This window comes from Lichenibacterium ramalinae (assembly GCF_004137085.1).
Taxonomy (GTDB): domain Bacteria; phylum Pseudomonadota; class Alphaproteobacteria; order Rhizobiales; family Beijerinckiaceae; genus Lichenihabitans; species Lichenihabitans ramalinae.
Window position 1 is genome coordinate 173,015 of record NZ_QYBC01000010.1, and the last position, 43,233, is coordinate 216,247.

The following is a 43,233-nucleotide window of genomic DNA, read 5'->3' on the forward strand; positions in this document are numbered from 1 at the left end:
ACGGGTCGATCACCTTCCTTACAGGAGGGATCGCGGCGCGTCCGAAGGTCGGCATGACATCCGTGACGTCGGCCTTCGCCGCCGTGGAGGCGTTGGGACGCTCGCTCGCGCTGGAACTCGGCCCGATCCGGGTGAACACCATCCGGCCCGGCTTCATCGATACTGATTTCTGGACCTTCCTCTCCGAGGCGGACGCCGCCGCCGTCCGCGAGAAGGTGCGGGCGGGGTTCCCGGCGCGCCGCCTCGGCCAGCCTGGCGACGTCGGACACGCCGCGGTGTTCCTGATGACCAATCCATACGTCACCGGCACCGTGCTCGACGTCACCGGCGGCGAGCACCTCGTGGACTGGGTGTTCTGACCGGCCGCCACCGCCTTGCGTCTTCGCTTCCTGCAACAATCCGGATCGGCATCATGGCGCATCGTATCCGCATCCATCTCACCGGCGGCCCCGAGGTCCTGCGTTACGAGGACTACGACGTCGGCGAGCCGGGCCCCGGTCAGGTCCGGCTCGCCCAGGAAGCCGCCGGCGTCAACTTCGTCGACACCCAGTTCCGCGACGGCATCTATGACGCCAAGCTGCCACTGACACTGGGGGTCGAGGGCGCCGGGATCGTCGACGCCATCGGGCCGGGCGTCACTGAGTTCGCGGTCGGCGACCGCGTCGGCTACTGGCTGGCGTTCGGCAGTTATGCCGACATGCGCCTCGTCGAGGCCGACAAACTGGTGAGACTGCCGATCGGCCTATCGAGCGAGCAGGCCGCCGCGAGCTTGACCAAGGGCCTCTCGGCCTGGGCCATGGTCAAGCGCGCCCATGTGGTCCAGCCCGGCGAGACGGTGCTCGTCCAGGCCGCCGCCGGCGGGGTCGGCTCGTTCGCCGCGTCATGGGCGCAGGCTCTGGGCGCCAAGGTGATCGCCACTGTCGGCACCCCGGAGAAGGCGGCATGGCTGCGCGAGCGCGGCATCGAGACGGTGCTGGACGCGGGAGACCCCGATCTGGCCGCCAGGATCTTCGGCATGACCGATGGCAGGGGCGCCGATGTCGTTTACGAGTTGATCGGCGCCGCGACCTTCGACAGATCGATCGCCGCGCTGCGGCCCGGCGGGGATCTCGTGCACTTCGGCAACGCCTCCGGGGCGCCGGGCGTCGACCTTGCGGCCCTCGCCGATCGTTCGATCGTCTACACCAGACCGAACACCGCCGATTTCGTGAACAGCCGCGTCGTCCTGAAGCAGGCGAGCGACGACCTCTGGTCTGCCTTCGAGACCCGCGTCCTCGCGCCTCACCCCGTGACCCGCTATCCGTTGCGCGAGGCCCGGCGTGCGCATGAAGACATCGGGGCGCGTCGCGTCGTCGGGTCCATAATCCTGACGATGTGATAAGCTCCAGGCTCGCCGCCCGCGAGGCGGCGTGATCTCAGGCGCCTCGCCCCAGGGCACGGTCCCGACACCACCAACCCGCGAAAGCTCGCTCCCGAGCCGCTCGGCGGCGAAGGCCGACGACCTTCGGAGATGGGTCAGCGAGGAAAGCCCGAGCGCAGTTCGCGATCGAGGAAGGCCAGCATTGCCCGCCATCCCCGCTCGGCGGCGACCGCGTCGAAGACGGGGAAGTCCGGCTTCATCCAGCCGTGGGCGGCGGGATAGGTCTCGGCCTCGAAGGAGACGCCCTCCTCCCGCAGCGCCGCCTCCAGGCGCCGGGCCATCTCGGGCGGGTAGCTGTGGTCGTCGGTCGCGGCGGCGATGTAGAGCCGCGCCTCGATCGTCGGTGCGAAGCGATGCGGGCTGTCTGGTGCGTCGGTGGCGAGGTTGCCGCCGTGAAAACTCGCCACGGCCGCGAACCGCTCCGGGTGGGTCCCGGCCGCGACGATGGCCATGCCGCCTCCCATGCAGAAGCCGACGGCGCCGACCTTCCGCCCCTCGACGTCAGCGCGCGTGTCGAGGAAGGCGAGGAGTGCCGCCGTGTCCTGCGCCGCCTTCGCGTTGCTGGTCGTCGCCATGAGGGGACCGAGCACCGCGCGGAAGTCGCCCTTCAGGACCTCCACGGGATCGAACGGGCCATAGGAGCCGAAGCGGTAGAAAAGGTCCGGCACCAGCACGAGGTAGCCCGCATCGGCCAGCCGCTGCGCCATGTCGAACACGATCGGCCGGATGCCGCCGGCATCCATGAAGAAGATGACGGCGGGCCCGCCCGTCCATCCCTCGGGTGTGACGACGGTCGTCGGGCAGCGGCCATCCGAATTGCTGATTGTGATCGTCTCGCGGGGCATGAAGTTACACCTATTGACGGTGGAGGTCTCGGCGCTCCGGCGGCGGTTGCGCACGTGCTCGCGACGCTTTATATACGCACATATATAGCTTGGTGCCAACCGGTTCGATGAAGGCAGGAGCGCATGAGCCGACACGGGAACGTGCTGTCGACACCGGGCCACCTCGTCAGCCTCGCGGCCCGAGGTTTCGCTCGCCTCAGCGAGGCTCGGCTGAAGCCTCTCGGCTTCGGCATCGGTCACCTGCCGGTTCTGGTCGCGTTGCGGGACGGGGAGGCCAGCACGCAACGTGATCTCGCGCGCTTCGCGCGGATCGAGCAGCCGCCCATGGCACAGATGCTGGCGCGTATGGAACGAGACGGGCTCGTCTGCCGAACGCCGGACCCGGCCGACGGCCGCAGTCAGCGCGTCATCCTGACGGACACGGCTCTTTCGCGCCTGCCGGAGGCGATCTCCGCCCTGTTCCAGGGCAACCGGGACGCCCTGGACGGGTTCACTGAGGCGGAAGCCGAGCAGTTCGTCGCTCTCCTGGCTCGGCTTCTCGACAACCTCGACCGGCTCGCCGTCGATGGTCCCGGGCAACGACGGTTCTCGGTCGTACCCTGAGGCCGCGTCCGACGTCCGCTTCACAACAGAGATGCGTAGCTCTGACGAGCAAGCCGGGCCAGATCCGGCCGATCCTGGCGCTTTTGGGCTATCCGCTCACCTTTTGCGAAAGTCGCATCACCTGATCGCCTTCAAGGGCGTCGTCATGCGCCGGCGGTGGTCCTTCGCGGCCGAGGCTGAAAGCGAGAGTGTCTGCCTCGCGGTCGAGCTCATGAAATCCAGCGACGACGCGAACTCGTCGAGGCCCGAGGCCTCCGGTCCGACTGCGGCGGCGACCTCGAAGTGGCCATCCGACGCGCCCAAGCCGCGGTCGAGCGGGATCCGGCCTCGAGAGACCTCATCGCAGGCCTTTGTTCCGGAGCCAGTCGCGGACGGCGCCGATGTGCTCCGCCTTGCGCTCCAGCGGCAGCCAGTGTCCAGCGAGCATGCGCGTCACCGTGAGATCCGGGCAGGCAGCGCGCATCGGGTCGCCCTGGCGGTTTCCCGCGATGGTGCAGACCTGATCGAAGTCGCCATCGATGAAGAGAACCGGCGACGACAGGCGTCCGGCATGGGGCGCCGTGCGCGCATAGGCGAGGGCGGCGTCATCGTTCAGGTACCACGCGCAGGGAGGACGGAAGCCATGGCTCTCGAACGCCCGGACCAGCATTCCGAAATCCGTCGGCGGCCAGAGCGCCGGGTCGGGGCGGGTCGGCGGGGCGCGATGCGCGGCGCCGAAGCGCCCTCCGTTGCGCGTGACCAGCGCCAAAGGGGAGACCGTCCCGACGGCGGCGGGATCACCCCGCCGGAAGATCGATTTCAGCGACGCGGCCCTGTCGGCATCGAGGTCGGCGACCGCCGTCTCGAAATGTGTCGTGTAGTGCCGGTAGTAATCCCACTGGCCGTCGGGATAGTCGTCAGCGCCGTACAGGCGTCGATCGATCAGCGGAACGAGCGTGCGAAGCGCGTGCCCTTCCGGCTGATAGGCCAATGACGTGAGGACGACGCCGCGGCTGCGCCCGGAGTGGTGCGCCGCGAGCGCGCCGACGACGCAGCAGCCCCAGTCGTGACCGACCCAGACAGCGGGTTCACCGCCGAGGTGATCGTGGAGCTCCGCCATGTCGGCCACGGCCTCCTCTACCGTATAGGCGTCGACGGCGGCCGGTGCGGACGAGCCACCGAAGCCGCGGAGGTCTGGGGCGATGCAGCGCCAGCCGTCGGCCGCGAAGGCGTCCATCTGGGCCCGCCACATCAGGCCGATGCTCGGCCAGCCGTGGACGAAGATCATAAGCGGGCCGTCGACCGGCCCACTCGCGAGAAAATGCGTCGTGTGGCGCGGCGTACCGAACCTGTGCGAGGTCAGCATGGGTGGCGCAGGATCTGTCATGCGAGTTCCAGGTCATGAGAAGGAGACATTCGATTCCGGGCTGTCGGGTCCGTCCCCGATGCCTCAGCCGTCGGGGTGGCCGACCGCGGTGCGTCTCGCGTCCTGCGATGGATGGGGAACGTGAGCTGACCTGACACCTCGGGCCGCGGCGATCGCCGCCGCGGCCGCGGTGGCGCCGCCGAACCAGCAGATCCCGGTCCAGCCCCCGATGGTCCAGCAGGCGCCCACCGCCGCGGAGGAGAGACCGCCGCCGGCGAACATGGAGACCGTGTAGACGGCGTTCAGGCGCGTCCTCACTTGCGGTGCCCGCGCGTAGAGGATCGTGCGGCTGGACACATCCTGGACGACGGCGCCCAGGTCGAGCACCACCAGGGCCAGGGCCAGGCCGATGAGGCTCTCGCGCAGCACGGCGAACAGGAGCCAAGCGACGAGCATCGCGGCGATGGCGACCTGACGGGCGCGCCGCGGCCCGAACCGTTGAGCCGACCGCCCGAGCACCGGCGCGCCGAAGGCCGAGGCGGCACCGATCAGGCCGACCGCGCCGATCGCACCCGGGCCCCAGCCGAAGCGCGCGTGCAGGTATAGGGTCGAGCCAAGCCAGAACGCGTTGAAGGACGCGAAGGTGAGGGCCTGGCAGAGCGCCGCGACGCGCAACTCCGGCTCGGTTCTGAGCAGACTGAACAGCGAGGCGATCAGGTGGCGGTAGCGCAGGGTGGGCGCGATCGACCCCTGCGGCCTGACCACCACCGCGACGACGCCGAGCGCCCCCGCGGTCGCCGCAGCGGCCAGGGCGTAGACGGCACGCCATCCGAACCAATCGGCGACGAGGCCGGCGACCACGCGGGCGAGCAGGATCCCGCAGATGACGCCTCGCGTCAGCAGGCCGGTGACGGCCCCGAGCCGGGCCCCACCGACCCTGAGCGACGCGTACGGCGGGAGGACGTAGGGTGTGACGCCGAACAAGCCGATGGCGAGGCACCCCGCCATGAGCGGTACCGCGCTGCCGCTCATGGCGACGGCGAGAAGCGCCGTGACCTGGAGCGGCAGGGTCGCGATCAAGAGCCTGCGGGCCGTCAGGCTGTCGGCCAGGGGCAGAAGCGTGATGAGGCCGATCCCCAGCCCCACCTGCGTCAGCGCCGGCAGGAGGCTGACCAAGCCGGCCGAAAGGTCCGCCGCCGCGCCGATCTGCAGGAGGAGCGGCTGCACGTAGTAGCCGTTCGCGACCGTGACGGCGACGACCGCCGCCAGCACGCCCACACCCCCGTCTGAGAGTTCGTCGGAAGAGCCGGTTTCGCTCGTCACCTTCGATGACCACGGGCAGCGGGACGAGACGCCGTGGGTGCTTCGGGCATGTCCGATCCTCCGCGCCCGGCGCGCGCCGCCGTGCCGGGTGACCGGAACCTAACGGGGGATGTCCCGACTTGATAAGCGGCAATAATGAAGATGCCGTTTGAAGCTGGACTTCACGATGGGCCTGCGCGCGAAGGAACTGCTCGATGGACTGCCGGTCTTCATCGCCGTGGCCGAGGCGAGGAGCTTCACCCGCGCGGCCCGCCGCCTGGGCATGTCCCCGTCAGCGGCCAGCCAGGCCGTGCGGGCGCTGGAGGACAGGGTCGGGACGCAACTCCTCATGCGTTCGACGCGCAGCATCAGCCTAACCCAGGCCGGTGCCGCCTACCTCGACCGGGTGGCGCCGGCGTTCGACACCATCGAGGATGCCACCCGCGAGGTCATGGGACGAGCGTCGCGGCCGTCAGGCCCCCTGAGGATCACGATGCCGAGGGCAGCCTTCGACGGCGTCGTGACACCGGTTCTGGCGAGCTTCAGGGCCGCGTTCCCAGAAGTCGAACTCGAGATTGAGGTCGAAAGCCGGCTCGTGGACATCGTCGAGCAGGGCTTCGACGCCGGGCTGCGCTACGGGACGCTGCTCGCCAAGGACGTGACGGCCTTCGAGGTCTTTTCGGCTTCGGAGAGCGTGCTGGTCGCGTCGCCATCCTACCTGTCGGGCCGGGATCCCGTCGCACAGCCCATGGACCTGCTGAATCATGCCGCGATCGTCTGTCGGAATCGCACCACGGGGCTGGTCTCGCCCTGGATACTGTCCTGTGGCTCCGAGACCTGCAGGATCGATCCCGGCGCCCCGACCGTCGTCGGCGACCTCGTGACGTTGGTCGACCTCGCGCGGGACGGCCATGGGCTGGCCTTGGCCCCGATCCAGTGCGTCGCGCGCGACCTGTCGCAGGGTCGCCTCGCGCGTGTTCTGAGCCGCTGGTCGAGCCCGCTCGAGCCGCTTTTCGTGTACTATCCAACACCGCGGGGGCAAACGTCGGCACTGCGAGCCTTCGTGGACCATCTGCGTGCCCGATAGTTTGGATCGGGTCCGGATCTGTCGTTCAGATTAGTGTCTTAGCTGCCGCAACGTACCCTTGGGTGCCGATGGATGCCGAGCGACCAGCGATCTCAGCCTGACGGTCCACTGTCGGCACCGGAACGGCCGCTTTGAAGCTTCTCGCGATCGGCAACAAAGGTCCTGGTTGGGTCGACTCCGGCCAGGCGCCGAAGCTCGGATTGGTCCTGACGGCGGAACGGCCGCTCTCAGACGAGAGATGGGAAGAGACGGACAGACAAGGTGACGTCGGTTCGGCAGAGTTAGCGGACTCCTGTCAGTTCCGGAGGACGATGGCCGTGGATGAAAGTGTCGTCGAGCCGTTCGGAGACGCGCGTCTTAAGCCGCGACCAGGCCATCAGTCGCCTGCCATCCAAAGCCGATCTCGTCACTTGGCGCATTTCGCCCCTAAGACATTTCGGTCAGGGCTCGATGGATGTCAGCGATGAGGTCCGCTGGCTCCTCGAGGCCAACATTAAGCCGCACTAACCGACCCTCGTACCCTCTCTGAGCCCGCGGCAGCGGCGGATAGGCCATGACGAGGCTATGCGTGCCGCCCCAACTGAACCCTAGTCGGAACAGCCGCAGCGCCTCTACGAAGCGAGTCACCCGCGCCGCGCTCCAGTCTGACCGGAAAACGATCGAGAACACGCTCGCCGAGCCGGTGAAGTCGCGCCGCCAGACCTCGTGCCCAGGGCAGTCGGGCAACGCCGGGTGCAGCACGAGCTCCACCTCAGGTTGGGCTTTCAGCCAGCGCGCCACTTCCAGCGCGGTCGCCTCCAGACGGTCCAAGCGCACCGCCAGCGTCTCCAGCCCGCGCAGGGCCAGTGCGCAGTCGTCCGGCGACACCGACAATCCTAGTAGTCTATGCGTCGCCCCCACGCGGTCGTACGCCTCTGCCGTGCCGACCGACACGGTGCCGAGCAGTAGATCAGAGTGGCCGCCGACATACTTCGTCAGTGCCTGCATGCTGATGTCCACCCCGTGCGCGAAGCCGTCGAAGAGCACGCCGGCCGCGTAGGTGTTGTCGAGTGCCACCGGAACGCCGGCGGCATGAGCGGCTTCGACGATGGCGGGCACATCCTGCACCTCCATCGTGATCGAGCCAGGGCTCTCGCACCATACCAGACGCGTGTTCGGCTGGATCAAGGCAGCGACGCCGGAGCCGACGAGGGGATCGTAGGCGTCCACGGTGATGCCGAGTCCGGCGAGCAGCTTCTCGGACAGTTCGCGGTTGGGCCGGTAGGCGCTCTCGGGCACCAGGGCGTGGTCGCCCGCGCGGCAGTGAGCAAGGTAGACGAGGGCGATGGCGGCCTGCCCGCCTGGAACGACGAAGCTGGCGAGCGCGCCTTCCAGGTCAGCGATGCGCAGGGCGAGTTCGCGAGTGGTTGGCGTGCCATAGAGGCCGTAGCTGTAGGCGTCACCGCGCCAGTCATCACGGGCGTCGGCCAACCGGTCGAACACCACGGTCGAACCGCGATGGACCGCCGGGGCGAGGGCATGGAAGTCCTTTGACGCGGTCGCGGCTGGGTGGAGGAGCCTCGTGCGCCAGTGCTGGGTCGTTGCATCGTCGGTCATGATCCTCACCGAGGCTGGCGTGGAGGCGGACAGCCTCGGCACATCGAGGACGATAGCAGGCCTTCGTTCCATCTCATGCAGCTGGAGCTCCACCCAGCTGACGTCAGGGGTTTCCACAACGGTCGGTGCAAACGCGACCCTATGGACAAATCACAAGGGGATGAGCGAGCCGGCTGTTCTGGGTGGACAGTGGTCCGGCCATCCCCGGGCGGCAGGAACGCGACAGTTCCCGTCAGCCGGCTCCCACGCCTTCCCGCCAGGGACGGTATCTCAGGAGATCGTACCTGCTACGCCACGAATCGCACCACGCCTCCTTCGACGCGCAGCGCCGCGCCGGAGGTGGCCAAGGCCCGCTCGGAGCAGGCGTAGACGACCATGTTGGCGACCTCCGCGGTGGTCGCGAACCGGCCCAGGAGGCTGGTCGGCCGCGCTGCGTGGAGAAAGCGCTGCTCGGCCTCGTCCTGCGAGATGCTGCTCGCCTCTGCTTGGGCGGACATGAGGTTGCCGAGGATCTCGGAGCGGGTAGGTTTCGGCAGCACGGCGTTGACGGTGACGCCCGTGCCCGCGACCGCTTCGGCCAGCCCTCGCGATACGGCGAGTTGCGCGGTCTTGCTGGTGCCGTAGTCGAGCATCTCCTTCGGGATGTTGACGCCGGACTCGCTGCTGACGAACGCGACCCGGCCCCACTCCTTCGTGACCATGCGCGGAAGGTAGCGGCGGCTCGCACGCACGCCGCTCATCACGTTGAGGGTGAACAGGCCGAGCCAGTCCTCGTCCGGGATGGCGGCGACGTCGTTCACGTCGCGGTAGTCGCGGATGTGCGCTGTCCCGACGTTGTTGACGAGGATGTCGGCATCCGGCACTGCTGCGGTCAGTGCCGCCACGCCTTCGGTCGTCGCCATGTCGGCCGCGACGCCGGACAGGTCGGCGGGCGGCAGGGCTTGCCGGATCCGGCGCAGCGCCTCGTCCGAAGGCCTGGGTGCGGCCGTTGACGATGACGGTCGCACCCGCTCTCGCGAGTCCTTCCGCCGTTGCCAGTCCGATGCCGGCGGTGGAACCGGTGACGATCGCCGTCCGACCCGTGAGGTCGACCTTCATCTCAGCATCCTCCGTGTAGCGCTGTCGAGGGCTCAGCCGAACCTGACGAGGTCCTGGAAGGCGAGCGGTGCCCAGCCATTGCCCTGCGCCTGCGCGAGCACGGCTCCCTGCGCGAGCGGGCCGAGCACGACCGGCGCGTAGCCGAGCCGCTCCATCAGAGAACTGGCCTGCGCCTGCGCATCGGGGTCGTCCGACGACGTGAAGATGACGCGCCGACCGCCTTTCACGTCCGGGTCGGCCGCCAGCTTGGCTGCAGGCAAGTGGTTGAAGCCTTTGACGACGCGCGCTCCGAGAAAGGCCCGCGCCACCACCGCGGACGATGTGAGGCCGCCGAACTCGGCCAACGGCGTTCCGTACGCGTTGGTGGCGTCGATCACCAGCCGGCCCTCCCAGGTCGCGGCCGCGTGAGCGACCTCAGCCACCTGCGAGAAGGGCACGGCGAGGATCACGACGTCGGATCCGACCGCCTCGTCCAGCGCCACGGGCCTTACGGTCGGCCCGATCGCCTGCGCCTGGGGCGCCAAAGCCTCCGGCGGGCGCCGGCTCGCCACTCTGACGTCCACCCCCTTACGGGCGAAGGCCTTGGCCAGCGCCTGGCCGACGGCGCCGAAGCCGATGATCGCATAGGTCATGTGTCTTCTCCGATGATCGCAGGACGTCAGGCGCGCTCGCGCTCGACGGCGACACGAGCGAGGTCGGCCAACAGCTTCTCGTGCGTGCGCCAGAACGCCGCCGGGTCCTGCTTCGCGAGTTCGATCCAGAGCGGACCCTGCATCGTCTCCTCCGTCCAGAGATGGACGCCGCCCGACGTGGGCGTGATGATCCAGGCATGGTAGGCGACCGACTGAGGTGACGCCTTCGGGCCGCCGTACCAAGCGATGCGCGTCAGAGGCTCGAACTCGGTCACCACGGCGGCGACGTCCTGGCCGGCGAGGTTCGTCTCGAAGCGCGTGCCCGCGCTGAAGCGGTCGTGCCCGTCGAACAACTCCACGTGCCGAGCGCCGGGATAGAAGCTCGGCCATGCCGTCGGGTCGGTCAGCAGCGACCAGATCGTCTCGGGCGAGACGGCGACCTCCAGTTCGTTGGTGAAGGGGATCGGGGAGCGGCTCGGCCTCATGGCATCCGGCCAACGGATCGCTTCGAACATGTTTGGGCTCCGACGTCGGTGTCTCGTCGAACCCAGAGATGGCATAGGACTCACGACGGCGGGATTCGCGACCTCCTCACAACGGTTGTGCATCTTCGCACCGCCGACCGCCGATCAGTCTGACGGTGTGGTCTGTCCTGCGAGCAATGGCGTGAAGCTGGTGAGCCGCTCCGCGATGAACTCGGTGAGCAGTCGCACCCGCTTGGTCCTGCGCGTCTCGCCCTGCGTGAGTAGCCACAACGTCCCGTGGTGGCGCAGTTCGGTCCCCGGCACGCGCGCCAGAAGCGGGTCGACGTCGCCGACGAAACACGGCAGCGTCGTCATCCCCACGCCTGCGTGCAGCGCGACCATCTGTGCGTCGGCGCTCGTCACCCGGAACGACACGTCAGCGGCAGGTACCTCGCCCGTGTGGGCCCAGTCGCCGATCCCGACGTTGTCCTTCACGACTCACCGGAGCCGTTCACGTCTACCCTCCCGCCATGCTGCAACAAGATCGCGCGACGCATACACGCCGCTCAACAGTTCCGGCCCCTTCAGCCCGTGCAGGTTGGGCGGCAGCTTGTCGCGGTCGTACACGACCCGCAACGCGATGTCCGCTTCCCGATTCGTCAGGTTCATCACCTCGTCCGACGTCAGCAGGGCAAGCTCGACCGCCGGGTGCGTCTGCGCGAACTCCGCGAAGGTCGGCATCAGCAGGTGTGTCGCGATCGTCGGGGGCATGGTCACTCGGAGCAGCCCGGATATGCCTTGATCGCGGCCGAGGATGCGGGCCTGGAGCAGGTTGGACGACGCCTCCATCTGTTCGGCGAGCCCGAGCACCTCCTCGCCAGCGGCGGTCATGCGATATCCCGACGGCAGCTTCTCGAACATCCGGACGCCGAGCCGGTGCTCGAGCTGTCCGACACGCCGCAGCACAGTCGCGTGGTTCACGTCTAACCGCTCGGCGGCTGCGCGCACCGAGCCGCATCGCGCGACGGCGAGGAAATATCGGACGTCGTCCCAGTCGATCATACCTTGACCCATCGCTCGGCCTCTACGCTGCGGCAAGCAGGCGACGCTGGTTCGATCGCGCACCACCCTTGTGCGTCAAAAGCCACTGAAGGCCTCACATGGGCCGGCCTACCTCATGTCCCGTATCGCAGCCAGAAGGCAGGGAATCGCCATGCTTGACCACGTCACCTACCCCTCGCAGTACGACCCGCGCATCTCGCCGATCTATGCCTTGAACGAGGTGGACGTGAAGGCGCCCGCGGAGGTCGTGTGGCGGCTGCTTGTCGATGCGGGCAACTGGTCACGCTGGTTCCCACCCGAGGACGGGGTGGCTTTCCTCGGCGACGAACACGAACTGGCGCTCGGCACGCGGTACACCCGCGTGACGATCGGGTTCCCGATGCATCTGGTCGTGACGGAGTGCGAGCCTGGGAGGCGCCTATCCTGGGCAACCACGGTCGATGGTGACGACACCGGCTCCACCGCCTTCCACGGCTGGGTCATCACCCCCACGAAGGACGGCTGCCACGTGCTGACCGAGGAGACGCAGCAAGGGCCGTGGTTCCTCGACCAGCTCGGGCACAAGCATCCGGGTGGCCTCTACGCCTATCACCAGGACTGGGTGGAAGCGCTAGCGCGCGTTGCCGAGGCAGACGTCGCGCGGGCGACCTGACGGCCAGGGGCGATACCATGAGCTACCGTTCGCGCGGAGGGCGCGGCGGCGGTGACGGGCAGCAGGCTCTTGCCGCCGCCCGGCGTGACGGCCGCGAGCACGTCGCGCACGTCGGCGAGCTCCCCTCGCGCGATGGCCGGGACGTGCCCCGCCGTCTGAGCCTGGTGGGATCTGAGTGGATGGTGCTGCGACAAGCTCGGCTGCTGCGTTGGGTACGTCCAACTTTATGTCGCGACGCGAATCCCATGTGGAACCATCGCGGACCAGATCGCCGCGATCGCCCCTGAGGGTCCCGGACATCGTCGCCCGACCGCCGGCTGCGCCCGACGACCGGGGGCGGGCCGGCGGCATCTCGCCCGAGGTCGCCCACGGCCAGGATCCTCTTTTCGCCGAGCTCGAAGCCTGGGGAGTGCTGGGTGGCTCCGGACGGGCTGGCCCGGTTCGGCCGGGTCCGGGACGCGACGAGCGGGTCGCCATGACGGCCATAGGAGACTCAGGGGGGCGCGGGCAGGCGGAGGACCCGCTCGTCCGGCACGGAATACGGCGGCTTGAGACCCTGCAGTCCCGCTATGTGGAGCAGGGGTCCCATCGCGCCCCCGGACGCCGCGTGGAGGCGCCGGACATCCTCGGGGTCGCGCTCGCCGAAGACGAGCCGAACGACCTGCTCGAACTCCCCGCCCTCCAGCGGTGGGATGCTGATCGTCTGGGTCTTGCCCTCGGCCCGAACCGCTTCGACCAGCGCCTCCGACCCGATGAGCACGACCGTCAGCGGCCTGGGAAAGTCCTTGATGTCTTGCAGTACGGAACCCCTCTCGCGAGGACTGAGCTCGAGCAGGCGGTCTGCCCGGTCGACGAACACCATCGAGGTGCGCCTCATCGCGTCGTCGCTCCGATTGCCGGGGCTGTCCGGCAGCGCCGCCAGGACATGGCGTGAGATCCAGGTCCTGGATCCCACCCTTTGATCGTTGGCGGACATGACGGCCGGCTCCACCTCGGACGCCCACTCCATGTCGTAGCGGAACTGCCGGTCCCGGAGATCCTCGCGCCTCCCGTCGCCATGCATCGAGGCGTGGATGGTGGCGGTGAGGTCCTCAACGGGGGGAGCGAAGACGGCGGGCGCGCAGACGCGCGGACAGTGCCCGAAGTCTTGGACCTGTCTCCGATAGTCCTCCGAGCGCGCCCGTGCGTCGGCGCGCTCCCTCTCCCGCAACTGCCGGGCCTCCGACGAGAGGAGCTGCAGTGGTGCGTCGCGAGCCTCCCTGGCCCTGTCGAAGAGCGCGCAGGTCGCCGCCCGCTGCGCCTGCAGCATGAACCGTCGCGCCAGGGCGGTCTTCCCGCTCCCCTCCGACCCGGTCAGCACCACGAACGGCATCCACGGCCTCGGGGTCATCCTGCTCCTGTCCAGCAAGGCGTGGAGGCTCACCAAAGCCTGCTCCGTCCCGGAGGTCTCGAACCAGACGTGCCCGTCCACGGTGTCGACCCTGACTTCCGAACCACTGCACGGCATCTCGCAACTCATTTTTGATGATACTCTCATCACATAGGGTCGATCCGATCCTTGGTCAAGCGGACGCTCCGTCGGGGGAAGGTATGAGGGCTGCGGTCGACCGCATGGCCGCTCGGTGCTGCACCTCAGGGACGGACGATGGTGGGACGAGGACGCCGAGCGCTGGCGTGACGGGGTGGGCAAGTGGTTGCGCCCCATGAGGCCACCCCACAGCGTCATCGAGCCCACTCGCACGACTCAGGTCGTCCTGGCCACGGCCCATCGCGACCACGATGCAACGAACATCGTGGCCGGGAACCTGGTTGCATTCTGCCAGCGATATCACAGCATGCACGACAAGGCCGAGCATCTGCGCCGCCGTCGCGTCACCTACCTCGCCAGGCGGGCCCTCGGGGACCTGTTCACCGGACCGCACCGACCCTGAGCGTGACGTGGGCCATATACGCCGCATCGCCCGAGGCGCCCCGCCGGGTCGGTCGCGCGCACCATGGGCTGACGCCGAGGCTGGCTACGCCGTCACCGTCGCGGATGGAAGGCTAACCTCGGCGCTCCCTTGGGCCACTACGTCGGCGTGCCCTGCCCGTCTCCACGTGATGCCTGACGGCGGCGAACCGCGTGCGTCGCGCATCCACCGTAGTCGCTCGGGCGACGGTCGCAGGAGCAGGTCGGTGTCAGGGGTGTCCCTCGCCGACGGGCTCAGGCTTGTGAGGCAGGGGCATGGGTGGGACCGTCGGTCCGACCCGAGGCGCGGGCCGCGCTCCAAGGCTGGTCAGTTCCTCGGCCTGAAGCCTGACCTGCTCCCGGAGCGCTGCGAGCTGGTCTGCTACGCCCCGTCCCTTTTCCTCCTCCGCCTTCTGCATTGCGATCCATTTCTGACGCAGACCGCCGATCCCGTCGTCGAGGTCGCGGCGAAGGCTCGCGATCTCACCCCCGTCAGCGTCAGGATCGACGGTCGAGGAGTCGGCGACGGGCGGGAGGGCGAAGAGACAGGACAGCGCCAGCGCCGCACCGACGAACCGATAGGATCCCCTCTCGGCTCTATCGGCTAGCCGTTTGAACACTGCGTCGCCAGCGTCGGCGACGCGGGTGGCGATCCTGCCGCCGCCCGCATCGCCGGGCTCGTCTCGATCCTGCTCGTTGAGGATCAGACGCCAGCGCGCTCCCTCCATGTCCGAGCGCATCCATGGCCAGACCAACCACAAGAGGGACCCGCAGAGCGCGGTCAGCGGCGAGGCTACCTGGAAGAAAGATCATTCTACTGGGATGCGGCAACAGAGCCATACTCGCGGCAGCGATGAGCGGACCTGCGACCAGGAACAGCCAGCACAGGATGAGCCTCACCCGGCGGTTCGCCGTATCGGTTCCGAGGAACTCGATGGCGAAGGTGATGTTCGACGTCTTGGGCATCGTGTTGCCTTGGGTTGGTGACTGTCGCCACGTGTGGGCCATAGTCCAGCAAGGGACGATCGAGGCGTAGCCGCGGTCGTGAGGGGACATGGACGAGGCCCCCTCGATCGGAGCGGCGCGGCCCGGCGTTGGGGGGCGACCATGCCTTCCGCGACGTCGCGTCGAGGCCGACTGACGCCGGAAGGCGGCCGCCGCGAAGAAACGGGGCCGCGTCGACGTCGTGCCGGCCTCGTTGCCCGGCCCGCGAGCCTGCCCGCGGTCTGGGGCGGACCCGGCGAGCCCGCGAGCGTGGCGCGCCCGCCGGCCAGGCCCGGTCGCCCGACGTCACGGCGGACCGGCTCCGAATTGCGAAGTTGGCCGCGTCGCCGAACCGGGTTGCATCTGGACCGCGCCGACGGCCAGACCTGCCCCGGAGTGGGCCCGTCGTCGTCGGCGTGGTATCCTGTCCGCAGGAGCATGGACGACGGCGAGCAGAGGTCTGACCATGCCGTTCACGAGCAGGCAGCGTTACGCGATCTATAATGTGCACCTCGAGCGGTGCTGGATCTGCAGGAAGCCCCTGGCCCTGAGCGAGATGGAGGTGGACCACATCATTCCCGCCTCGCTCGTGGGGACGGCTTGCCTGCCCGGGGTCCTGGCGGCCTTCGGGCTTCCGGCCGACTTCGACCTGGAGTCCTACGAGAACTGGTCGCCGTCCTGCCGCGGATGCAACGGGACCAAGGGCGACGCCGTGTTCGAGCCGACCCCGCTGATCCAGGTACACCTCCATAGAGCGGCGGAGAAGGCGCCGGCTGCCCGCGCGCTCGAGGCGAAGCTGATCCGCAAACGCGAGATCGACCTCGCGCTGAACCTGCTCCTCTCGGCGAGGGAGACGAGCGTTCTGGACATAGGTGAGGATGCCGCGGCGCGGGCGGTCGCCGGCTTCCATAGCTCCAACAGGCAGCCGGAGCTGGCGCCGGCCGAGCCGTTCCGCCTTGCGCCGTGGCTCACGATCATCGGGGGCGGTGGCGGGACGCTGCTGCTCCGGAATGCCAACGGCGTCGTCGGCGCTCGGCCCGCCGGGGAGCGCTTGCATCACAGCTTTGACTGTCCCAACTGCGGGCCGACGGGATGGAACGGCGCCCGCTGTATCTCCTGCATGATGCTCATAGACCTGGACTGACCGGTTCCCGAGATATGCGGGACGTGCTTCGTCGTCGTCCGACGCCCACCGGCGGGCGCCTGACGCGAACGAGAAGTCGTCACATCGCCCCGTCCTGACCGGCCCGTCCCGCTTCGCCGGGCGTCCGCTGTCGCCATAGATTGCAGCAAGGGAGGCGATATCAGACGCCGATAGTGGTTAATTCTCAACACCGATCGACACCGCAGCATCCCGTTCAGGGATCCTGACCTAACCGTCCAACGGTTCCGCGAGGCCCGATCCCGGCCACCGCCCGCGGTCGAGCGACAGCTTCCGCCGCAGCAGGGCCGCGATCAGTGGTCGTCGCCTACGGACCGTCTTCCAGACGATCAGCAGCACCCTGCGTGAGTGCAGGCGATCGGCGAGGGAGGCGGCCGGTTCGAGGCACAGCTCGATGGTCGCCGCCTCGAAGGCGGCCCAAGCGTCCTCGGTCGCCAATCCCAGCTCGCCCAAGGCGAGCACGTTGCCTAGTGCGTCGATCGCGGCCGAGAGGGACGAGGACACGTCGGCCAGGGCCGCCGCCCAGTACCGCTCGAGGTCGTCCGGCGGGACGTCCTCCGACCTCGCGACGGGCACTCCGCTCGTGGGGCGGATCCGACCTCCGTCGCCGCGTCGATCCGAGGGTAGGGTTCGGTACGGGCGCAATCCCGTCCGGACGCGTCGCTCCGCCTGGGCCCAGGAGGCGGCCTCGAGAAGCGCCCCGACGTGGGCGCGATGCCACGCGTCGAGGTGGTGGAGGAGCGCGTCCGATCCTGACGACGCGGCGTCGTGCTCCTGCTCCGTACGGGACGGCCTTGTGATCGCGCGGAGGGCGATCCAGACCGCGACGCGCCTGGCGCCCCGGGCGAGTACGAATTGATCTCGAGCGGCCAGCGCACTGGAAGCCTCGGCGTGTCTGATCGCCTCGTCCGCGCCGCCGTGGCCGGCCCAGCGCCCCGCATGGACGGTCCGCCCTGTCGTTTCGTCGAACATGACCCTCGCTCCCTACAAACGGGGATCAGGAACGCCCCCACGTCCGGACCGCCGTCGACATCAGACCTCTACGGGGACGCGACGAGGGAGCGCCGGCACCTCCCGCTTGCTCGCGCCCGACGCGTCTCTCGGCCTTCGAAGGCTCATGCTCGTCTCGAGTCCCTCGAGGCAGACCGCGACCGCGGCATCGATCGATCATCCGGCGCCGGCGCGCCGGCGCCTCGAGCTACCCTTCGCGATGCTGGGGACGTTCGCCAGGAGGCGCATTACCTCGAGCCAGTGCTGAGCGAAGAGCTGCTCGTACACCTGGATCTGCTTGTCCGTGAGGGGACGCTCACCCTCGTCGGGGTCGGCGAACACCCTTGGGAGCCGGTCCAGGAACATATCCGTCGCGTGCATTATCGCACGTTCGGTTCGATTGACGTCCGGGATCGAGAACTCGCCTCGGGCGCAGCCTTCCCTGAGCAGGGAGCGGAACATCCGTCCGACCTCGATCTGCAGGCTCGTCTCCATGCTCCTCGGTCGCTCGAACATCACGTGTCCGAGCCGGATGTTCATCATCCGGTGCAGGAAGGCTACGATGCGATCGAGAGCCGGTCCGCCCGCGTCCAAAACTTGGCTCAGGTGCTCGCGCACTTGGGCGTCATGTGCCCGGACCATCACCGCATGCAGTTCCGATTTGTCGTGGAAGTGCTTGTAGAACTCGCGACGGTCGATCTGGAGCATCTCGGCTAGTAGGCTGATCTCCGGCACGGTCCCCATCCTGCACATATACAGGGTTCCTGCTTGGACGATGTCCACGAACGTCGGGCTTGCCGAAGTCATGTTTACTCTCCCTCGAGCGTCACGGTCTCAGGCGCCTTCAGCCGGACCGTTCGTCCGTGACTCCCGCCACACCTGCGAAGGTCACCAGCCACCAATTTGATGGTAGTATCATCAATATGATCGAGGATTGCCTTCGTCAACGTCGAGCCCTATCGCGAGCCACGTGACGTTTGAGGTTGGTAAACCGTGGGCAGGCGTGGGAACGGGGCTTGGGTCGAACGCGCTGCGAACCTCGCCGCGCGTCTGGAGAAACTGAGCGGCACGCAAGGGGATGGCGGGGCCCTCAAGCAAGTCGCCGAGGAGGCGGGATTGTCCGTTGCCATGGCCCGGAGGTACGTCGACGCGTACGAGTATGTTAAATCGGCTCCGGTGGTCGCGATCTCCGTGAACGCGCTCGAGACGTACTGGACCTGGGCGAGGATCGACCCCTTCGGCGCGGCGGCTGAGCGAGACGCTGTCCTGGCGGGCGAGGTCCCCCTGTCCAAGATTCAGAGTGCGATCCGGAACGCGCGCGCGCGGGCCTCGGTGCCCGTGGCCCCGGAGCCGCTGTCCGTGGACCAGATCATCCAGAGGTTCGAGGCTGCCGGGATCGAGGCCGTGCCCCACCCCGACGGCATCAGCGTGCACTCGGCCGGTGAGAGTTGGATCGGCCTCTCAGCCGAGGCGACCTTCATGCTCGTGAACGACGAAGGGGTCCACTACCGGTCACACCAGTGGGCGCTGCTGGTCTCGCCGGCCTTACCGGGGTCGCCGCTCGCGGGCCTGCCCTTCGAGGCCCTCCTGCTCCGCGTCGCCGCCGCGGCTGCGATCTACGACCACGTCAGCCTGTTCTGCCTCTCTGCGTTCGAGCGCGAGGAGGTGTCGAAGGCCGCGGCGGGTTGGTGGCCTTTCGAACCAGGTCGGATCTCGATCCTGTAGCGTACTCGCTCGCGCCAGGGCTGCCGACCTGCTGCACGCTTCGGTCGAGGCTCGCGAGGGGAATGCCAGGCCTCGGCTTCGCGACCGCACCAGTCACCTCTGCGCCTCCCTTCCACTGGGGGCACCGATGTCCCCCCGTCCCCCCAACGTACGGGACCCGGCCCTACTCACGGTCGGTCGTGCGTGGTCGCAAGCCCCCTCGAGTGCGACTCCCCCTTTGAAGTGGTCCACCCTGGCGTATGGCTTTTAAGACTGGAGGACGGGATAGATGGGACGACGACCAGGCCACGAGCTGCAGTTCCGGGCAGCCTTTCCCTGAGCGCCCGGCGGGCGACGATCGTGGTCTGCGAGCGCCGCCTCGGCTCCGGCATGATCCGTAGATCGGTCCTGCCTACCTCGGCCGAGCGCTCGCGAGAGGCTGCGATCGGCATGGACGCCATGGTGCAGGTCCAAGCGCTGGCCATCTACCTGCTGGCCGGGTTCTACAGGAAGGTCGCACTGCAGGTGTCGGGTGAGGACGTCCTTGTCGCGTGCATGTCGGCTCCTCTATAACGAAGCGACCCGCCGCGCTCTGACCCACCCTGCTGGTGGCTCGAGGTCCCATGCCGATCCGCCGGCACCACCGCTGGCTCTACCCGATCGACTGGCGCGAGCTGTCGGTCTCCATCCGCTTCCGGCGTGCCAAAGGGCGCTGCGAAGGGTGTGGCCGACCGCACGGGCGCCTCGTACTGCACTTGGGCGACGGGCGGTGGTGGGACGAGGACTCGGAGCGCTGGCGGGACGGGGCCGGCAAGTCGGTTCGCCGCTTGAGACCACCCCACAGCTTGCTGGAGCGCATGCGTACGACTCGGGTCGTGCTCGCCACGTGTCACCGGGACCACGACCCGACCAACAACAACGCCTCGAACCTCGTGGCGCTGTGCCAGCGGTGCCACATGCTGCACGACAGGCCCGAGCACTTAAGGCGTCGCAGGTTGACCTACTTGGCCCGACGGGCATTGGGGGACCTCTTCACAGGGCCATACCGCCTTTGAGCATCCCGACGGTGTGGGCCGTACCGCCCCGTCCGCACGGTTCGCCACAGGATCGGCATCGACCTACGCAGGTCGAGGCGAACCTTGCGCGACGCGGTCGCTAAGTTGCAGAGTCCGAGCTCGATCCTTCCGAGGACTGGGCCGAAAAATCGCGTTTTCGAGTGTCACGGGCATAGCTGAGATGGGAAGGTGCTGTATGTCCAGAGTGGCAAGAGCATTTCGACGTTCTTAGTTATGTAGACATATAGTAGGTTGCCTTGGGTCTGCAGCGATGCAGATGGTCTTTAGACGAAAGTCAAGAGGGTATTTATGCCTCTCCTCCGCTCGGGACATCATAAAATGAAACGGAACTAGATAGCGACACAGGGATCACGTCCGCATCTGCCGCATAACGTGCAACATTTTGCGCTCTCCAACTCTCGCTGCACCCTCCAAGCGCTCGCGAGGAGACGATCCGGCTCTGATGCAGTAGGTTGCCTTCCGATGCCGCGGGTCGGGCCCTGCGCCTTTTGGTACGGCTGGGCCGTCCGGTAGGCGGCATGGTCTCGAAGCTGCCCCGCTCTTCCGCGTCGGCGAGGAGGGAGACAGCGGCTTCCGTCTTCGCGAGGGGTCCGTCGGCCGCCTGACGTCACGGGCCTCGCAGGGCGCGGCTCGCCCGCAGCGACCGATCGAGGCGTCGATCTGCACGCGGCCGCACCATTGGGGGGCGTCGATAGGGTCGTCGGCCACAGCGAGCGCCCTCGTCGCGGGCTCGGCGCCCATCGACGCGTCTAGGACGTTGCCGACGGCTCTATGGCTCGTGCCGCGACGAGCGCCTATGTTCCAAGACGCTCGAGACCCACTCCGGCGGGCGGGCGATGAGGTCAGTCATGGACGCAAGGCCGACGTAGCGGGCGTCGGGGGCAGGTCGCATCGCTTCCGGCTCGTCCGTGCGATCGTCTGACGCTTCGTCACACATCGCCCGGTGTGACGAGATGAGTGGCTCTGAAACCGCCGAGATGGCTTTCGTTCGTCCCGGCGAATGCGCACAATCGCTATCTCGACTTCCAGAGAATCAACGGCGGGGCGAATTGGCCAATCGGATCATCGGCGTCGCCGTGCACGACCTCACTCGCTCGGGCACGACGTTGGACGTGCGCCTCAGTGACAGGGAGATGGCCGTGTCGCCGACGGCGCAGAGGGTCATCGACGACCTTCACGCCCTGTACGGTCGCCGGACCGGGAAGGCGCACGGGAGGTTCGCCGCCGACGAGGACAACTACCCGACGCAGCGGTATCTCAGGGAGTACCTCGACGGCGACGGCCGGGGCTTCCGCCACATGACCGAGCGCATGATGGGGACGCTGCTCACGCAGGCCCGCCGCAAGCCGAACGCCGGCTTCGGGCACGTCTTCTTCGCCCACTTCGAGGACGACGCCGGACAGTTCCTGCTTGTCGCCATCCTGAACGACAAGGTCGGCGCCGCGCTGGCCCGCGATCTGAGCGGGGTGAGCGACGCCCCACACCTCGACCTCGACGGCTTCCGCTTCGCTGGCCGGGTCGCGATCGAAGGGTGGCGCGCCGACGAGAGGCGGTACGTGAACTTCCTCAAGGGGAAGGGTGACGTGGCCGACTACTTCAAGGAGTTCCTCGGTTGCGACCTGACCATGCAGGCAAAGGCCGAGACGCAGCGGCTCGTCGAGGCCCTGCGGACGTTCGCCGACGGCAGGGGCATGGACCTCGTCGAGCGGGAGGCCTTCCTGTCGCGCGCCCGGGGCATCTGCTTCAGGTCGTACCAGGAGCGTGAGGAGCTCGAGTTCCAGACGTTCGCCAACGAACTCGTGCCCGACGATCCCGCCTCCCTGGTCGCCGTGCTGGCGGATCCCGCGCGCGGTCTGAGCGAGGGCTTCGTCCCGGACGCCCGCACCCTCAGGCTGCTCGTGTCCTATCGCGCCAAGACCCCGCTCTGGTCGATCGAGTTCGACCGCGCCGCCCTCACGGCGGGACAGATCGAGTACAGGGCCGCCGACGAGACGCTCGTCGTGCGGGACCTGCCGGCCGACCTGAAGGCCAAGCTGTCGGAGGACGTCGGCGTCGATGCCTGAGATCGGGTTCGACCGGCTGATCGTCGTCTACGACAACGTCACCTTCGACCCGGAGGGGGACGAGGGATCGCTGCACGTCGCCACGGTCGGCGTCCGCGACGACCTGGCCTTGGTCGAACGCGACGACCGCGCCGCCTCGGACACCGGGATCGTCCTCCTGTCCGAGCCGGAGGACGTCGTGCTCGGGGCGACGGTCAGGGTGCGGCTGGACGCGCCGAAGCCCACGCTCGGCCTGCTCGCCAGGAACCTCGACGCCCTCCTGGCATGGCCGGGCGCGACCATCGCCGAGCCAGTGGACTTCTACGTCATCGACGGTCGGTACCATCGGTCGACGGTCCCGCCGCCGGCCGACCTGGAAGCCTACAGGCGGGTGCTGGCCCTGGTCGGTCTCCTCGGACAGGCGGCGGTCTTCCTGGACCCGATCCGACGCGAGATGATGTTCATGAAGGACGGGCGCATGCCGATGCCCGTGACCTATGACGCCGCGGACGTCGCGGCGACCCCCGCGGAGGCCGCCGCCGGTCTGCTGGCGACGTTCGGAGATGACACGCACCGCGAGCAGAAGCTGGCCATCCTGGCCGAGGTCGTGGTCGGGGTGGCGGCCGGCCAGCCCCGGCAGGGACGCCTCGGGCACGTCCTGAGGCGGCTCGACGAGGTGCTGGCCGGCGTGAGGGACGGGTACCGGCTCTTCGCGTCGGAGTTCTCGTACGACAAGGTGAGGAGCGACGTCGAGGACGCGCGGCTCGACTACCTCTCGAAGATCCACAAGACCTTCGTCGACGTGCAGGGACAGATGCTCGGGATCCCGGTCGCCACGGTGGTGGTCGCGTCCCAGCTGAAGCCGGCGAAGGACTGCGGCGGCGAGTTCTGGATCGACGTCGCCGTCCTGGCCGGGGCGTGGGTGTTCGTCCTCCTGCTGTGGCTCGCCCTCGAGAACCAGAGGCTGACTCTCGGTGCGATCGAGGCGGAGGTCTCCCGGCAGAGGTCCAAGATCCTGTCTGACTACGCGGCGATCGACGACCGCTTCACCGCCGTGTTCGACGGCCTCAGGCGCCGGATCCGATGGCAGAGGGCCGTCCTCGCCAGCATCGCCCTCGTCGGCCTCCTCGGGGGGGCGCTGACCACGGTCGGCTTCGTGGGCCTGGTCCGCGTGGATCCGCGTGCATGCGTCGACCCACCTGCCGCCGCCATTCTCCGTGACGGCTCCGACCGCCTCTCCGTCAGGCTCTAGGCTCCTCGAGGCGCGTCCTCGCGCCTCCGATCGCTCGAGGACCGGCCAAGCATCTTCGCGCCCGCTGCCCGTGAGAGGCCACGGCGCCACGCCCTGGATCCGTGGGGCGATGGCCCCTCGTCGCAGCGGGAGCGGGCACTTGGACACCGGTCAGGATCGGGACGACCGGCTGCCACGGGCGGACGTCGTGGACGGCGATCTCTTCATCGAGACGGCACAGACGACGCGGGCGGTGGTCGAGGCTATGGTCAACGCGTCGCCGTGGTACGATGCGGAACTCGACGACGGATGGACCACGCAGCTTCATCGCTTCCGGGATCGGGCAAGCGGCGTGATCCGACGGGCGGTCGATCCAAAGGGGTGAGGCGGCACGACCGGACTTAGGGGGCCGTCGACCCCTGGTACGGAGCCAAGAGGAAGGTACGGTGGAGACGACGAGACCACTGCGGAACCACGGTCATGGATCGTCGCGTTCCTGGTCTTCGTCGTCCTTCGTGGGTCCCCGGCTCGACGGCGGGCGCGCGGCCCGGCGATGCGCCGCGTGAGCCAGGGCCTGGTCGAGGAGCGCCAAGGCCCTCGTCGCCCCTTCCCCGCCACGCCGGAGTTCGCCAAGGTCGACCTCGAGCGAGCGAAGGCGGCCCCGGCCGAAGCCGTCGTCCAACGCTCGGAGCGCCGCGACGCCGACCGTCGCGCACCACGGCCCAAGGGCGCCGAACCCGATCGGGGCCGTGCGGAAGCGGACGGCCGGGATCACGGCCACGAGGGCGGGCGCGACCGGGCCGAGGTCCTCGTCCCGGCTCCCGGCGCCAGACCACCGTCCAGATAGGACTTCCAGCGGGCCGTCCGCCATCTGCCGAAGCGCCTCCCTAACCTCGCGCCTGGTCACGACGAGCTTGCGCACGTCGCCCGCCCCGGCGACGGGCACGCCGGCGCTGTCCACGGGCCCGCCGGCGTCCTCCTTCGTCCTCGGGCGCCCCATGCCCGAGAGGGGCCGGTCGGGACCGACTCACGCACCCAGTCTGTGGAGGACGAAGGCGCGATCCCCCTCCGTCACCTCGCGGGCGTCCATGAACTCGCGGATCCGTGAGAAGGCCGTCAGCGCCCGCTCGTAGACGGCCTCGCCGATCGTGGCGTCGAATCCGAACCTCCGGTGGACGTGGCGCGCCCCGAGGGGATCACGTCCATGCCCGATCCCAGGGGCGGCGGCGCAGACGTGCGTCTGTCGCCCCACGTGAGGGACGACGTCGAACGCGGGAGAGAGCCGCCAGCCGCCGGCGTCACCGATGAAGGCGTGGTTCCTGAGGTGATCGTCCGTGTTGTGCAGGAGCGAGTTGACGACGTATCGACGGTACATCTCCTCCCTCGTGCCCGGTACGCCGATGCGCTGGCCGACGAGGGCGATGTCCAGGTAGGTCTGGTTCGTGCCGTAGACGTCGATACCCTGTCGCAGCAGGGTGCCCGCGCTTAGATAGGCGAGCGCCCCACCGCGCTCGTCGCGGTCGAACCGCCTGACGAGCAGGGCCGTGCCACGGCGCAGGCGCAGGAGCCTCCTCTCCGGCACCGCGATCCCCGCGGCTTCGGCGACGTCGAGGCAGACGGCCTCCATCCTCGGGTCGTCGAAGCGGTCGGACGAGGCCGGGAACTTCGCGATCCAGTCCACCCCGTCGACCCGAACCCTCGCCTTGGGCCGCGCCCCGCCGACGGCGCTGCTCGGCACCAGCAGCGCGAGTTGGTCCGCGGTCGCCGTACCCTCCTCCGCCTCCATGGCGGCGTCGAGCAGCATGCCCACGTCATCCTCGGCGGCGGAGCCGCGGCTCGGTTCGGCCGTCGGGCGCCACGTGTCGGGTCGCTCGGGGGTCGGCCCGTAGAGGAGATCACCGGTCCTCCGACCTCCTCTCGACGCGAGGTACTCGGCCATGCCGAGCTCGAGGTCCGGGTAGGCGCGGTCGACGATGCTCTTGCCCCACCCGTCCGGACCGGAGTCGTGGAAGGCCAGGGGCGCCTCGGACGGGGACGCGTTCCGCCAGCGCGGGCCCAGTTGGAGCGAGACGGGATCGATCGCCCAACGCCCGCCGTCTCGCAGGTAGCTCGGGGCGTACTGGAAGCGGCCTCGACGGACGCGGCCCCTGCCTTCGAAGACGAGGACGCCCACCACGACGTGACCCGTCCCAGATCGTCTGAAGACGAACAACGTGTCGATGCGCCCCGCCTCAGAAAGCTCCCACATCGGGACGCCTCCCACCCCGTTGGCGCCCGACGTCGAGGTCCATGTCGTCCCCGATGGGGTCCGATGCGAGGATCTCGCTGAGCCGATCAGTGTAACCCAGGGTCACGAGGGCCCTCAGCAGGACGTCGACCCTCGATCCTGGCCTGCCCGCCTCGATCGCGGCGACGGTCGAGCGGACCACTCCCATGCGATCGGCCAACTCGGCCTGGCTCAGGTTGCGACGCAGACGCGCGAGCCGGATCGTGTCGCCCATCCGAGACAGCCCGGCTAGCTCATCGGTGGACAGGGTGACCGCACGAGGCATGCTAGGGCACTCACTAAGCAGGTTAGTGAGTGCTATAACATACATGGCGCTATGAATGAAGCGTCATGACGAGAGCACGGTCTCTTCGGGGACGTGTGACAGGTCGGTGCGGGGTGCGAGAGGTCGTTTGCCCTTCCCCATCGGCATCGCGAGGACTCCCTCCGAGATCGACGGCCGCACTCGCGAGTCGTTCGCCGAGCTCAGGTCGAGGGGGGCGATCTCGAAGGTGCAGCCCGTGACCCTACGCTCGTGAGCCGGGGGCCGGGCCATCACGCGCCCTAGGATCCCTGGCGTCCCGACGAGGACGACCGTCTCCTCGGCCCGGGTAAGGGCGGTGTAGAGCCAGTTCGGGTCAGCATGGGCGTGTCGGCCAACGACGCCACCACGAGCCTCGCCTGACTCCCCTGGGCCCGATGGCAGGACAGGGCGTAGGCGAGCCGGAGGTCGGCCATCGCGAAGACCTCGCCGAACGCCCCCGCCACCGCCGGCACGGGCGTGTCGCCGCCGGCCGAGCACGCCCGGCGCTCGCGTTGCAGGCTCTGCGTCACGATCTGGATGGGCGTCGGGCGCGTAGGCGATGCGGCCGCGACGACCGATCCCGAAGGCCAGCCACGCCTTCGGCCCGATACCGGGCGAGCCATTTCCAGGCCGTCCGCGGGCAGACGCCTGCGGCTTGTGCGGCCGCCTCCGGCGTCTGCCCGCTCTCCACCTACCGCACCAGTCGCTCTCGACCGATCGGCGTCAAACGGGCATTCTTGTGGATGTTCATCCGGTCCCTTCCTTGGGGCTGAAGCGTCGCAACCTCAGCTTCCTCGGTTCGGATCGGATGGACAACCTATGGAAAGCTCACATCTAGATCTTTGTTTCTGCGAGCATCTTCACGCGATCCGGTGACTCCGCCAGATCACGATTTGTTCTAGGGACGGTCACCGACGATGCGCGTCGTGTCCTCTTGCCCGGTCGGGACTGATCGGGGGCGCCGGCGCGATGGCCAGCCTCGGTTCCAATGAGCGATGGTTCAGCATTAGTGACACTCAGTAGATCTGCCGTCCACCCGATGGGCAGAACTCGTCCTGGTCGAGGCAGCTCGCGCCGAGTGGATTGATCTCGCCGAGCGTAGGGTGGATCTCGCGGCTGGGACGAGCGTTCCACAAGGCTTTTAGTTGTCGCACTCGACGCCACGGTTCAGCTTTGCGATCTCGCCCAGGACCTGTTCTGCTGGCTCGCGCTCGTGCTGCCAGGTGTTGCGCCCGACGATGCCGCACCGAGCGCCCGACCGGATAGTTCCTGCAACGGCCTCCACGGTCACCGAAGATCCGGCTTCGAGCTTTCGATAGTCGACGGAAGTCGTCCGGCGCCGCGTCGTAGTGCCGGTCGAGGATCGCCGTCGGCGTCGCAGACGGAGAAGCTTACCAACTGTCAGGCGCCTCGACACTCGCGTCGTGGCGACCCGGTGGACGATCAGACAGTGCACCAAGCCGCTGCCCATGCCTCTTGCTGAAGAAGGTGCGGCGCATGACTTTCGGCAGATGCGCGTCAGTGTGGCAGTTCTCGATGGTCCCTCACAGGACCGGCCGTCCCTTGTTGGTTGCCACGACGACTCTGCTGGCCGATAGCTTGAAGGGCATCGACAAGTCGACTGTGGTCGGCCATCTGATCACCCCGGACGGCCTGAGGGCCTTGTGGGGCGCTGTCGCCACCGGCCGTCTGCTCTCCAAGACCGTTGAGCGTCTGCCGGCCAGCCTGGCGGCCGCGATCCGGCCGGACGACTTCACGGCCCGGGACTGACGCCGGCTGGACGGGATCTGACCTCGATCCCACGCCAGCGGTCCCAAGGCGGCTCGGCGCCGCGAGCCGTCCGTTGGAATGTCCGCCCTCAGATCGAGAACGAACGGCCGACCTGCTCGGTCCAGGCCCGGACGACGGCGACGGCGTCGGCCCGGGGAAAGAGCGGTTCGGGGGCCGGGACGAGCGGTTCGACGTTGGCCATCTGCAGGAGACGATGGACGATGGTCGGGTGCGTCCGCGGCGAGACGGCAGATGCGAGGCGCATCGTCCCGATGACGGAGGCGTCCAAGGCCTTCAGCTGCTGGGCCTGCACGCCGAAGACGACGCGGATCTCGTTCCGGCCCTTGTACCGGGGCAGCAGCCCCTGGGACCTCAGGACGGCGATCGTCCCTTGCGAGACACCGAGCGTCCGCCGGACCTCTGGGATCGAGACGAGGTCGGGATCCGTCTCTCGCGGCAGCGCTGCCAGGACCGCGTACTTGGAGACCACGGCCTCGAAGACCCCGTCCTTGCCGGCGAGCCTGCCGACGATCGGGACCTGGCCCTCGACCACGACGCGAAGGATGTCGCCCAGGGGACGGCAGCACCATCTCACGGCGGACCTGATGGTGACAGCCCCGGGCGGCATCGACGTCAGCGCTTCGCCGCCCGTCACGCGCTGCTTCAGGCTCTCGACGTCCGACTTGCGATAACGGGCCGGGATGGTCGTCCCGTCGATCGGGAAGGCGCGTGGGAGGAGATCGGCCGCGACGAGTTGGTTGAACGTCGGCTGGCTCAGTCCCAGCGCCTTCATCGCGTCGGCCGTCTCCATGCTCTCCTCCATGATGGTCTCGAACTCGGTCGCGACCTTCGAGGTCACCGGCGTCGACCGACACGCGGGGAAGTCGAGGTCCAGGATGCCCGTGATCCGGCCGATGGTTTCGAGACGCTCCACGGCGCAGCGGCAGCGGATGGCCACCTGGCCCAGGGTCGTCCAGGACTCGGCTGCCGGCACCTCGCCGAACACGCGTGTGGCGGGCTTCCGCAGGATGTTGCGCTCGGCGTGTGCCCGGAGCTCGTCCCGTAGCCACGCGAAGGTCAGGTGCGCGGTGCTGAGCTTGTGCTGCAGGGCGCCGTAGACCCGCGTGGGAGATCGCTTGCTCTCGGGCACCGCGGCGAGCATGGCGTCGAGGACCTCCCTGAACGCCTCGGGGCCGCGGCCGAGGACCCGCATGCCGGCGCTCATCGCTCGTGCCCGGTCGAGAGCGACGACCTCGGTGGCGAAGGGCGGGGCCGCCGGCCAGCATGCTGCCAGGCCGACGTGCAGCATCATGTCCGCCGACAGGCCGAACGTGACCTGATCGAGGACCCGGTGCTGTCGACGTGGGACGACGCCGAGACGGCCCATGAGATATCCGTCGCCGAGTGTGTCGTGCGGGTCCACGGCCTGCGTCGATGCCGTCGTCAGGTCATGTCCGCAACGGCAGGTGGCGACTTGGACGCGCGTGCGGTCCAATCGCGAGTCGCACGAGGGGCAGCGGCTGAGGAGCACCACGCGGTGCTCGTGACAGACGCTGAGCGCCGCGACGTCCCACCAGCACCTTCGGTGAGTTCGGCAGTCGACGGGACCCGAACGAAGGCGCCGGTCCGCTTCGAGGCACAGGGGGCAGACACGCCCGAAGTTTCCCGCGAGGCTCGGGTTGTATCTGTGGTCTATGACCTCGCCCAGCAGGGTCGTCCTGCCGACGGCGTCTCGCACCATGGAGCGCCGCAGGAGTTGCGGGCGATCCTCGCCGGTGAGCGAGGCCGCCAACCCCGTCAGGTCGGCGAACGGCTTGGCTGCCACGGTCGCGTCAGCCCCGGCGAGGACGGCGAAGGCTCCGATCTCCGCACATTCATGCCTGACCGCCAAGCGCGCCAGCAACCCGTAGGCCGGCTCGTGCGGTGCCGGGTCCACGCCGATCCGGAGCTTGTTCACGCTCATGACGATCCTCGTTCCTGTTGCTGGCCCGGGCAGGTGGTGGACCCCATCCCGCGTCCGGGACGCGAGCCGGCCGCGACGACGGATCGTGACGGGCGAGACCGACCCCTGCCTAGGTCTTCGCGGTCGGCTGACCTGATCGACCAGACCTCCCGGAGGCGATCAGGTTCGCAGCGGAAGGGGTCGAGGTCGGGAGGGCCCGCCAGCCCACCGAGGTCGACCTCGGCGAGGAGGGACGACACGATCGGCACGGAGCCGCCCGCGATCAGACCCAGGTACCTGTCCACCTCGGCGTAAGCGCCCCCGGTCGCCGCGCAGAGGCGGTCGAACAGCGTCGGGTCGGCAGGCGTGGGCCAAGACCTCCCACGAGCCGTCGCCATCCTGGCGGCCATGTCGGCGAACTCCGCCGAGCGCAGGGCGCCGTCCGGCTCGTAGGGCCGGATCTCGTGGACCCGAGGTCCCCGCGGCCCGAGCGACTCCCGGAGCGCCAGGAGGGGCGGTCGGCCGGCCAGGACGAAGCGGACCGGCACAGCCTGGATCAGGTCGGCGACGAACTTCGACGATCGCCTGCGGTGCTCGGCGGACCCCTCGACGAGCAGGTGGCCGTTGTCGACCAGGACGAGCCCGACGTCGTGGTGCCGCAACTGCGTTCTGATGGCCGCTATCTCCTGCTCGACGCCCATGGTCTTCTTGGGGTTGAGGCCCAGTCCTTTGAGGATCGCGGCCCCGAGCCCGGGCCGGTAGGCCGGGGCCGGGGCCTCGACGAGCAGGGTTCCGCCTCTTGAAGTCGACGCTCCCGGCCCCCGCGCGCGCACGTGAGCGGACAGCAGGGTCGAGACGCCGACGCCTCGGGAGCCGGCCAGCACGAGGAGGCGTTCCTCGACGGGGGTGGACGGGGTGACCCTGTCCTGGTCGTGCATTCTGACGACCTCGAGGGACCGGACGAACTCGGCATGGGCGATCCGCGAGTCCGTGGGGGGCTGCGTGCCCGTCCCGTCGGGCGTGCTCGTGACGGGATCGGTCGACGCGTGCGCCCGCTGGGCCCTCCGGAACGCCGACTCGCTGACGGGCGTCACGGCCAGGCCGACGCACTGCTCCCGATAGGATCGGTACGCCCGCGCGGGAGCACCGCGACCCCGCTCGTGGTGGCGCGCCAGCGTCTCCCCGATCAGGTCGCGAGGTCCCGGGGTTCCGTCGTCCGTCTGCGCGAAGCGAGGCGTTCGGTTCCCGCGTAGGTGGATCTGCGGCGCCAGGGCGAGAGGGCACTTGTCCGCCGCCACCCACGCGCGATGCCAACGCCGAACCGTCGAGGGGCAGGGCACGGGTTTCGGGGCGTCGAGGCCGTGCTCGTCGCCTCCCCCGTCCGCGACGGCCGTCCCCATCCCGCCGGGTTCCGCGGCACAGGCGACCATCAGGCGCAGCCCTCGTGCGAGGAGCTGCTCGACGCGGAGCACGTGCGCGAGGCGCCTGCCGATCTCCTCGCGGATCGAGTCGGGAAGCATCTGAAGCATGAGGTCGGTCGTCAAGCCGGCGACGAGCGGCAGGTGCAGGATCCGGCCCTCCGCATCAGCGGTGGCGATCTCCGCTGTACCGAAGTCACGCACTCCCTTCCGACCGTCGGCCAGCAGCCAACCGGTCTCGGACCGGGACATGACCAGGAAGGGCACACTTCCCGCCGCGCCCTCGTCCGAGACGAGCAAGCCGTCCCCGGGTCGGAGGCGGGTGCACAGGTTCACGGCGAGGCCCCGTTCGGCAGCGACGGGGTCGAGCCAGCCGGCCTCCCCAGGAACGCTGCCCGGGTGGCTTCGCGGAGGTTGACCCCCTCCCGGCGCATGATGGAGATCATGCCCGTCAGCGAGTGCTCGACATCGAAGCGCTCCTTGCAGATCCGGACGAGGTCGCTGTGGCGCATGCCTCGAAGCTGGCCGTCCTCGCCCGCGCGGTCGGGATCGACGCCGGACCTAGCCAAGGCGCAGAGTTCCGCTCGCTGCTCGGGCGACAACTTCCGCTTGTGAGTCAAGATCTTCGGCGGCGTTTTGGCCTTCAGTGCCTCCGCACCCCCGCGGCGATACTGGCAGGTGATGTTCGAGGTCCAATTGAGGGAGAGTTTGAGGTCATGTGCCGTGTAGGCGCGAGTGTGACCGTCGATGTATGCGAGCGCGACCTTGAAGCGGACCATCTCTTCGGGATCTTCGCTGGCGGCGATTAACGCGACGAGTTCCTCTCGATCGCCGGGCTGGGAGGCCCGAAACGTGGCCGAGCGGTCTTGCTGGCGCTTCCAACTCGTCGTCTCCATGCGCCTCAGGTCGGCACCCGCCAGGAACTCGGGCCTGTACTTGCGCAGGTTGGCCACCAGCGCGTCCCAAGCTCCCGAGTACACCAGGCGGCGAACCGCCTTGTTGAACAGCTCGGGGTCGCCGAGGTGGGTTGGCAGACGGGTGAACTTCCCACCCGTCTTGAGCAGGGACAGGAGGCCCTCCACCACCGGCCGGGGACGAAGGTCACCCGCGAGCCGGATGTCGTCCAAGTCCCTACGCACGAGCTCCCAGACGTCGTCGGGAAGGGTATGGAGATCCCCGCCGATGGCGGCGATCACCGGCTCGTCCTCGCGTTTCTGCCGCTCCGCGAACTCGCGGGCGAAACCCGCCTTCTCGTCGATCGTGACGGACACGATCTCGGGCTCGCCGTCGGCGTCGCGGTTCCCCGTGAGCAGAGCGTCGCGATCGATCGTGATCCTGAGCGTGCGCCGGTCCTGGCCGTCCGGCGGTTCGACGACGATGTCCGGGACGAGCGTCCGGAAGGCTTGCGCGACCTGGACCTGCGACGGGAATTCCGGCTTGTTCGGGACGTTGGCGACGAGGTGGTCCATGCCCTTGGCCAATGTGTCCAGGCGCTCGATCCCGACCTTGGGATCGATCCTCTCGCTTAGCTGGCGCTCCCTCGACCGCAGGGCCCTCAGTTCCTGTTCCCAGCCACGGCGGTTCCTCTCGATCGTCTCGCTGCTGAGACCCGCCACGACTGTGTCGGCGAAGCTCCGGTCCAGCATGCGTTGGACCCTGTCGATCTCGCTCCTGGTCCTGCCGAGCTCACGCACGCTGCTGGCGTTCGCCGCCCGGCAATCGCCTTCGTAGCGCGCTACGAAGATCCTGTTCTCGTCATCGTCGACGATCCGGTCGCGAACTATCGCGAGCGTCTCGGCCTCCGCCCAGTCCACGCGGATGCCCTTTGTGACCGAGCACCTGTCGGGGTCGGTCGACAGCGAGCTGACGCACTTGTAGGAGGCCTTGCCGAAGGACTTCATGGCATGCATGCGCGATCCGCACGCACCGCACCGGATCACCGGGGTCAACAGGTAGACCTGTGCCCTGCTCTTCTCGGAGCCACGGCCGAAGCTCCGGCTCTCCCGGGCGTGGTTCGCGAGGACCCACGTCTCCTGGCTGACGATCGCGGCGTTGGGGGAGTGGCCGACCACGACGTCGTTTTGGTGCACCTTCTCCGTGGACATGATCTCGTTCGTCGTGAGGTCGCGACGACGGGTGGTCCTGCCCCACACCACCAATCCCATCATCACCGGGTTCATGATGATGCTGCGCACCTCGGTCGCGGACCACGAGGCCTGGCGGCCGAGCGGCGCCCCCCGACCTCGGTCGAGGCGCGCGCAGTGCCGCGGTCCCGGGATGCCCTCCTCGGCCAGCCTCTTCGCGATCGTCCTGCTGCCGACGCCGGCGATGGTCTCCCGGAAGATTCGCCGGACGACCTCGGCACGTTCCTCCACGACCACCCTGTGCCCGGTGGCGTCCGCGACCTTGGCGAACCCGTAGGGCGGGGCGGCCATGTGCTTCCCGCTCCTCACGGCGACGCGCTTCCCGCCCTCCATCTGCGCCAGGAGGCGCTTGCGGCCCTCCGCGGCCATGTACCCCAGGATCATGATGTGCACGGTGTCGAGCTTGCCGTGCTTGGCGCTGTGCAACTCGACCCCGAGCGCCTCCAACTCTTCGTAGAACCGGAGCGCGTCGACCAGTCGACGCGCGAAGCGGTCGGGATCCTCGATGAGGATGATGTCGACCTCGTGCCGGCGAGCCATCTCGAACATCTCGAGGAACTCATGCCTGTTGTGGGTCGTGGTGCCGCTCTTGCCCTCGTCACAGAAGTCCGGTGCGACGCGAACGAGCCCCAGGCGCGCCGCGTAAGCCTCGATGGCGTCGCTCTGTCGCGGCTGGCTGGTCTCGGTCTGCTCGTCGGTGCTGTTCCGGCGATAGCCGACGAAACGCTTGCCCCGAGCAGCGAGCCTGGCGGCGCTCGACGGCGGCGTCGGCCTCGCGCCGAAGAGCACGTCCAGCACCGCGGCCATCGACCGCTGGATGGGCATGGCGTCGTCGAGGCCTTCGACGACCTGCTCTTCGGTGAGGTCCCCGAGATCGGCGAAACCGACTCCGTCGGCCCGCTCCGCCGGACCGCGCGACGCTGGTCTGTCCGCCGCGTCATCCGCCCCTTTCGGCTTTCGGTCCCCCAACCGTCGAACGATCGGCGGCAAGATCGCCGAGGTGCGATCCGCGTCGCCTGTCGGCCCCGTCTGGTCAGAGGGTTCGGGCGATCCTTCGATGGACCCTGGGGTGCCGTCTGTCGGCCCGAGCGTCTCCGGCTCGAGCTCGCCGGCGAGCCGTTCCGAACTGCCGCCACCCCCGCTCCGGTCTTCCGAACCTACCGCGCCTGTCGGACCGAGGGGTTTGGTGCCGGCCTCGACGGTCGCTGCAGACGGCTGGACGGGCCTCCGTGCGTCCCTTCCGGGGGAACGCTTCCGAGCGCGCTCGGTGCCCGCGCCCTCGTCACCGGCGATCGACGCGGCGGGATCCTCCTGCGGACCGTCGTAGTCGGAAAATCCGGGCAGTCTATACTGGTCGGGGGTCCCGGAAGTGAGTTTGCGCATCGTTCGACGAGGTCCCTGTGCAGAAGGTTTTGATCGTGTTCGGAGGCGGACCAGGAGACCGGCCCACCGTGCTTCTCGCGTGGTCGTTCAGGCCGCTGCTGGTGGAATCGAGAGCCACTCGGCCCAGGACGGGTGGAGCGCTCTTTCTGAGAGGCAAAAAACGCCCTTTCCAGAGGGCGATGTCGGTAGGGCTCTACGAATCCGGAACTGCTGTCAAGGACGCACTGAGACGTGGTTAACCCGACGTTGGCAGGTTCTCTCTCAAACTCGCGAGCGCGACGCAGACGCAGGAGTGAACTTGTTGCGTACTTCAGGTCGGAGGCGGGGACATGGATGACCGGGATCTGACCGAGCTGAATCGGAAGCTGAAGTCACTCCGGCTGGCGAAGCGCCTCTCCATCGCCGCGGTCTCGACGGCGACGGGGATCTCGAGGTCCCACCTCTGGAACCTCGAGAACCGGCCCATGAACCCGTCGAGCGAGCTGCTGCTGAAGCTCGCGTCGGAATACGGGGCGAGCGTCGCCGACCTCGTCGGCGAGAACCCGGATGCGGAGAACGAGTCGCCGCGACTCGCGGCGCTCTTCCGCGAAGTCAAGAAGTTGTCAGAACGGGACCTGTTGACCATTGAAGGCATCATCAAGCAGTTCAGGTCCGAGTGAGTGGGTCACGCCCCTACTCGTTCGCGTTCATGCGGCTCTGAGGGGCGGCTCCGGATTGGAGGACCTGGCGTCGTTGGCGTCCTCGGCGTTCGACCACGTGGACGGACCCGTGCCCATCGAGGAGTTGGCCGGGAGCCTCGGGGTCGCGCAGGTGCTCACGGTGCCATTCGATGGTGCTTCCGGCGTGCTCCTCCGGCCTGACGGCCGACGCGGACCTTTGATCATCGTCCCCGAGGCCCACGCGGAGCGGCGGCGGCGTTTCTCCATCGCCCACGAGGTCGCGCACTTGATGCTCGGTCACTTGGGTCTGGCACGGGCCACCAGCGAGGAGGAGAGGCAGGCGGATCGCCTCGGTGCGCTGTTGCTGCTCCCGCCAAGCCGCGTCCGCTCCGCGATGGCCGACGCTCCACCTGACGCGAGACGCATCGAACGGCTCGGAGAGGCGTTCCAGGTCAGCATCGACGCTGCCGCCCGGGCGTACGCCGAGTTCCACCGGACGCCCATGGTGGCCATCATAGCACGAGGGGGTGTCGTCGATCGCTGCTACGGGGGCTTCGGGATGCCGACGGTTCGGCTCAGGATCGGCGACGCCGTCCCGGCAGGGTCCGGCGCGAGCCGACCTGCCGGCGGCCGGGGTAGGTTCCGGACCTGCACCCTCCGTGACTCGTCCACATGGTTCAAGGTCCCGCTGCGACGGCCCGCGACCTTCGTCGAGCAGGTCCTCAGGCGTCGCCCGGACTGCTCGCTGGTGGTCCTGCACGAGGAGGGGGCTCCACCCCTTCGTGAGGCTCGAACCGGCTCAGGACGTGTCCCTCGCGGTCAGGGAGTCCACCTCCGCGCAGTAGGCTGCCAGTGCCCTGACGAAGTCGTCGACCGGGTCGTGGCTCCGTAGCGGGAGGCATCCCCCGTTCATGTCACGATCCCCGCCTCGGAGCCGGTCCCGCCCGCTCCCGGCGAGCGGGGATCCCGGCCCGTTCTCCACCGAGCGGGGGCGACCTGCTCCGGCGTCGATCGCGGTCATCTTCCGCGCTTCCGTCGTCGACGCGCCCATCACCGATCACCCACGTCGCCGCCACCGTCGCTCTCGCGGCCGAGTCGCGCCAGGGTGCCCATGGCGACGTCGGCGACGCGCGGCAGGGTGCGCGGAGAGAAGGCGATGAGGTCCCGCACCTCGACCGGGGTCGGATTGCCGGCGGACGCCCGCGAGTACCGGGACCTCACGTCGATCGGCCGGCCGCTGGCGCGCCTCCGGACGCACTGGGAGGGGTGGCGGGCCACCACCTCGAACCTGAGCTCCGAGAGCCCGTCTCGGAAGGAGGCCGAGAAGCTGCCCCTCGTGATCCCGGTCGGCAGCCGGACGAGGAGGGACCCGTCCTCGACGCAGTCGGCGAGGGGATGGTGGTCGCGCCCGAACCACCGTTCGTCGAAGGGGATCCTCCACCAGTCACGATGGAAGAAGTTGTCGAAGTCGAACGGCAGCGGCCAGGCCTCGTGCTCCATCGGCGTTCCGGAGGCGTACCAGAGGGCTCGGAGCCGCTCGAGGTGAGCGTCAGCGTCCTTCACCGCCGCCACGACGGCGACGGTGAAGCCGAGGGAGCGCGAGAGTTCCTCGAGACCCTGGCACGAGAAGGCGCCGATCCGCGCCACTCGGGTGTCAACCGCGGCCAGCGGGGCTCTGGGTGTCGCTTCGGCCTCCCGTGCGGCGGGCCTCGCGTTCGGGATGTAGGTGGTCATCGCTCCTCCGGGACGTGACGGGAAGGCCCACCGCCGCTAGAGTGCCTGTCTAGGACAACTCGCGGTGAGTCGCCGTGCAGCAATTGATGCATGGTGCATCTCAGATGCGTGATGGGGTGATGGACGTCAAGGGCTTCGGCGTGAAAAGGCGGGACATGTGACGCCGGTCCAGCTCAGGGCCGCCCGGCTGATCCTCAACATGACGCAGGGCGATCTCGCGGTGGCCGCGGAGGTCAGCAGGGCGACGATCAACCGGTACGAGTCCGGAGTGCCGGTCGGTGCCGGACAGGTCAGACTGATGAGGTTCGCGATCGAGGCGGCGGGGGCCGTGTTCATCCCGGACGGCACGACGGTCGACGGGGTGGTCGTCTTCGGTGGCGTCGGCATGAGGTCGCCGCCCGCCGCCGCGCGACCTGACGAAGGGACTGGTCAGTAGGCGTGTCGCGAACCCCGACGGCGAATATCGCCGTTCGCGCCGACCGACTCCTTCGCCTCCGTCGGATGCCCTGATGACGTCGTCAGCCCCCGTCGCGAAGCTGAGGCGTCGCCTGGATGGCGACTTCGAGGGTCGGTGATTCGAGGTGAGGCTGAGCATGGGCTCTGGCGTAGGATCGGTGCGACACGCGGCTGATCCGATACGTACCCTGGCGTGTGGCCGTATGGGCTGGGGGGACGAGCCACGTCTCCCTTCGGGTGCCGCTCAAGCTGGTCGGTGACGGTGACCCTTGAGGCGAGACGCGACCCGCATCGACGGGACCGTTCGACTACGCCCGTCCTGCGATCGGGCGAGTCCGCTCGGGGGCGGCGCCCCCTGGGCGAACATGCGGCGTCTACGGCGCAGGGTAGGTGGCCCAGGGTCCGCCCGGCGGTGAGGCGCTTCTCCGGTGTGGTGCTCTCGAGGAGGTTTGAGGGTTCGAAGCGGCGATCCGCAGCTACGTCGATCCGCCTCCCCATGCGGGGCCGAAGCTCGCCTGGAACCTGGCGTCTCGCTCTCGGCTTGGGTCCGTCCAGCGATTCGACGCGGTGCACCACCCGAGACGGCGACGACGGGGACCGGTCGGGTGACGTCCCTGCGCGGCGGTCACAGGGACGCCTCGAGCGGATCGACGGCCTCGGTGGTCGAATGGCACCGAAGTGTCACTGCTTCCTCCCGGCATCCGTCATGACCTCACCAGGACTCGAGGTCCGCGAGGCAGCGCGGCTACTTGTTGCTCTGACTCGGTCGGATGGTGCGTCTTCAGCTTGGCCATGACGCCGGCCGCCGAGTCGATCCGCACGAAGGGCTTTGGACCGTCGTTGGCCCAGCCGATGTAGCGGTCGATGTGGCGACGAGGTCCTCGACGGAGCGGGACAAGCCTCGCTTGAGTGCCTGGCGGGTCAGCCTGGGAGATCAGCTCTCGACGGCGTTAAGCCAGGGGCATGAGGCCAACGCGAAGTGGAACGTCCAACGCGGGCTGTCGACCAGCCAGGCCAGCACCTCAGGATGTTTGTGGGTGACCGACTCGCACTGGATGCTCCTTGGCTCGCATTCCGAGGCAACTCACTTCATTCTTGCCGAATCAAAGACAACGAATCACGGCAAAGACATGACCGACAATGGCAGCCAGCACGGTTTGAATGGACAGTTACTGAGCGAGTATCGGAAGAAGGTCATCGAGTAGGCTGCGAAATAGTCTGTCGGCGCATCGGTCGCCGTCGTGGGCTTCGCCTTGGCTGGATGGTCTCTCTATATTAAGAACAAAGCAGACGAATACTTTTCTGGGTTTCCAGTGGATGGCATCGCATTGTTCCAACAGGGCTGCCCCAGGGTGGGGTGGGCCGAACTGCCAGCCGACCCAACGATCGGCGGCAGCTATTTACGCATCTTCGATGGAAGTCTCCCGTCCCACGGTGGGAACATGGACCTTGCTCTGACACCATCAAATATTCCAAAGATGTCATTACAGACATCTGACAACCATGCATCTTCCGACAACTCAGCTTGGGTTACCAGTGGTAATCATGGTGAGGATAAATTATTCAGTTTCATGGAAAAGGATGCAGGCTTCGGAGGTGTGGCACGGACTCCTCTGGACTGGCTCTTCGTCGGCGTCGAGAAGCCGGCGATGATCCGCATCGAGCCCAAGTACGTTCAATTCCATCTCTGCAAGAAAACGTAGCCGGAACAAGCGGCTCGTAGCTGCGCGGGTCGGATCGCCCTCCATGCGCCCCTTCGACCATCTCTCTGTCGCGTGTACCCGGGTGCGACGGCAGACAGCCAAGTTTCACACCCGAGCTCGGCTCGCCGGCCGGCGCTGGCGATCCTTCTATACGCCGATTGCCGCCGCCACGGCCTTGGCCTTCCCCGAACATGAGCTGACGTGGTCCGACGCCCGGGCGGAACGCGAGCACTGCCCATTCAGGGTCGCTGTCGGCCCGCACGCTGAACACGTCGGACACGTCGAGCCATTTGGCGGCCTCGGCCGTGCGGTGGCTACGGTCCACTGGACCCATCGCCGATACGATCACGGGCTACACGTTTGCGCGGACCTTCGATAGCAGCACGCAGCACGTGTTTGACCGCTCGACGACGGCCGTCTGAAGTCCTTGGCGCGTCCGCGGTGAGAGCGCGAGGGACACGGTCTGAGACATGCCGCCCAGACCCGCATACCTCACGCCCGCCGTGAAACGTCTGATCGCGTCAGAACCCTAGCTGGTCTGATCTGGCTCCAGGTATGTCCGCATACTTTGTCGACCCGCACGTCGGATGGGCATCTCGGGCGTTTCGTCCGGTCTGCTGTTCGTGTCTCGGGGTGGCGGCGCCATGGGAGGTCAAGGACCTCCGGTGCGCGCCCGCGTCTCGTTCCCCCAAGCGAGGGCACCGTCGGACGTCGCCCGAGCGAGACGGCCCGTCGTGCTCGTCGCAGGACCGCTCGGAGACGCTCGGATCGAGCCATGACGCTTAGGCCTGTGACCTCGCCGGGGCGGGTCGCATGGGCAGCAGCTTCGAGACGAACGCCCAGTGGACATCGAACAGTTCATCGCACAGACGTATTCCCTCCTCCGAAAAGCCCAGACCCTCGGCCTCGGCCACGTACTCGAAGTGAACCTCGTCGCTCAACTCCGAACAGAGGTCGTCTGCGAGGCGGTCGTTCGCCTCGAGGATCTCCGTCGCGGTCTGGTATACCCTGGGAGCCCCAAGGACCCGGCCAGCGTGCAATTCCCGCAATAGACCTCGCAGCATGTATTCGATCCTGTCTTGGTAGAGTGCCTTCAGGTCGTCCGGTCGGGAGATCTCCGCACACCAGACACGTTGCACCATTCGCCATCGCAGGAAGTTTCTGATCTTATCTTGGGCAGTGCTGGCAGAATCGACGAAAATCTCAGCCACATTGAAGTAGGTCTGGTCGCTTTCGCGGATCATCTTTTCGCTTAGTGCGGCCTTGTTGCGAAAATGTCTATAGAACTCTCTCCGCGGTATCCCGAGCTCTGCCACCAGGTCGCTGACCTCTGGCACCTTGCCGCTCTTGCGGAGACCTCCGGCAGCGGCTTCCACGATGGCCTGGTACGTCTGATCGTGCGAGGTCATGTCACCCTCCTCCCTTGGTTGCCCGGATCCGATCGATCCCTGTCCAGCTCCTGTTCCCTCGGCCTCCGGACCGCGTGCCCGTGGGCGGCCGTCGCACGCCCGATCGCAGGATTTGAAGAGCGATACATCGATGGGCGTGGACCCCGCCGAGGTCAACGTGTATTCTCGTGACTAGGTTAGCGAGGGGAGCGCGGCGAGCCAGTGGGAAGGCGGGGAAACGGGTCGTGGGTCGACCGCGCGGCAGGGCTCGTCGCGCGCCTGGCGGAACTGGAGGGTGGCTGCGGCGAGGGAGCGCTCAAGCAGGTCGCGAGTGAGCAGGGGCTGACCGTCGCCATGGTTCGCCGCTACGTCGACGGTTTCGAGCACGTGAGGTCGGCCCCATTGGTCGTGGTCTCCCTGAACGCGTTGGAACATTTCAAGACCTGGACGAAGCTCGACCCCATCGCCGCCATGGCTGCGCGCGACGCCGTCCTGGCCGGCGAGTACCCGTTGTCACGGATCCAGGGCGAGATCAGGAATGCGCGCGCGCGGGCCTCGGTGCCCGGTCGACTCGAGGCGGTGGCGGTGCAGGAGATCATCGAGCGTTTCCGAGCGGCCCGCATCGGGGGGCTGCCCGATCCTGCCTTCGTCAACATCCCCCCCCACGGCGGGATGTGGATGGGTCTGTCCGCAGATGCGACCCTCATGTCGGCCGACGAGAACAATACGGGGTACCTCGAGCGTCAATGGGCGCTGTTGGTCTCGCCGAGCCTGCCGGGCTCACCGCTCGCCAACATCTCCTTCGAGGCGCTCCTACTCCGGGTCGCCGCCGCGGGTGGGATGTACGATCACGTCAGCTTCTTCTGCGTCTCCGATTTCGAACGGGAGGAGGTGTCGAGCGCCGCGCGGGGTTGGTGGCCGTCCGACCCGCGCCGGCTTTCGATCCTCCGAGCCTGACGTTGCCGAACAGGCGCCGAGCCACGTCGGACTGCCCGACGGGACCGACCATGTGGCAACCGACGCATGGGCGTCAGACCCCCTTGTCTCGCGATCGAATGCGGGGCGAGGTCGTGGACGTCCGGCAGCGTCGCCCCTTGACCGGGGGGCGCCGACCAGCCCCGTCCAGAGGCTGGCGGCCAGGGCCGTCCGCCTCTCGCTTCAGAGACGCCAAGGTGAGACGTCCGTCTCCACGTCGCTGCCTCGAAGCCGACCGACACCGCTCGATCGGCAGGGGGGCTCGGCTCGTCGAGCGAGCTGGCGGGTCACGGAGACCCTCCGCGTGGTCTCGTGGGATCATGGGGCTCGACATTCGAAGCGGTCCTGCCGTTGCCCGCTCTGCCCTGTGGTCCGTCTCCATGTGGCCCGTCCCTCGCGCCAGGAGCGTGACTACGGCACCGTCTCCCGGTCCTGCCGGAGTGGTCGAGCTTCCCGACGCCTGGCCACCAGCGACCCGAGCGCGGATCGGCCCACACGGTAGGGATCGGATGGCGCCGCGTGCCGATCAAGGATCGTGATCGGCGTGACCGCCGACGTTGCTGCCATCCTCAGGTCTCAGGCTCCGATAGGCGAACGAAGCCGCGAGTGATCGGCCCCCACTTGGTGGTCCGGTATGGATGTTAGTGCGCCGTAGGCCGTTGCGCCACGGGTAGCTTGGCCGGCGAAGCAGATCGGGTCAGCGCAGCCAGCCAAGCGGCGTAGGTTGGCACCACGACCTCCGGGGCTGGCGGCCGGTACCCGAGCGATGCATGGGGCCTGATCGCATTGTAATGACGACGCCAGCTCTCGATGACGATCTCGGCTTCGCGGAGCGAATAAGCAGATCTAGCCGTCGAGCAGCTCGTCCCGGAATCGGGCGTTGAAGCTTTCGACATAGCCGTTTTCCCAAGGTGAACCGGGCGCGATGTAGGCGGTTCTAGCTCCGACGGCCGAGATCCATCTCTGCACAGCCTTCGCGATGAACTCCGGACCGTTGTCGGAGCGGATATGATCGGGTACGCCACGCAGGACGAACAGGTCGGACAGGACGTCGATCACGTCGATCGACTTCAGCTTGCGGCTGACCCGAATGGCCAGGCACTCATGGGTGTCCTTCGACAAGCTCAGGATGAGGTCGTCCACGACGTTGAGGATGCGGAACTTGCGGCCATCGTGGGTCCGCTCCTCGACGGAGTCGTAGGCCCAGACGTGATCCCGGCGCTCGGGCCTAAGCCGGATACAGGAGCCGTCGCCGAGCCACAGCCACCCGCGTTTCGGCTGCCGGGCTGGTACCTTGAGCCCTTCCTGGCGCCAGATCCCCTCATGGTGAGCCTGTCGAACCATCGACGCGCTTGTCGTTGACCACCCAACCAGCGTCACGCAGCAGGGCGCTGACCTTGCGGTAGCCGTATCGGCCGTACCGACGTGCAAGCTCGATCAGGTCGGCCGTCAGGTTCTCTTCGTCATCGCGGCCCCGCGGCGCCTTGCGTTGCGTCGACCGATGCTGACCGAGCGCTCGGCAGGCGCGGCGCTCGGAAGTGTTCAGCACGTCACGGACATGGTCGATGCAAACGCGTCGGCGCGCGGGGCTCAGAAGTTTCCCCGGGATACTTCCTGCAGGATCAGCTTGTCGAGCGTGAGGTCCGCGATCGCCTTGCGAAGCCGGTTGTTCTCGGTCTCCAGGTCACTCATCCGCTTGACCTGGTCCGACTTCAGCCCTCCGTACTCCTGCCGCCAACGATAATAGGTGAATTCCTTAACTCCGATGCTCCGGATCGCGTCCGCCACGTTCGACCCTTGTGACACCAGCACGTCGACCTGACGCAGCTTGGTGATGATCTCCTCGGG

General features: G+C 68.1%; 38 protein-coding genes and 4 pseudogenes (1 of these 42 running past the window's edge). 19 read left to right on the forward strand and 23 right to left on the reverse strand.

Annotated elements, in window-relative coordinates; translation table 11 throughout:
• Together D3272_RS13440 and D3272_RS13445 are read left to right on the forward strand one after the other, a co-directional pair.
• On the forward strand, positions 1 to 359 hold the 3' end of the coding sequence (locus tag D3272_RS13440; RefSeq protein WP_129219704.1) for an SDR family oxidoreductase. 415 nt of this gene lie to the left of the window's left edge; 359 of the gene's 774 nt are visible here — the last part of the coding sequence; its start codon lies off the left edge, out of view; the stop codon is at positions 357 to 359.
• A 53-nt stretch (positions 360 to 412) separates the two neighbouring features.
• Positions 413 to 1,378, forward strand: a complete 966-nt coding sequence (locus D3272_RS13445) for a quinone oxidoreductase family protein (protein WP_129219705.1) — start codon at positions 413 to 415, stop codon at positions 1,376 to 1,378.
• A 137-nt stretch (positions 1,379 to 1,515) separates the two neighbouring features.
• Here the strand turns inward: D3272_RS13445 and D3272_RS13450 are convergent, their stop codons facing one another.
• Positions 1,516 to 2,265, reverse strand: a complete 750-nt coding sequence (locus tag D3272_RS13450; protein WP_129219706.1) for a dienelactone hydrolase family protein — start codon at positions 2,263 to 2,265, stop codon at positions 1,516 to 1,518.
• 123 nt (positions 2,266 to 2,388) lie between these two features.
• Between D3272_RS13450 and D3272_RS13455 the strand changes: the two genes are divergently transcribed.
• Entirely contained in the window at positions 2,389 to 2,868 is a 480-nt protein-coding gene (locus D3272_RS13455; protein ID WP_129219707.1) for a MarR family winged helix-turn-helix transcriptional regulator, read from the forward strand.
• A 117-nt stretch (positions 2,869 to 2,985) separates the two neighbouring features.
• On the opposite strand, the gene D3272_RS13460 is transcribed toward D3272_RS13455, so the two are convergent.
• The 3 genes from D3272_RS13460 to D3272_RS13470 form a co-directional block, all read right to left on the reverse strand.
• Positions 2,986 to 3,171 (reverse strand): hypothetical protein, encoded by a 186-nt coding sequence (locus tag D3272_RS13460; protein ID WP_129219708.1) that lies wholly within the window; start codon positions 3,169 to 3,171, stop codon positions 2,986 to 2,988.
• A 34-nt stretch (positions 3,172 to 3,205) separates the two neighbouring features.
• Positions 3,206 to 4,213: an alpha/beta hydrolase gene (locus tag D3272_RS13465; protein WP_342634181.1), complete on the reverse strand. Its 1,008-nt coding sequence runs from the start codon at positions 4,211 to 4,213 to the stop codon at positions 3,206 to 3,208.
• A gap of 84 nt (positions 4,214 to 4,297) precedes the next feature.
• Positions 4,298 to 5,536, reverse strand: coding sequence for an MFS transporter (locus D3272_RS13470; RefSeq protein WP_129219709.1), 1,239 nt, complete (start codon positions 5,534 to 5,536; stop codon positions 4,298 to 4,300).
• A 148-nt stretch (positions 5,537 to 5,684) separates the two neighbouring features.
• Between D3272_RS13470 and D3272_RS13475 the strand changes: the two genes are divergently transcribed.
• Positions 5,685 to 6,602 (forward strand): LysR family transcriptional regulator, encoded by a 918-nt coding sequence (locus tag D3272_RS13475; RefSeq protein WP_129219710.1) that lies wholly within the window; start codon positions 5,685 to 5,687, stop codon positions 6,600 to 6,602.
• 426 nt (positions 6,603 to 7,028) lie between these two features.
• On the opposite strand, the gene D3272_RS13480 is transcribed toward D3272_RS13475, so the two are convergent.
• From D3272_RS13480 to D3272_RS13495, 5 genes and pseudogenes are all read right to left on the reverse strand, one after another.
• Positions 7,029 to 8,198, reverse strand: a complete 1,170-nt coding sequence (locus D3272_RS13480; protein WP_129219711.1) for a cystathionine beta-lyase — start codon at positions 8,196 to 8,198, stop codon at positions 7,029 to 7,031.
• A 287-nt stretch (positions 8,199 to 8,485) separates the two neighbouring features.
• Positions 8,486 to 9,296 (reverse strand): annotated as a pseudogene (locus tag D3272_RS13485) (SDR family NAD(P)-dependent oxidoreductase).
• A 32-nt stretch (positions 9,297 to 9,328) separates the two neighbouring features.
• Positions 9,329 to 10,057, reverse strand: a complete 729-nt coding sequence (locus D3272_RS13490; protein WP_245496559.1) for an NADPH-dependent F420 reductase — start codon at positions 10,055 to 10,057, stop codon at positions 9,329 to 9,331.
• A complete protein-coding gene (locus D3272_RS27965) occupies positions 9,955 to 10,443 on the reverse strand; it encodes an SRPBCC domain-containing protein (RefSeq protein WP_245496552.1) in 489 nt (162 codons plus the stop codon). Before D3272_RS27965 ends, D3272_RS13490 begins: the two co-directional genes overlap by 103 nt.
• Positions 10,444 to 10,557: 114 nt before the next feature.
• Positions 10,558 to 11,454, reverse strand: a pseudogene (locus D3272_RS13495) (LysR family transcriptional regulator).
• A 151-nt stretch (positions 11,455 to 11,605) separates the two neighbouring features.
• Here D3272_RS13495 and D3272_RS13500 point away from each other — a divergent pair.
• Positions 11,606 to 12,106, forward strand: coding sequence for an SRPBCC domain-containing protein (locus D3272_RS13500; protein ID WP_129219713.1), 501 nt, complete (start codon positions 11,606 to 11,608; stop codon positions 12,104 to 12,106).
• Positions 12,107 to 12,599: 493 nt separating this feature from the next.
• Here D3272_RS13500 and D3272_RS13510 read toward each other — a convergent pair whose 3' ends face one another.
• Both D3272_RS13510 and D3272_RS13515 read right to left on the reverse strand, forming a co-directional pair.
• Positions 12,600 to 13,529 carry a P-loop NTPase family protein gene (locus tag D3272_RS13510; RefSeq protein ID WP_129219715.1) on the reverse strand — a complete coding sequence of 310 codons (930 nt, stop codon included), beginning with the start codon at positions 13,527 to 13,529 and terminating at the stop codon, positions 12,600 to 12,602.
• A gap of 755 nt (positions 13,530 to 14,284) precedes the next feature.
• Positions 14,285 to 14,782, reverse strand: a complete 498-nt coding sequence (locus tag D3272_RS13515; protein ID WP_129219716.1) for a hypothetical protein — start codon at positions 14,780 to 14,782, stop codon at positions 14,285 to 14,287.
• Positions 14,783 to 15,504: 722 nt separating this feature from the next.
• On the opposite strand from D3272_RS13515, the gene D3272_RS13520 reads away from it, so the two are divergent.
• Positions 15,505 to 16,182 (forward strand): HNH endonuclease, encoded by a 678-nt coding sequence (locus D3272_RS13520; protein ID WP_129219717.1) that lies wholly within the window; start codon positions 15,505 to 15,507, stop codon positions 16,180 to 16,182.
• 228 nt (positions 16,183 to 16,410) lie between these two features.
• On the opposite strand, the gene D3272_RS27320 is transcribed toward D3272_RS13520, so the two are convergent.
• Positions 16,411 to 17,172 carry a hypothetical protein gene (locus D3272_RS27320; RefSeq protein WP_165361340.1) on the reverse strand — a complete coding sequence of 254 codons (762 nt, stop codon included), beginning with the start codon at positions 17,170 to 17,172 and terminating at the stop codon, positions 16,411 to 16,413.
• 195 nt (positions 17,173 to 17,367) lie between these two features.
• Positions 17,368 to 17,925: a hypothetical protein gene (locus D3272_RS13530; protein ID WP_129219719.1), complete on the reverse strand. Its 558-nt coding sequence runs from the start codon at positions 17,923 to 17,925 to the stop codon at positions 17,368 to 17,370.
• Positions 17,926 to 18,306: 381 nt separating this feature from the next.
• On the opposite strand from D3272_RS13530, the gene D3272_RS13535 reads away from it, so the two are divergent.
• The 6 genes from D3272_RS13535 (at position 18,307) to D3272_RS13555 (ending at position 23,628) form a co-directional block, all read left to right on the forward strand.
• Positions 18,307 to 18,915, forward strand: coding sequence for a hypothetical protein (locus D3272_RS13535; protein WP_129219720.1), 609 nt, complete (start codon positions 18,307 to 18,309; stop codon positions 18,913 to 18,915).
• A gap of 369 nt (positions 18,916 to 19,284) precedes the next feature.
• A complete protein-coding gene (locus D3272_RS27325; RefSeq protein ID WP_165361341.1) occupies positions 19,285 to 19,467 on the forward strand; it encodes a hypothetical protein in 183 nt (60 codons plus the stop codon).
• A 50-nt stretch (positions 19,468 to 19,517) separates the two neighbouring features.
• A complete protein-coding gene (locus tag D3272_RS27970) occupies positions 19,518 to 19,949 on the forward strand; it encodes a hypothetical protein (RefSeq protein ID WP_129219721.1) in 432 nt (143 codons plus the stop codon).
• A 998-nt stretch (positions 19,950 to 20,947) separates the two neighbouring features.
• Entirely contained in the window at positions 20,948 to 22,033 is a 1,086-nt protein-coding gene (locus D3272_RS13545; protein WP_281010943.1) for a nucleoid-associated protein, read from the forward strand.
• Complete coding sequence (locus D3272_RS13550; protein ID WP_129219723.1) at positions 22,026 to 23,264, forward strand: hypothetical protein; 1,239 nt, start codon at positions 22,026 to 22,028, stop codon at positions 23,262 to 23,264. Before D3272_RS13545 ends, D3272_RS13550 begins: the two co-directional genes overlap by 8 nt.
• A gap of 139 nt (positions 23,265 to 23,403) precedes the next feature.
• Positions 23,404 to 23,628, forward strand: a complete 225-nt coding sequence (locus D3272_RS13555) for a hypothetical protein (protein WP_129219724.1) — start codon at positions 23,404 to 23,406, stop codon at positions 23,626 to 23,628.
• Between the two features lie 93 nt (positions 23,629 to 23,721).
• Here D3272_RS13555 and D3272_RS13560 read toward each other — a convergent pair whose 3' ends face one another.
• From D3272_RS13560 to D3272_RS13575, 4 genes and pseudogenes are all read right to left on the reverse strand, one after another.
• On the reverse strand, positions 23,722 to 24,204 hold the full coding sequence (locus D3272_RS13560; protein ID WP_129219725.1) for a hypothetical protein: 483 nt from the start codon (positions 24,202 to 24,204) through the stop codon (positions 23,722 to 23,724).
• Positions 24,205 to 24,270: 66 nt separating this feature from the next.
• Entirely contained in the window at positions 24,271 to 25,182 is a 912-nt protein-coding gene (locus tag D3272_RS13565) for a HipA domain-containing protein (RefSeq protein ID WP_245496553.1), read from the reverse strand.
• Positions 25,183 to 25,474: 292 nt separating this feature from the next.
• Positions 25,475 to 25,744, reverse strand: a complete 270-nt coding sequence (locus tag D3272_RS13570; protein WP_245496554.1) for a helix-turn-helix transcriptional regulator — start codon at positions 25,742 to 25,744, stop codon at positions 25,475 to 25,477.
• A gap of 569 nt (positions 25,745 to 26,313) precedes the next feature.
• Positions 26,314 to 26,504 (reverse strand): annotated as a pseudogene (locus D3272_RS13575) (leucine zipper domain-containing protein); the annotation flags it as partial.
• 872 nt (positions 26,505 to 27,376) lie between these two features.
• Between D3272_RS13575 and D3272_RS13580 the strand changes: the two are divergent.
• Positions 27,377 to 27,583, forward strand: a complete 207-nt coding sequence (locus tag D3272_RS13580) for a hypothetical protein (protein ID WP_129219728.1) — start codon at positions 27,377 to 27,379, stop codon at positions 27,581 to 27,583.
• An 88-nt stretch (positions 27,584 to 27,671) separates the two neighbouring features.
• Here the strand turns inward: D3272_RS13580 and D3272_RS13585 are convergent, their stop codons facing one another.
• Genes D3272_RS13585 through D3272_RS13595 form a run of 3 tightly spaced genes read right to left on the reverse strand, consistent with a single transcriptional unit; the run spans position 27,672 to position 34,470 of the window.
• Positions 27,672 to 29,546, reverse strand: coding sequence for a TniQ family protein (locus tag D3272_RS13585; RefSeq protein WP_129219729.1), 1,875 nt, complete (start codon positions 29,544 to 29,546; stop codon positions 27,672 to 27,674).
• A complete protein-coding gene (locus D3272_RS13590; protein WP_207210210.1) occupies positions 29,543 to 31,243 on the reverse strand; it encodes a TniB family NTP-binding protein in 1,701 nt (566 codons plus the stop codon). The genes D3272_RS13585 and D3272_RS13590 overlap by 4 nt, the downstream gene beginning before the upstream one ends.
• A 32-nt stretch (positions 31,244 to 31,275) precedes the next feature.
• Positions 31,276 to 34,470: a recombinase family protein gene (locus D3272_RS13595; RefSeq protein ID WP_129219731.1), complete on the reverse strand. Its 3,195-nt coding sequence runs from the start codon at positions 34,468 to 34,470 to the stop codon at positions 31,276 to 31,278.
• A 329-nt stretch (positions 34,471 to 34,799) separates the two neighbouring features.
• Between D3272_RS13595 and D3272_RS13600 the strand changes: the two genes are divergently transcribed.
• Together D3272_RS13600 and D3272_RS13605 are read left to right on the forward strand one after the other, a co-directional pair.
• Positions 34,800 to 35,129, forward strand: a complete 330-nt coding sequence (locus D3272_RS13600) for a helix-turn-helix domain-containing protein (RefSeq protein ID WP_129219732.1) — start codon at positions 34,800 to 34,802, stop codon at positions 35,127 to 35,129.
• Positions 35,130 to 35,184: 55 nt separating this feature from the next.
• Positions 35,185 to 36,021, forward strand: coding sequence for an ImmA/IrrE family metallo-endopeptidase (locus tag D3272_RS13605; RefSeq protein WP_165361343.1), 837 nt, complete (start codon positions 35,185 to 35,187; stop codon positions 36,019 to 36,021).
• Positions 36,022 to 36,179: 158 nt separating this feature from the next.
• Here the strand turns inward: D3272_RS13605 and D3272_RS13610 are convergent, their stop codons facing one another.
• The gene (locus D3272_RS13610) at positions 36,180 to 36,863 is read right to left on the reverse strand and encodes a hypothetical protein (RefSeq protein WP_129219735.1); all 684 of its coding nucleotides are present in this window, start codon (positions 36,861 to 36,863) and stop codon (positions 36,180 to 36,182) included.
• 157 nt (positions 36,864 to 37,020) lie between these two features.
• Between D3272_RS13610 and D3272_RS13615 the strand changes: the two genes are divergently transcribed.
• The 3 genes from D3272_RS13615 (at position 37,021) to D3272_RS13625 (ending at position 39,022) form a co-directional block, all read left to right on the forward strand.
• Complete coding sequence (locus D3272_RS13615; RefSeq protein ID WP_129219737.1) at positions 37,021 to 37,299, forward strand: helix-turn-helix transcriptional regulator; 279 nt, start codon at positions 37,021 to 37,023, stop codon at positions 37,297 to 37,299.
• A gap of 790 nt (positions 37,300 to 38,089) precedes the next feature.
• Entirely contained in the window at positions 38,090 to 38,524 is a 435-nt protein-coding gene (locus D3272_RS13620) for a hypothetical protein (RefSeq protein WP_129219738.1), read from the forward strand.
• Positions 38,525 to 38,560: 36 nt separating this feature from the next.
• A complete protein-coding gene (locus tag D3272_RS13625; protein ID WP_129219739.1) occupies positions 38,561 to 39,022 on the forward strand; it encodes a hypothetical protein in 462 nt (153 codons plus the stop codon).
• A gap of 782 nt (positions 39,023 to 39,804) precedes the next feature.
• Here D3272_RS13625 and D3272_RS13630 read toward each other — a convergent pair.
• Complete coding sequence (locus D3272_RS13630) at positions 39,805 to 40,431, reverse strand: TetR/AcrR family transcriptional regulator (RefSeq protein ID WP_129219741.1); 627 nt, start codon at positions 40,429 to 40,431, stop codon at positions 39,805 to 39,807.
• A gap of 201 nt (positions 40,432 to 40,632) precedes the next feature.
• Between D3272_RS13630 and D3272_RS13635 the strand changes: the two genes are divergently transcribed.
• Positions 40,633 to 41,367, forward strand: a complete 735-nt coding sequence (locus tag D3272_RS13635; protein ID WP_129219742.1) for a hypothetical protein — start codon at positions 40,633 to 40,635, stop codon at positions 41,365 to 41,367.
• A 659-nt stretch (positions 41,368 to 42,026) separates the two neighbouring features.
• On the opposite strand, the pseudogene D3272_RS13640 reads toward D3272_RS13635, so the two are convergent.
• A pseudogene (locus D3272_RS13640) lies at positions 42,027 to 43,233 on the reverse strand (IS3 family transposase); the annotation flags it as partial.

What these genes read in the sequence shown, in the direction of transcription:
- D3272_RS13445 (WP_129219705.1), top strand. Translation starts at nt 413, where the DNA reads ATGGCGCATCGTATCCGCATCCATCTCACCGGCGGCCCCGAGGTCCTG.
- D3272_RS13450 (WP_129219706.1), bottom strand. Translation starts at nt 2,265, where the DNA reads ATGCCCCGCGAGACGATCACAATCAGCAATTCGGATGGCCGCTGCCCG.
- D3272_RS13455 (WP_129219707.1), top strand. Translation starts at nt 2,389, where the DNA reads ATGAGCCGACACGGGAACGTGCTGTCGACACCGGGCCACCTCGTCAGC.
- D3272_RS13465 (WP_342634181.1), bottom strand. Translation starts at nt 4,213, where the DNA reads ATGCTGACCTCGCACAGGTTCGGTACGCCGCGCCACACGACGCATTTT.
- D3272_RS13480 (WP_129219711.1), bottom strand. Translation starts at nt 8,198, where the DNA reads ATGACCGACGATGCAACGACCCAGCACTGGCGCACGAGGCTCCTCCAC.
- D3272_RS27965 (WP_245496552.1), bottom strand. Translation starts at nt 10,443, where the DNA reads ATGTTCGAAGCGATCCGTTGGCCGGATGCCATGAGGCCGAGCCGCTCC.
- D3272_RS13500 (WP_129219713.1), top strand. Translation starts at nt 11,606, where the DNA reads ATGCTTGACCACGTCACCTACCCCTCGCAGTACGACCCGCGCATCTCG.
- D3272_RS13515 (WP_129219716.1), bottom strand. Translation starts at nt 14,782, where the DNA reads ATGGAGGGAGCGCGCTGGCGTCTGATCCTCAACGAGCAGGATCGAGAC.
- D3272_RS13520 (WP_129219717.1), top strand. Translation starts at nt 15,505, where the DNA reads ATGCCGTTCACGAGCAGGCAGCGTTACGCGATCTATAATGTGCACCTC.
- D3272_RS27320 (WP_165361340.1), bottom strand. Translation starts at nt 17,172, where the DNA reads ATGTTCGACGAAACGACAGGGCGGACCGTCCATGCGGGGCGCTGGGCC.
- D3272_RS27325 (WP_165361341.1), top strand. Translation starts at nt 19,285, where the DNA reads ATGATCCGTAGATCGGTCCTGCCTACCTCGGCCGAGCGCTCGCGAGAG.
- D3272_RS27970 (WP_129219721.1), top strand. Translation starts at nt 19,518, where the DNA reads ATGCCGATCCGCCGGCACCACCGCTGGCTCTACCCGATCGACTGGCGC.
- D3272_RS13545 (WP_281010943.1), top strand. Translation starts at nt 20,948, where the DNA reads ATGGCTTTCGTTCGTCCCGGCGAATGCGCACAATCGCTATCTCGACTT.
- D3272_RS13550 (WP_129219723.1), top strand. Translation starts at nt 22,026, where the DNA reads ATGCCTGAGATCGGGTTCGACCGGCTGATCGTCGTCTACGACAACGTC.
- D3272_RS13565 (WP_245496553.1), bottom strand. Translation starts at nt 25,182, where the DNA reads ATGGCCGAGTACCTCGCGTCGAGAGGAGGTCGGAGGACCGGTGATCTC.
- D3272_RS13570 (WP_245496554.1), bottom strand. Translation starts at nt 25,744, where the DNA reads ATGGGCGACACGATCCGGCTCGCGCGTCTGCGTCGCAACCTGAGCCAG.
- D3272_RS13585 (WP_129219729.1), bottom strand. Translation starts at nt 29,546, where the DNA reads ATGAGCGTGAACAAGCTCCGGATCGGCGTGGACCCGGCACCGCACGAG.
- D3272_RS13595 (WP_129219731.1), bottom strand. Translation starts at nt 34,470, where the DNA reads ATGCGCAAACTCACTTCCGGGACCCCCGACCAGTATAGACTGCCCGGA.
- D3272_RS13600 (WP_129219732.1), top strand. Translation starts at nt 34,800, where the DNA reads ATGGATGACCGGGATCTGACCGAGCTGAATCGGAAGCTGAAGTCACTC.
- D3272_RS13610 (WP_129219735.1), bottom strand. Translation starts at nt 36,863, where the DNA reads ATGACCACCTACATCCCGAACGCGAGGCCCGCCGCACGGGAGGCCGAA.
- D3272_RS13620 (WP_129219738.1), top strand. Translation starts at nt 38,090, where the DNA reads ATGGTGCGTCTTCAGCTTGGCCATGACGCCGGCCGCCGAGTCGATCCG.
- D3272_RS13630 (WP_129219741.1), bottom strand. Translation starts at nt 40,431, where the DNA reads ATGACCTCGCACGATCAGACGTACCAGGCCATCGTGGAAGCCGCTGCC.